General features: G+C 66.7%; 57 protein-coding genes, 1 tRNA gene and 2 pseudogenes (1 of these 60 running past the window's edge). 44 read left to right on the top strand and 16 right to left on the bottom strand.

Annotated features, from left to right (window positions below; all coding sequences use genetic code 11):
• The first annotated feature begins 99 nt into the window (after positions 1-99).
• The 8 genes from GV161_RS30160 (at position 100) to GV161_RS30125 (ending at position 7,388) form a co-directional block, all read left to right on the top strand.
• Positions 100-1,863: an acetolactate synthase 3 large subunit gene (locus tag GV161_RS30160; protein WP_152012952.1), complete on the top strand. Its 1,764-nt coding sequence runs from the start codon at positions 100-102 to the stop codon at positions 1,861-1,863.
• Positions 1,864-2,000: 137 nt separating this feature from the next.
• Positions 2,001-2,708 (top strand): aspartate/glutamate racemase family protein, encoded by a 708-nt coding sequence (locus GV161_RS30155; RefSeq protein ID WP_152012951.1) that lies wholly within the window; start codon positions 2,001-2,003, stop codon positions 2,706-2,708.
• 103 nt (positions 2,709-2,811) lie between these two features.
• Positions 2,812-3,525, top strand: a complete 714-nt coding sequence (locus GV161_RS30150) for a glutathione S-transferase family protein (RefSeq protein ID WP_152012950.1) — start codon at positions 2,812-2,814, stop codon at positions 3,523-3,525.
• Positions 3,522-4,058 carry an acetolactate synthase small subunit gene (gene ilvN / locus GV161_RS30145; protein WP_110489027.1) on the top strand — a complete coding sequence of 179 codons (537 nt, stop codon included), beginning with the start codon at positions 3,522-3,524 and terminating at the stop codon, positions 4,056-4,058. Before GV161_RS30150 ends, ilvN begins: the two co-directional genes overlap by 4 nt.
• Positions 4,059-4,078: 20 nt before the next feature.
• Positions 4,079-5,353 (top strand): NAD(P)/FAD-dependent oxidoreductase, encoded by a 1,275-nt coding sequence (locus tag GV161_RS30140; RefSeq protein WP_152012949.1) that lies wholly within the window; start codon positions 4,079-4,081, stop codon positions 5,351-5,353.
• On the top strand, positions 5,350-5,568 hold the full coding sequence (locus tag GV161_RS30135) for a hypothetical protein (protein ID WP_152012948.1): 219 nt from the start codon (positions 5,350-5,352) through the stop codon (positions 5,566-5,568). The genes GV161_RS30140 and GV161_RS30135 overlap by 4 nt, the downstream gene beginning before the upstream one ends.
• Before the next feature lie 66 nt (positions 5,569-5,634).
• On the top strand, positions 5,635-6,375 hold the full coding sequence (locus GV161_RS30130; protein WP_152012947.1) for an AraC family transcriptional regulator: 741 nt from the start codon (positions 5,635-5,637) through the stop codon (positions 6,373-6,375).
• A 287-nt stretch (positions 6,376-6,662) separates the two neighbouring features.
• The gene (locus GV161_RS30125) at positions 6,663-7,388 is read left to right on the top strand and encodes a haloacid dehalogenase type II (protein WP_152012946.1); all 726 of its coding nucleotides are present in this window, start codon (positions 6,663-6,665) and stop codon (positions 7,386-7,388) included.
• A 13-nt stretch (positions 7,389-7,401) separates the two neighbouring features.
• On the opposite strand, the gene GV161_RS30120 is transcribed toward GV161_RS30125, so the two are convergent.
• Complete coding sequence (locus tag GV161_RS30120; RefSeq protein WP_193219501.1) at positions 7,402-7,956, bottom strand: DUF924 family protein; 555 nt, start codon at positions 7,954-7,956, stop codon at positions 7,402-7,404.
• A 146-nt stretch (positions 7,957-8,102) separates the two neighbouring features.
• On the opposite strand from GV161_RS30120, the gene GV161_RS30115 reads away from it, so the two are divergent.
• The 7 genes from GV161_RS30115 to GV161_RS31005 all read left to right on the top strand — a co-directional run bounded on the left by GV161_RS30115 (position 8,103) and on the right by GV161_RS31005 (position 12,198).
• Entirely contained in the window at positions 8,103-8,753 is a 651-nt protein-coding gene (locus tag GV161_RS30115) for a TetR/AcrR family transcriptional regulator C-terminal domain-containing protein (protein WP_152012944.1), read from the top strand.
• A 34-nt stretch (positions 8,754-8,787) separates the two neighbouring features.
• Positions 8,788-9,807: a ketol-acid reductoisomerase gene (gene ilvC, locus GV161_RS30110; RefSeq protein WP_100963369.1), complete on the top strand. Its 1,020-nt coding sequence runs from the start codon at positions 8,788-8,790 to the stop codon at positions 9,805-9,807.
• A 189-nt stretch (positions 9,808-9,996) separates the two neighbouring features.
• A complete protein-coding gene (locus tag GV161_RS30105; RefSeq protein ID WP_152012943.1) occupies positions 9,997-10,191 on the top strand; it encodes a hypothetical protein in 195 nt (64 codons plus the stop codon).
• Between the two features lie 26 nt (positions 10,192-10,217).
• On the top strand, positions 10,218-10,439 hold the full coding sequence (locus GV161_RS30100; protein ID WP_152012942.1) for a hypothetical protein: 222 nt from the start codon (positions 10,218-10,220) through the stop codon (positions 10,437-10,439).
• Between the two features lie 282 nt (positions 10,440-10,721).
• Positions 10,722-11,549 carry an AraC family transcriptional regulator gene (locus tag GV161_RS30095; protein WP_152012941.1) on the top strand — a complete coding sequence of 276 codons (828 nt, stop codon included), beginning with the start codon at positions 10,722-10,724 and terminating at the stop codon, positions 11,547-11,549.
• Positions 11,550-11,639: 90 nt separating this feature from the next.
• On the top strand, positions 11,640-12,020 hold the full coding sequence (locus GV161_RS30090; RefSeq protein WP_152012940.1) for a DUF1127 domain-containing protein: 381 nt from the start codon (positions 11,640-11,642) through the stop codon (positions 12,018-12,020).
• A gap of 25 nt (positions 12,021-12,045) precedes the next feature.
• Positions 12,046-12,198: a hypothetical protein gene (locus tag GV161_RS31005; protein WP_193219500.1), complete on the top strand. Its 153-nt coding sequence runs from the start codon at positions 12,046-12,048 to the stop codon at positions 12,196-12,198.
• Positions 12,199-12,258: 60 nt separating this feature from the next.
• Here the strand turns inward: GV161_RS31005 and GV161_RS30085 are convergent, their stop codons facing one another.
• Both GV161_RS30085 and GV161_RS30080 read right to left on the bottom strand, forming a co-directional pair.
• Complete coding sequence (locus tag GV161_RS30085) at positions 12,259-12,627, bottom strand: helix-hairpin-helix domain-containing protein (protein WP_152012939.1); 369 nt, start codon at positions 12,625-12,627, stop codon at positions 12,259-12,261.
• Positions 12,628-12,830: 203 nt separating this feature from the next.
• On the bottom strand, positions 12,831-13,367 hold the full coding sequence (locus GV161_RS30080) for a DedA family protein (RefSeq protein ID WP_201303065.1): 537 nt from the start codon (positions 13,365-13,367) through the stop codon (positions 12,831-12,833).
• 190 nt (positions 13,368-13,557) lie between these two features.
• Between GV161_RS30080 and GV161_RS30075 the strand changes: the two genes are divergently transcribed.
• Positions 13,558-14,427 carry an ABC transporter ATP-binding protein gene (locus tag GV161_RS30075; protein ID WP_152012938.1) on the top strand — a complete coding sequence of 290 codons (870 nt, stop codon included), beginning with the start codon at positions 13,558-13,560 and terminating at the stop codon, positions 14,425-14,427.
• Positions 14,424-15,215: an ABC transporter permease gene (locus tag GV161_RS30070; RefSeq protein ID WP_152012937.1), complete on the top strand. Its 792-nt coding sequence runs from the start codon at positions 14,424-14,426 to the stop codon at positions 15,213-15,215. The genes GV161_RS30075 and GV161_RS30070 overlap by 4 nt, the downstream gene beginning before the upstream one ends.
• On the opposite strand, the gene GV161_RS30065 is transcribed toward GV161_RS30070, so the two are convergent.
• On the bottom strand, positions 15,112-16,137 hold the full coding sequence (locus GV161_RS30065) for a LysR family transcriptional regulator (RefSeq protein ID WP_152012936.1): 1,026 nt from the start codon (positions 16,135-16,137) through the stop codon (positions 15,112-15,114). The two genes, GV161_RS30070 and GV161_RS30065, sit on opposite strands and share 104 nt — an antisense overlap.
• Before the next feature lie 93 nt (positions 16,138-16,230).
• On the opposite strand from GV161_RS30065, the gene GV161_RS30060 reads away from it, so the two are divergent.
• Positions 16,231-17,199, top strand: a complete 969-nt coding sequence (locus tag GV161_RS30060) for a carbon-nitrogen hydrolase family protein (RefSeq protein ID WP_152012935.1) — start codon at positions 16,231-16,233, stop codon at positions 17,197-17,199.
• A gap of 62 nt (positions 17,200-17,261) precedes the next feature.
• Complete coding sequence (locus tag GV161_RS30055) at positions 17,262-18,668, top strand: DUF3592 domain-containing protein (RefSeq protein ID WP_152012934.1); 1,407 nt, start codon at positions 17,262-17,264, stop codon at positions 18,666-18,668.
• On the opposite strand, the gene GV161_RS30050 is transcribed toward GV161_RS30055, so the two are convergent.
• A complete protein-coding gene (locus GV161_RS30050) occupies positions 18,665-19,177 on the bottom strand; it encodes a hypothetical protein (protein ID WP_152012933.1) in 513 nt (170 codons plus the stop codon). The genes GV161_RS30055 and GV161_RS30050 overlap by 4 nt on opposite strands.
• A 254-nt stretch (positions 19,178-19,431) precedes the next feature.
• Here GV161_RS30050 and GV161_RS30045 point away from each other — a divergent pair, with 254 nt between their 5' ends.
• Complete coding sequence (locus tag GV161_RS30045) at positions 19,432-20,457, top strand: ABC transporter substrate-binding protein (protein ID WP_152012932.1); 1,026 nt, start codon at positions 19,432-19,434, stop codon at positions 20,455-20,457.
• A gap of 152 nt (positions 20,458-20,609) precedes the next feature.
• Here the strand turns inward: GV161_RS30045 and GV161_RS30040 are convergent, their stop codons facing one another.
• On the bottom strand, positions 20,610-21,347 hold the full coding sequence (locus GV161_RS30040) for a cupin domain-containing protein (protein ID WP_152012931.1): 738 nt from the start codon (positions 21,345-21,347) through the stop codon (positions 20,610-20,612).
• A gap of 346 nt (positions 21,348-21,693) precedes the next feature.
• Here GV161_RS30040 and GV161_RS30035 point away from each other — a divergent pair, with 346 nt between their 5' ends.
• The 7 genes from GV161_RS30035 (at position 21,694) to GV161_RS30005 (ending at position 28,384) form a co-directional block, all read left to right on the top strand.
• A complete protein-coding gene (locus GV161_RS30035; protein ID WP_152012930.1) occupies positions 21,694-22,110 on the top strand; it encodes a hypothetical protein in 417 nt (138 codons plus the stop codon).
• Positions 22,111-22,185: 75 nt separating this feature from the next.
• The gene (locus GV161_RS30030) at positions 22,186-22,593 is read left to right on the top strand and encodes a nuclear transport factor 2 family protein (RefSeq protein WP_152012929.1); all 408 of its coding nucleotides are present in this window, start codon (positions 22,186-22,188) and stop codon (positions 22,591-22,593) included.
• 98 nt (positions 22,594-22,691) lie between these two features.
• Positions 22,692-23,540 (top strand): pyridoxal kinase PdxY, encoded by an 849-nt coding sequence (pdxY, locus tag GV161_RS30025; RefSeq protein WP_152012928.1) that lies wholly within the window; start codon positions 22,692-22,694, stop codon positions 23,538-23,540.
• 5 nt (positions 23,541-23,545) lie between these two features.
• Complete coding sequence (locus GV161_RS30020) at positions 23,546-24,667, top strand: endonuclease (RefSeq protein ID WP_152012927.1); 1,122 nt, start codon at positions 23,546-23,548, stop codon at positions 24,665-24,667.
• A complete protein-coding gene (locus GV161_RS30015) occupies positions 24,664-25,563 on the top strand; it encodes a PhzF family phenazine biosynthesis protein (RefSeq protein ID WP_152012926.1) in 900 nt (299 codons plus the stop codon). The genes GV161_RS30020 and GV161_RS30015 overlap by 4 nt, the downstream gene beginning before the upstream one ends.
• Positions 25,560-26,285 (top strand): NUDIX hydrolase, encoded by a 726-nt coding sequence (locus GV161_RS30010; protein ID WP_244623929.1) that lies wholly within the window; start codon positions 25,560-25,562, stop codon positions 26,283-26,285. The genes GV161_RS30015 and GV161_RS30010 overlap by 4 nt, the downstream gene beginning before the upstream one ends.
• Positions 26,286-26,308: 23 nt before the next feature.
• The gene (locus tag GV161_RS30005) at positions 26,309-28,384 is read left to right on the top strand and encodes a M3 family metallopeptidase (protein ID WP_152012925.1); all 2,076 of its coding nucleotides are present in this window, start codon (positions 26,309-26,311) and stop codon (positions 28,382-28,384) included.
• 148 nt (positions 28,385-28,532) lie between these two features.
• Here the strand turns inward: GV161_RS30005 and GV161_RS30000 are convergent, their stop codons facing one another.
• Together GV161_RS30000 and GV161_RS29995 are read right to left on the bottom strand one after the other, a co-directional pair.
• Positions 28,533-28,862, bottom strand: a complete 330-nt coding sequence (locus GV161_RS30000) for a hypothetical protein (RefSeq protein ID WP_152012924.1) — start codon at positions 28,860-28,862, stop codon at positions 28,533-28,535.
• An 84-nt stretch (positions 28,863-28,946) separates the two neighbouring features.
• Positions 28,947-29,636, bottom strand: a complete 690-nt coding sequence (locus tag GV161_RS29995; RefSeq protein WP_152012923.1) for a YoaK family protein — start codon at positions 29,634-29,636, stop codon at positions 28,947-28,949.
• A gap of 119 nt (positions 29,637-29,755) precedes the next feature.
• Between GV161_RS29995 and GV161_RS29990 the strand changes: the two genes are divergently transcribed.
• The 11 genes and pseudogenes from GV161_RS29990 to GV161_RS29940 all read left to right on the top strand — a co-directional run.
• Complete coding sequence (locus tag GV161_RS29990; protein WP_152012922.1) at positions 29,756-30,241, top strand: hypothetical protein; 486 nt, start codon at positions 29,756-29,758, stop codon at positions 30,239-30,241.
• A 311-nt stretch (positions 30,242-30,552) separates the two neighbouring features.
• The gene (locus GV161_RS29985) at positions 30,553-32,115 is read left to right on the top strand and encodes a 2-isopropylmalate synthase (RefSeq protein ID WP_152012921.1); all 1,563 of its coding nucleotides are present in this window, start codon (positions 30,553-30,555) and stop codon (positions 32,113-32,115) included.
• A gap of 158 nt (positions 32,116-32,273) precedes the next feature.
• Complete coding sequence (locus tag GV161_RS29980; RefSeq protein ID WP_152012920.1) at positions 32,274-34,487, top strand: tetratricopeptide repeat protein; 2,214 nt, start codon at positions 32,274-32,276, stop codon at positions 34,485-34,487.
• Positions 34,488-34,654: 167 nt separating this feature from the next.
• Positions 34,655-35,932 carry a solute carrier family 23 protein gene (locus GV161_RS29975; protein ID WP_152012919.1) on the top strand — a complete coding sequence of 426 codons (1,278 nt, stop codon included), beginning with the start codon at positions 34,655-34,657 and terminating at the stop codon, positions 35,930-35,932.
• Between the two features lie 194 nt (positions 35,933-36,126).
• Positions 36,127-36,202, top strand: a tRNA-Lys gene (locus GV161_RS29970).
• A gap of 375 nt (positions 36,203-36,577) precedes the next feature.
• Positions 36,578-37,621, top strand: coding sequence for an ABC transporter ATP-binding protein (locus GV161_RS29965; RefSeq protein ID WP_152012918.1), 1,044 nt, complete (start codon positions 36,578-36,580; stop codon positions 37,619-37,621).
• Between the two features lie 54 nt (positions 37,622-37,675).
• Positions 37,676-38,965, top strand: a complete 1,290-nt coding sequence (locus GV161_RS29960; RefSeq protein ID WP_152012917.1) for an ABC transporter substrate-binding protein — start codon at positions 37,676-37,678, stop codon at positions 38,963-38,965.
• Between the two features lie 4 nt (positions 38,966-38,969).
• Positions 38,970-39,848, top strand: a complete 879-nt coding sequence (locus GV161_RS29955; protein ID WP_152012916.1) for a sugar ABC transporter permease — start codon at positions 38,970-38,972, stop codon at positions 39,846-39,848.
• Positions 39,849-39,871: 23 nt separating this feature from the next.
• A complete protein-coding gene (locus GV161_RS29950; protein ID WP_201303119.1) occupies positions 39,872-40,711 on the top strand; it encodes a carbohydrate ABC transporter permease in 840 nt (279 codons plus the stop codon).
• A 1-nt stretch (position 40,712) separates the two neighbouring features.
• Complete coding sequence (locus GV161_RS29945) at positions 40,713-41,555, top strand: endonuclease/exonuclease/phosphatase family protein (protein WP_152012915.1); 843 nt, start codon at positions 40,713-40,715, stop codon at positions 41,553-41,555.
• A 105-nt stretch (positions 41,556-41,660) separates the two neighbouring features.
• Positions 41,661-43,043 (top strand): annotated as a pseudogene (locus tag GV161_RS29940) (DNA translocase FtsK); the annotation flags it as partial.
• A 313-nt stretch (positions 43,044-43,356) separates the two neighbouring features.
• Here the strand turns inward: GV161_RS29940 and GV161_RS29930 are convergent.
• Complete coding sequence (locus GV161_RS29930) at positions 43,357-43,986, bottom strand: hypothetical protein (protein ID WP_152012895.1); 630 nt, start codon at positions 43,984-43,986, stop codon at positions 43,357-43,359.
• 120 nt (positions 43,987-44,106) lie between these two features.
• On the opposite strand from GV161_RS29930, the gene GV161_RS29925 reads away from it, so the two are divergent.
• Complete coding sequence (locus GV161_RS29925; protein ID WP_152012894.1) at positions 44,107-44,370, top strand: hypothetical protein; 264 nt, start codon at positions 44,107-44,109, stop codon at positions 44,368-44,370.
• 11 nt (positions 44,371-44,381) lie between these two features.
• Positions 44,382-44,711, top strand: a complete 330-nt coding sequence (locus GV161_RS29920; RefSeq protein WP_193219498.1) for a hypothetical protein — start codon at positions 44,382-44,384, stop codon at positions 44,709-44,711.
• Here GV161_RS29920 and GV161_RS29915 read toward each other — a convergent pair.
• The 4 genes from GV161_RS29915 to GV161_RS29900 all read right to left on the bottom strand — a co-directional run bounded on the left by GV161_RS29915 (position 44,672) and on the right by GV161_RS29900 (position 49,566).
• Entirely contained in the window at positions 44,672-46,063 is a 1,392-nt protein-coding gene (locus tag GV161_RS29915; RefSeq protein WP_152012893.1) for a M20 family metallopeptidase, read from the bottom strand. The genes GV161_RS29920 and GV161_RS29915 overlap by 40 nt on opposite strands.
• A gap of 21 nt (positions 46,064-46,084) precedes the next feature.
• Positions 46,085-46,981, bottom strand: coding sequence for an ABC transporter permease (locus tag GV161_RS29910; protein WP_193219497.1), 897 nt, complete (start codon positions 46,979-46,981; stop codon positions 46,085-46,087).
• A gap of 1 nt (position 46,982) precedes the next feature.
• Positions 46,983-47,900 carry an ABC transporter permease gene (locus GV161_RS29905; protein WP_152012891.1) on the bottom strand — a complete coding sequence of 306 codons (918 nt, stop codon included), beginning with the start codon at positions 47,898-47,900 and terminating at the stop codon, positions 46,983-46,985.
• A 139-nt stretch (positions 47,901-48,039) separates the two neighbouring features.
• Positions 48,040-49,566, bottom strand: a complete 1,527-nt coding sequence (locus tag GV161_RS29900) for an ABC transporter substrate-binding protein (RefSeq protein WP_152012890.1) — start codon at positions 49,564-49,566, stop codon at positions 48,040-48,042.
• Positions 49,567-49,740: 174 nt separating this feature from the next.
• Here GV161_RS29900 and GV161_RS29895 point away from each other — a divergent pair, with 174 nt between their 5' ends.
• Both GV161_RS29895 and GV161_RS29890 read left to right on the top strand, forming a co-directional pair.
• Positions 49,741-50,676, top strand: coding sequence for a LysR family transcriptional regulator (locus GV161_RS29895; RefSeq protein WP_159650544.1), 936 nt, complete (start codon positions 49,741-49,743; stop codon positions 50,674-50,676).
• Positions 50,673-52,118 (top strand): SNF2-related protein, encoded by a 1,446-nt coding sequence (locus tag GV161_RS29890; protein ID WP_244623928.1) that lies wholly within the window; start codon positions 50,673-50,675, stop codon positions 52,116-52,118. Before GV161_RS29895 ends, GV161_RS29890 begins: the two co-directional genes overlap by 4 nt.
• Positions 52,119-52,236: 118 nt before the next feature.
• On the opposite strand, the gene GV161_RS29885 is transcribed toward GV161_RS29890, so the two are convergent.
• On the bottom strand, positions 52,237-52,419 hold the full coding sequence (locus GV161_RS29885; RefSeq protein ID WP_152012888.1) for a hypothetical protein: 183 nt from the start codon (positions 52,417-52,419) through the stop codon (positions 52,237-52,239).
• Between the two features lie 124 nt (positions 52,420-52,543).
• Between GV161_RS29885 and GV161_RS29880 the strand changes: the two genes are divergently transcribed.
• Complete coding sequence (locus GV161_RS29880; RefSeq protein ID WP_152012887.1) at positions 52,544-53,305, top strand: SDR family oxidoreductase; 762 nt, start codon at positions 52,544-52,546, stop codon at positions 53,303-53,305.
• A 130-nt stretch (positions 53,306-53,435) separates the two neighbouring features.
• Positions 53,436-53,834, top strand: coding sequence for a VOC family protein (locus tag GV161_RS29875; protein WP_152012886.1), 399 nt, complete (start codon positions 53,436-53,438; stop codon positions 53,832-53,834).
• Here the strand turns inward: GV161_RS29875 and GV161_RS29870 are convergent.
• Positions 53,831-54,042 (bottom strand): annotated as a pseudogene (locus tag GV161_RS29870) (2-oxo-4-hydroxy-4-carboxy-5-ureidoimidazoline decarboxylase); the annotation flags it as partial. The gene GV161_RS29875 and the pseudogene GV161_RS29870 overlap by 4 nt on opposite strands.
• 16 nt (positions 54,043-54,058) lie before the next feature.
• Positions 54,059-54,344, bottom strand: partial view of an allantoinase PuuE gene (gene puuE, locus GV161_RS29865; RefSeq protein WP_193219495.1) — the final stretch only. The gene runs 1,136 nt beyond the window's last position; 286 of the gene's 1,422 nt are visible here — the last part of the coding sequence; its start codon lies beyond the right edge, outside the window; its stop codon occupies positions 54,059-54,061.

Below are 54,344 nucleotides of genomic sequence, written 5' to 3'. Positions count from 1 at the left end.
GCGTCCCCGACGCCAGCGCACGCCCAGGCCCCTCCGAGGGCCTTTTTTATTGCCTTTTTCCGACCGACACCGACAGACAGACCTCCGTAGGAGACCGTTATGAGCGAGATGATGACCGGCGCCGAGATGGTCGTTCGCGCCCTCCAGGACCAGGGCGTGGAGCATCTCTTCGGCTATCCTGGCGGCGCCGTACTGCCGATCTACGACGCGATCTTCCAGCAGGACAAGGTCAAGCACGTGCTCGTCCGCCACGAGCAGGGCGCGGTCCATGCCGCCGAGGGCTATGCCCGTTCGGCGCCGGGCAAGGTCGGCTGCGTCCTCGTCACCTCGGGACCGGGCGCGACCAACGCCGTTACTGGCCTGACCGACGCGCTGCTGGATTCGATCCCGCTCGTCGTCATCACCGGGCAGGTCCCGACGCATCTGATCGGCTCGGACGCCTTCCAGGAATGCGACACGGTCGGCATCACCCGCTCCTGCACCAAGCACAACTATCTGGTGAAGAGCATCGCCGATCTGCCGCGCGTCCTGCACGAGGCCTTCTTTGTCGCGGCCAATGGCCGGCCGGGCCCGGTCGTGATCGACGTACCCAAGGACATCCAGTTTGCGACCGGCGCCTATAGCCGCCCGCGCGACAACCAGCACAAGACCTACCGGCCGGTGGTCAAGGGCGACCTGAACAAGATCAAGGCCGCGGTCGAGCTGATCGCCAAGGCGAAGAAGCCGATCTTCTACACCGGTGGCGGCGTCATCAATGCCGGCCCGCATGCTTCGGCCCTGTTGCGCGAACTTGCGCGGTTGACCGGCTATCCGGTGACCTCGACCCTGATGGGACTGGGCGCCTTCCCGGCTGCCGACAAGCAGTGGCTCGGCATGCTCGGCATGCACGGCACCTACGAGGCCAACCTCGCCATGCATGACTGCGACGTCATGATCAATATCGGCGCGCGCTTCGACGACCGGATCACGGGGAGGCTCGACGCCTTCTCGCCGCACTCCAAGAAGATCCACATCGATATCGACCCGTCCTCGATCAACAAGAACGTCAAGGTCGACATCGGCATCATCGGCGATTGCGCCCATGTGCTCGAGGACATGGTCCGGATCTGGCGCGAGACCTCGCCGCAGATCGACAAGACCGCGCTCACCGCCTGGTGGACGCAGATCGATGGCTGGCGGGCGCGGAACAGCCTCGGCTACAAGCAGTCCGGCTCGGTGATCAAGCCGCAATACGCGCTCGAGCGGCTCTATGAGCTGACCAAGGACCGCAACACCTACTTCACCACCGAAGTCGGCCAGCACCAGATGTGGGCGGCGCAGTATCTGCGCTTCCAGGAACCGAACCGCTGGATGACCTCCGGCGGCCTGGGGACGATGGGCTATGGCCTGCCGGCGGCGATCGGCGTGCAGATGAAGCACCCCAAGGCTCTGGTCATCGACGTTGCCGGCGAGGCCTCGATCCTGATGAACATGCAGGAGATGTCGACGGCGGTGCAGTACCGCCTGCCGGTCAAGATCTTCATCCTCAACAACGAGTATATGGGCATGGTGCGCCAGTGGCAGGAACTGCTGCATGGCGGGCGCTATTCCGAGAGCTACTCGGCCTCGCTGCCGGACTTCGTCAAATTGGCGGAGGCCTATGGCGGGCACGGCATCCGCTGCTCCGACCCCGCCGATCTCGACGCCGCGATCATGCAGATGATCGAGACGCCCGGGCCGGTGATCTTCGACTGCCTGGTGGCGAAGGAAGAGAACTGCTTCCCGATGATCCCGTCGGGCAAGGCGCATAACGAGATGATCCTGCCCGATTTCGAGGGCGACACCGGCGAGATCATCGACGCCAAGGGCAAGCAACTCGTTTGATCGGGCGTCGTCATGCTCGGGCTTGACCCGAGCATCTCGAGAAGGAGGAGGCGCCGGCCGGCGCCTCTTCGTCAGGAAAGTCTCGGGTCTGCGCTTTGCGGCGCCCGGGAATGACGGCCTCGGCACAGGGGGACCACATGGCGACCATCGGCCTGATCGGCGGAATGAGCTGGGAATCGACGGCGGTCTACTATCGGCTGCTGAACGAGGGCGTGCGGGCGCGCCAGGGCGGGCTGCATTCGGCCGACGTCCTGCTGCATTCCGTCGACTTTTCGCCGATCGCCGAAATGCAGGCGAAGGGCGATTGGGATCGGGCCGGGGCGGCGATGGCGTCGAGCGCGCGCCGGCTCGAGCAGGGCGGGGCGGTCTGCATCGTGCTGGCCACCAACACCATGCACAAGCTCGCCGACCACATCACCCAGGCAACGAACCTGCCCTTCCTGCATCTCGCCGATGTCACCGCCAAGGCGATCCGCAAGACGACTGCGCGCCGTCCGCTATTGCTGGCGACGCGCTTCACCATGGAGCAGCGCTTCTATCGTGACCGGCTCGGCGCCTTCGGCGTCGAGGCGCTGGTGCCGGACGAGGCGGAGCGGACGGACGTGCACCGCATCATCTATGAGGAGCTCTGCCGCGGGCAGGTTCTGCCGGCCTCGAAGGCGCGCTATCGCGAGATCGTCGCGCGGGCGGTGCGGGAAGAAGGCGCCGACGGCGTCATCCTCGGCTGCACCGAGATCGGGCTGCTGGTCTCGCAGGCCGATTTCGACATCCCGGCCTTCGACACCACCGCGCTGCATGTCGAGGCGGCGCTCGACTTCACGCTCGCGATGGAGCAGGCGGCGTGACCCGCCGATTGCTTCAGGTCATGAATAAGATCACGAAAAGGCGCGGGATCGTCGTTCCGTGTCTCGATAGCGTCCGCGCTCCCTTCGCCGGATGGAGCGCGCCATGAAGCTGATCATCGCCAACAAGACCCATTCCTCCTGGTCGCTGCGGCCCTGGCTCGTCCTCAAGCAGTTCGGCATTCCCTTCGAGGAAGTCCTGATCCCGTTCGGGCCGACCATGGACGATCCCGACTGGAAGCGGGCCGTTGCCGAGTACACGCCGGCCCGCAAGGTGCCCTCGCTCGTCGACGGCGCGATCGCGGTTTGGGACTCGCTCGCCATCGTCGAATATCTCGCCGAGGCGCATCCGGAGCTGCCGATCTGGCCGCGCGACAAGGCGGCGCGGGCGCTGGCGCGTTCGATCTGCGCCGAAATGCACTCCAGCTTCACCGCCTTGCGCGGTGCCTGCCCAATGAACCTCGCCTGGGTGCATCCGGTGCGCGATCGCGGCGAGGCGGTCGCGGCCGACATCGCCCGCATCACCGAGATCTGGCGCGATGCCCGACAGCGCTTCGGAGCGGGCGGCGACTTCCTGTTCGGGGAATTCAGCGCGGCCGATGCGATGTTCGCGCCGGTGACAACCCGCTTCACCACCTATTCGATTGCGCTCGATCCGGTCAGTGCCGCCTATGTCGCGGCCGTGCAGGGCACTGCCGGCTTCAAGGCCTGGCGCGAGGCCGCTTTGGCCGAGCCCTGGATCGTATCCGTAGACGAAGTCGACGAGCCGATCCTCACCGATTTCCGCCCAAATCTCAGCCGAAGCCGAGCCCAGACATGAACACGACGCATTATCCCAGCGCCCCGACCGCACAGCCGATCGCCCGCCATACGCTGGCGGTGATCGTCGACAATGAGCCGGGCGTTCTTGCCCGCATCGCCGGGCTGTTCTCCGGCCGCGGCTACAACATCGAGAGCCTCACCGTCTCGGAGACCGAGCACGAGAAGCACCTCTCGCGCATCACCGTCGTCACCTCCGGCACGGCCAACGTGATCGACCAGATCAAGGCGCATCTCGACCGGCTGGTGCCGGTGCATCGCGTCGTCGACCTTACCTTGCAGGGCGAGGCGATCGAGCGCGAGCTCTGCCTGGTCAAGGTCGTCGGCAAGGGCGACTACCGTGTCGAGGCGATGCGGCTCGCCGCGTCCTTCGGCGCACGCACGCTCGATGCGACGCTGACCTCCTTCGTCTTCGAGCTCACCGGCGCGACCGAGGAGATCGAGCGCTTCATCAAGCTGATGACGGTGGTTGGGCTGACCGAGGTCTCGCGCACCGGCATCGCGGCGATGAGCCGCGGCGCGGAGGCGATGTGAGCCGGTAAGCTCACTGCGGCATGAGTCGCAGCCTTACGATCGCGATCATCGGATGCGGAACCGCGGGGCTGGCGGCTGCGCTGCTGCTCGAACGAGCCGGCCATGCCGTCACGCTGGTCGAGCGCTTCGGCGAGCCGCAGTCGCTCGGCTCCGGCCTGATCCTGCAGCCGACCGGGCTCGCGGTCCTCGATGCGCTCGGCCTTGCCGCGCCGCTGATCGCCGCCGGCAGTCGGATCGACCGGCTGTTTGGCCTGAACGCCGTCACGGGCTCGGTGGTGCTCGATGTGCGCTATGCCGCGCTGAAGCGCGAGCGCTTCGGCGTCGGCATCCATCGTGCGGCGCTGTTCGAGACGCTGTTCACGGCCGTGCAGAAGCGGCAGGTCGCGATCGAGACCGGGGTCGAGGTCGCCGACATCGATGCCGCTGCTGACGGCAGGGTTTTGCTGGTTGCGGCAAGCGGCCGCCGCATCGGCCCGTTCGATCTTGTTGTCGATGCCTCCGGCACGCGCTCAGCCCTGCTCGGCCATGCCGCCCGCCCGGTGACTCGCACGCCGCTGAGCTATGGCGCGCTCTGGGCCAATGTCCCGCTCGGAGGGACGGACTTCGACCGCCGCGCGCTCGAACAGCGCTATCGCCGCGCCAGCGTGATGGTCGGCGTGCTGCCTATCGGACGCCATGGCAGCGAGCCGGAGCCGCAGGCGGCGCTGTTCTGGAGCCTGAAAGCGGATGCGCTCGACGCCTGGCGCAGCGCCGGGCTGGCGGCCTGGAAAGCCGAGGTCGAGCGCGTCTGGCCCGCGACCGCGCCGCTGCTCGACCATATCGTCGCGCCGGAGCAGCTGACCTTCGCGAATTATCGCCACCGGACGCTGCCGCGACCCTACGGCCGGCAGATCGCCTTCATCGGCGATGCCGCCCATTCGACTAGCCCTCAGCTCGGACAGGGGGCGAACATGGCCCTGCTCGACGCCTATGCGCTCGCCATGGCGCTGAGCGATGCCGCCGATCTCGACGCCGCGCTGCTTCGCTATGCGCAGCTTCGGCGCTGGCATGTCCGGCTCTACCAGGCGGCGAGCCGGATGTTCACGCCGTTCTACCAGTCCGACAGCGCCGTGCTGCCATTGATCCGCGACCGGGTGGTTCCGCCGCTGGCGCGGCTGCCCGGCATCGACCAGATGCTGGCGCTGCTGGTCTCGGGACTGATCGGCGATCCCTTGCGAAGGCTGGGGTTGAAGGAGCCCGCGATTGCTGCTGAAAGCGATGGTCCGGCCCTCGCCGGGGAGGGGGCGGAGCGGTGACGATCGGACTCAATGAAATCTCGCTCGGGCTCGGCGCCATCGGCTTTGCCTGTTTCGCCTGGCCGATCTATCAGCGCCTGACCGGCAAGGCCGAAGCCGAGCCGCTGGGCTCGGGCAAGAGCCTGCGTTCGCCGCTGTGGTGGGCCGGCTTCGTGCTGACGGTGGCGGCGATCTTTCTGCAGCGGATCGCGGCGCAGCAGGCGGCGGGCGGCTGAGGCTCTTGATCGCCCGCTTCAATCGGCGGCAAATGGGCGGCATGATCTCTTGCGCGTGAGCAGGTGATGTCGATCCAACTCGAACTCCGCAGCTATCGCGGCGGCGACCGCCACCGCCACGACTACAGCCAGATCCTGCTGCCGATGCAGGGCGCGATGCGGCTCGATGTCGAAGGGCATCGCAGCGTCGTGTCGAGCAACTGCGTCGCCATCATTCCGCGCGAGCACGAGCATGATTTCGTGCCGACCGCCGATTGCAGCATGCTCATCCTCGATGTCGAGGCGGGAGCCTTCGCCGGCGAGGCCGAGCCGGCGCTGCTGCGCGATCTCGTTCCGTCGCTGACGCGGGTCGAGCCCTGGCTGTGGCGGATGTTCCGCCAGCTCGGCGCCGAGGTCGAAGCCGGCGCCTGCCGGGCCGAGGATGCCGCCCGGATGGCGATGGCGGGGTTGCAGCTGATTCAGCCGACCGTCACGCCCCGACCGTTGTCGCGCGCGGAGGGCCGCGTGCTCGATGTCGCCCAGGAGGGTGGGGCCGGCAGCATCGTTGAGATGGCGAGGGCCGCCGGCCTCGGCCAGAGCCGGTTCCATGCCCTGTTCCGCGCGACGACAGGCCAGTCGCCGAAGCAATCGCAGTTGACCCGGCTGTTCGACGCTGCCGCCGAGCAGTTGGTCGCAACAGCATTGCCGGTCTCCGAGATCGCCTACGGTCTCGGCTATCAGAACGCCTCGTCCTTCAACCGGCAGTTCAGGCGACGCTTCGGCCTGACTCCGTCCGAGTTCCGTGCCGCGAGCCGGAACGGCGGCTGATTTCTCTTTGCCCTCGCCCGCCATCAAACGCGTGGTCATCCCGGACAAGCCGCCGAAGGCGGCGCCGATCCGGGACCCATTCCGGAGCCTTTCCGATCAAAGTTCCGGAATGGGTCCCGGGTCTTCGCTTCGCTACGCCCGGGACGACCCGCAGATGATTGGGCTCAGGGCGAGCGCTGAGCTGACGAGCGCAGCTTCGGTCAAGTCATTCGGAGTCTCGCCTCATCACGGCCGGGCGGGCGGTCGCTATGGTCCATGCGACTCCGCATCCACGAGGATCACCAAAGATGAAACTCACCGATTTCAAGGTTCTGACCTTCGACTGCTACGGAACGCTGATCGACTGGGAGACCGGGATCTGGAACGCGCTGCAGCCGCTGATCAGCGCTGGCCGGCTCAAGCTCGACCGGGAAGAGGCGCTGGCGCGCTTCGGGAAGATAGAGAGCGAAGTTGAGGAGGCGGGGCCGTCGCTGCGCTATTCGACGCTGCTCGCTGCGGTCCATGCCCGGCTCGCCAGGGATCTCGGCGTCAACATCCACGCCGACTTGAACGAGCGCTTCGGCGGCTCCGTGCCGGATTGGCCGGCTTTCCCTGACTCCGCCGAGGCGCTCGCCTATCTGAAGCAGCACTACAAGCTGGTGATCCTCTCCAATGTCGATCGCACCAGCTTCGCTGCCAGCAACCGCAAGCTCGGCGTCACCTTCGATGCGATCTACACCGCCGAGGATATCGGTTCCTACAAGCCCGCCCCGCGCAACTTCGCCTATCTGCTGGCGCATCTCGAGGCCGATCTCGGCCTCAAGGCCGGCGACGTCCTGCACACCGCGCAGAGCCTGTTCCATGACCACGTCCCGGCCGAGCGGGCGGGGCTGGCGCGCGCCTGGATCGACCGGCGCTTCGGCATGGTCGGGAGCGGGGCGACGCAGATCCCCGCGAACCAGCCGAAGGTCGACTTCCATTTCAAGAGCATGGCCGAACTGGCCGAGACTCATCGGAAGGCCGCAGGGGCCTGACTAAGCCGGCTGATCAACCGCTGAAGCCGCCATCATCGAGGAAGCGCTGCTCCTCGGTCGAGCTCTCTCGGCCGAGGACGGCGTTGCGGTGCGGGAAGCGGCCGAAATCGCGGATGATGTCGCGATGGACGATCGCCCATTTGGTCGAGTCGTCATCGCCCGAGGCTTCGCTCAGCGCGACGCAGCGCTCCTGGTCGGCAAGATCCTCCGAGTGCATGAACGGCATGTAGAGGAAACGCTTCTCCGGATTCTCGAAAGCCTCGTCGAAGCCGCGCGCGATCGCCCGGCCGGCGACCTCGCGCGCCAGCGCATCGGCGGCGAAGGCGTGGGCCGAACCGCGATTGAGATTGCGCGGGAACTGGTCGAGCAGGACCAGCAGCGCATAGACGCCCTCCGGTGTTTCCTCCCAATCCGACAGCTCGCCGCGCGCGGCGGCGTCGACCAGCGGCCGAAAGCGCCGGGCGATCTCGGCGTCGAAGGTTTCGTCCTTGGCGAACCATTTGTCCGGGCCGGCTTGCCGCCAGAAGGCGAGGACCTTGGCGGCTGCGGGCGGGGTAGGCTGTGTCATGGCGGGCTCCGGCAAGGCTCTCTCGCGGAGAAGATATAGGTGCCCTGGCGGCTCAAGTAGCGATGAAATTTCTCCGATGTGCTCTTGCGCCCCGGCAGGCCGTGCGGTAGATGCCAGAACCGTAACGTACGGTACTCTCCGGATCGATGAGCGACACCGCAACCCATAGCCAAGGCGAAGCGCTGAGCGAGCGGCAGCAGGCCGTGCTCGACGCCGTGCTGGCACTGATGGTGGAGCAGGGCGATCAGCTTACGATGACGGCCGTCGCCCGGCGGGCGAGCTGCTCGAAGGAGACGCTGTATAAATGGTTCGGTGATCGCGACGGCCTTTTGACCGCGACGGTCCAGTGGCAGGCGTCCAAGGTCCGGGCTGACAATTACGACCGCCAGGCGCTCGATGCGGCGACGCTGCGCAAGAGCCTGCGGGATTTCGCCGAGAACTGGCTCACCGTGATCACGAGCCAGACCTCGATCGCGCTCAATCGCGCTGCCATCGGCCATGCAGCCTCGGGCAAGAGCAATCTCGGCGGCATCGTGCTGGCGAATGGACGTTTCGCCATCGGCGAGCGATTGAAGCCGGTCCTCGAGGCTGGTCGCGCCGCGGGACTGCTCGATTTCGATGACGCCGAGACGGCGTTCCGTACCTTCTTCGGCCTGGTCGGCCGCGATGTTCAGATCAGGTTGCTGCTGGGCGATGCGCTCGCCGCCGGCAAGGCCGAGATCCAGCACGACGCGGCCCGGGCCACCGATCAGTTCCTCGCACTTCACGGGCGGCCGAAGACCGCACCGAAAGCCTGAAGCCAAGAGATCAACCCAAGGAAGGACGCATCCAATGCGCGTTTATTACGATCGCGACGCCGACATCAACCTGATCAAGGGCAAGAAGGTCTGCATCGTCGGCTACGGCTCGCAGGGCCATGCCCATGCGCTCAACCTGCGCGATTCCGGCGTCAAGGACGTCATCATCGCCCTGAAGGCCGGCTCGGCCACCCGCAAGAAGGCTGAAGAGGCCGGCTTCAAGGTCATGACCCCGTCCGAGGCCGCCAAGGTCTCCGACATCATGATGATGCTGACCCCCGACGAACTGCAGGGCGACATCTACCGCGACGAGCTGCACGCCAACATGAAGGAAGGCGCCGCCCTTCTGTTCGCGCACGGCCTCAACGTCCATTTCAACCTGATCGAGCCGCGCAAGGACCTCGACGTGCTGATGGTCGCGCCGAAGGGCCCGGGCCACACCGTCCGCTCCGAGTATCAGCGCGGCGGCGGCGTGCCGACCCTGATCGCGATCCACCAGGACGCGACCGGCAACGCCCATGACCTCGGCCTGTCCTACGCCTCGGCCAATGGCGGCGGCCGCGCCGGCATCATCGAGACGACCTTCAAGGAAGAGTGCGAGACCGATCTGTTCGGCGAGCAGGTCGTGCTCTGCGGCGGCCTGGTCGAGCTGATCAAGGCCGGCTACGAGACGCTGACCGAGGCCGGCTACGCTCCCGAGATGGCCTATTTCGAGTGCCTCCATGAAGTGAAGCTGATCGTCGACCTCATCTATGAGGGCGGCATCGCCAACATGAACTACTCGATCTCGAACACGGCCGAGTATGGCGAGTACGTCACCGGCCCGCGCATCATCACCGCCGAGACCAAGGCCGAGATGAAGCGCGTGCTCACCGACATCCAGTCGGGCAAGTTCACCCGCGACTGGATGCTGGAAAACAAGGTCAACCAGACCTCGTTCAAGGCGACCCGCGCCCGCTATGCCGCCCATCCGATCGAGGAAGTCGGCGCCAAGCTGCGCGACATGATGCCCTGGATCAAGGCGAAGGCCCTGGTCGACAAGACCAAGAACTGAGGCGAGCACCGGACTTCGCACGCGGATTCAGCGCTGTGCGAAATTGATTCCGGAAGGGCACGCAACTCTTTGAAAATCAAGGAAACGGGCGCTCGACAGGGCGCCCGTTTCGCGTTCGAGGAACCACTCGCGGGAACCGCGTCCCGCTGCGGGCGTTGATGCTCCAGTCAATACATGCAGGAGCGTGCGATGACCGGCCAGGACGAACTGAGAGAGAGGGCGATCGAGCGGCTGCATCAGCGCCATGCCCGCCATGCCCGCCATGGGCTCGCCGATGTCGCCAAGCCGGTGTCGTGGGAGGATCAGTTGCCTATCCTGCTGCTGGGTGGATTTCTCGCCGTCACGCTGCTGGCGAGCGTGCTCATGCACGCCGTCGGAGGCTGATGACGAAGGACCAGACGGAGGCCGTCATGCAAGACGACGTCAAGGTGCGCGAGGCGCGCATTCCGGAGAAGGGCGGCGAGCCGATCCCGCCGATGCGGGCGGATGTCCATTCCGACACCGACCCGGCGGTCGAGACCCCGGTGGAAGCGCGCCAAGGCTTCCTCGACCGGCCCGTGCTGGTTGTCCTGGTCGCCGGACTGGCGCTGGCGATGGTCGGCTGGGTCCTTGCCGAGATGTGGGCCTATTGAGCCGAGTTCGGCCTGACACATCCAAGACGAAAGACATGTCCTGACGAAGCAATTTCAAGCTGAACAGATGGAGGCGATGATGACACCGATCCGATCGATGCCTGCGTCCCAGGGTTTTCAGTTCAAGTTCGCGCATCTGGCGCTGGGCGCCTCGTTCGCCCTGCTGACAATGATCGTCTTTGGCGTGCTGTAGTTCGCCACGGTGCAAGAGCCGGTCGGATCAGGCCAACGCAGCCTGGCCGGGCCGGCTCTCTTTTTTTGAGCGCGCCGTGGAAGGCAGGGATGTCGCAATTCTCGGTCAGCAAGCTCCTCGACAGCGAGATCGTGCTGGTGCGCGATATCGTCTGCTCCGGCGAATGCCGGCATCGCAGCGACGAGGAATGCACGCATGCGACCCATCTCGTCTTTCCTTATCGTGGTATCTTCGTGCGCCATGTCGGGCGCGAGGATACGGTCGCCGAGAGCAACCAGATCCTGTTCTTCAACCCGCATGAGGGTTACCAGGTCAGCCACCCGGTTCCGGGCGGCGATGCTTGCCTCGATCTGCGCCTCAGCGAAGACACTCTGGACGAACTCGTGCCGGCAAAGATGCTGCGCAAGGGGGCAATGTCCTTCCTGACGCAGCGCCGACGGATCGACCCGCGCGCGCAGGTGCTTGTGGCCCTGCTGCGCCATAGTCTGCAGCGCGGCGTTGCCGAGCCGCTGGAAGCGGAGACCTTGGCGTTGACGCTGGTGCGGCGCGCCTTGGGCGAACGCACGTCTCATGCGGCCGGAGCCTCGCTCGGCCGGCGCAAGCTGGTCGACCGGGCCAAGCTGGTGATGGCCTCCGATCTCGCCCGGCGCTGGACGCTGGCCGAGATCGCAAGGGATGTCGGGGTCTCGCCGGTCTACCTCACCCAGGTCTTCGCCCAGGTCGAGGCCGTGCCGCTCTATCGCTATCAGTTGCGCCTGCGGCTGGCGCGGGCGCTCGACCTGCTCGGCGATTATGACGACCTGACCCAGCTCGGACTCGAGCTCGGTTTCTCCAGCCACAGTCACTTCAGCGCCGCCTTCCGGCAGGCCTATGGCCGCACGCCGACGGAGTTCCAGCGCTCGCTCGATCTCCGCTGACAGAAGCTGACACTGATCGCGAAAGATTCTGACAGCGGCTGTCAGCGCGAAGGTGTCCTGTCTCCATCACCACAACGACGGAGACAGGTCATGATCAGCTTCATCATCGGATCGGCCAAGCCCGTGCTCGCAATGGTCGAGGGGCTCGGCCGTATTTTCGGGGCGATCGGCCACTGGCTGCAGTCGCGCCGCGACTATCGCACGCTCTGCGACATGACCGAGCGCGACTTGCGCGATCTCGGTTTGCGCGACAGCGATCTGCGCGACGCGACGGCCGCCCCGTTCTTCGGGGACCCGACGGCGATCATCTCGCTGCGCGCCGAGGAGCGGCGCGGCCTTGCGGGCGGAGAAAGCGTCGACCAGGTCCTGCGCGGACTGAGCGCGGGAGCGCCGGCCCGGCCGGAGCGGATCGCTAAAGAATCCGACAGCGCCGTAAGCAGCCGGGTGGTCTTTCTCAGGGCGGCCGAATGAGCGGCCCCCGAGAAGGAGGAAGGCCATGAGTGGAACTTGCGCAGCCTGCGATTGCGAACTCGACGAGACCCCCATCAAGGTCACGATCGGCGGCAACACCGTCGAGGTCTGCTGCGACGATTGCGCCCGGGCGCTACGGGAGGCCGATGCCTCGCAGGCGCAGGCGAGCGGGCACTGACCTCGCGAAAAACGAAAGAGCCGGCCGCGAAAGCGGCCGGCTCGTCTGTTCTGGTCGGGATCAGAAGGTGATGCTGTCCTTGATGTCGGCCTCGACGTTGGAGGGCAGCACGCTGCGCTTCACCAGATCGTCGAAGTTCTTGAACTTCGCCTTGGCGCGCTCCTCGACGATCTTCTTGGAGCGGGCCTCGCCGATGCCCTTGAGCTGCTCGAGCTCGGCGGCGCTGGCGGTGTTGATGTTGACCTTCTTGGCCTGAGCCTGGGTGGTCGGAGCAACCGGCTTCGCGGCCGGAGCGGTCGGGGCGGCAGGCGTGGTCACGGGCGCAGCCGGCTTGGCCGGGGTCGTCGGCTGGGTCGCGGTCTGTGCGAGGGCCGGGCCGGCGGCGAGAGCGAGCGCGGCGAGGCCGATAGCGAAACGAGACATCGTCATGGCGTGGACTCCTGTAAGCCCTGCCCGGGGGAAGCTGCGCTGCGCGGATGCCGGGCCGTCCGCGCCGCCGCGCCGGTTATGAACCGGAGGATCCGGTCTCGACGCGATGGCCGGACTTTCGGCCGGCGCGGCTGAACGTGATCTGAGGCGAGCGTTCAGCTGCCGTTGTGCTCTTCGCCGGATTTTCGCCGCGATTGCCGGAGCTATTTGGCGGTGAACTGCATCATGTATTCGGAGAAGCGCCCGGCGCCGTAGATCAGGCCGAAGCCCCAGGCGAAGGACGCTGCGAAATTCGCGACCTGGAAGGGCCAGAACGGCATCTTCACGATGCCGGCGACGAGCGCGACCACCGCCCGGATCGGCCCGAAGAAATGGCCGATGGCGATGCCGAGCACGCCCCATTTCTCGAAGAAGTCATGGCCACGCTGGAGCAGGGCCGGATTATTGCGCAAGGGCCAGTAGTCGCCGACGCGCGGGCCGACAACGAGGCCGACCCAGTACGAAATCCAGAAGCCTGAGGCCGCGCCGAGCGCTGCCGCAAGCGAGAGCGGCACGAGGTTGAGGCCGGAGGCGCCGGCGATCGCACCGAAAGCGGTGAAGAACACAGTCGCAGGCACCAGCCAAGACAGGATCGCGACGCATTCGGCGAAGGCGATGAGGAAGACGATCGGCGCGGCCCAGTACTGGTTGACGCGCATGAACGCGACGAGCTCGTGCATCCATTGGTCGAACGGGGGCATGGGCTAGCGATTCCTCCTGCAGCCAAGCCAGCGATAGAGCAGAAGCGTCGATTTTTCGCTACCCGACGACTCGGGTGCGAGACCGGATGCCGCGGGCGGGTTGCCTTCGCCCGATGATTGCCTAGTGTTCGCGACGAACGGAAATAAGCCGCGCGCCGGGACGGCGCCGACGGCAGGGGACGGGATATCCATGGAGTCCAAGGTCAGCCCGCCCGCCAATGCGGGTGCGGCAGAAGAGCAGCCGGCGGTCAGGCTCGCCGGCATCGACATCACCTTCCATCTCCAGGGCGGCAGCCGCTACCAGGCGGTGAAGGGCATCGATCTGTCCGTCGCACCCGGAGAGTTCGTCTCGGTGGTCGGGCCGACCGGCTGCGGCAAGTCGACCCTGCTCAACGCTGCCGCCGGGCTGCTGACGCCGTCCGCCGGCAAGGTCACGATCTTCGGCCAGCCGCTCTCGGGCCTCAACCGCCGCGCCGGCTATCTCTTCCAGCAGGACGCGCTGATGCCGTGGAAGACGGCGCTCGACAACGTCAAGGTCGCACTGGAGCCGATGGGCGTCTCGGATGCGCAGGCCGACAAGCGGGCGCGCGACTGGCTCGGTCGCGTGGGCCTGCGCGCCTTCGTCGAGCGCTATCCGCACATGCTCTCGGGCGGCCAGCGCAAGCGCGTGGCCCTCGCGCAGATGCTGATCCGCGATCCCGAGATCCTGCTGATGGACGAGCCCTTCGGGCCGCTCGATGCGCAGACCCGGCAGATCATGGGCAATCTCCTGCTCGATCTCTGGAGCCGCGACCGCAAGGCGCTGATCTTCGTCACGCACGATCTCGAGGAGGCGATCGCGCTGTCCGACCGGGTCGTGGTGATGACGGCCGGGCCGGCCGCCGGCATCGTCGCCGATTACAAGGTGCCGCTGGCGCGTCCGCGCGACATCGCCGAGATCAGACTGGAAAAGGCCTTCCACGAGATCCATCGCGACATCTGGGCCTCGCTCCGGGTCGAAGTCCAGAAGGCCTATGCCATGGGCGAGGGCAAGGAACTGGTCGAGGGAGCCGCGTCATGAACCGCGTCAAGCTTCTCTCGCTCCAGATCCTGGTGATGATCGTTTTTCTGGCGATCTGGCATGTCGTCACCACCACCAGCCTGTTCGGCGACATCAAGACGACGCAGTTCTTCTTCTCGACCCCGGCCGACGTGCTGGCGCGGACCTGGAAGCAGTTGACCGGCGCCGACATCTACTACCATCTCGGCATCACCCTGACCGAGACCGTGCTCGCCTTCGTGATCGGCTCGGCCGCTGGCATCTTCTTCGGCTTCGCCTTCGCCCGGAACGAACTGCTGGCGGCGGTGTTCGATCCCTACATCAAGGCGGCGAACGCCCTGCCGCGCGTCGTGCTGGCGCCGATCTTCGCGCTCTGGTTCGGCCTCGGCATCTGGTCGAAGGTGGCGCTCGGCTTCACGCTGGTGTTCTTCATCGTCTTCTTCAACGTCTACCAGGGCGTGCGCGAGGTCTCGCCGACGGTGCTGGCCAATGCCCGCATGCTCGGCATGAACGAGCGCCAGCTCTTCCGCCATGTCTATTGGCCGTCGGCGTTGACCTGGATGTTCTCATCCTTGCACACCTCGGTCGGCTTTGCGCTGGTCGGCGCCGTGGTCGGCGAATATCTCGGGTCGTCGGCCGGGCTCGGCTACAAGATCCACGAGGCCGAAAGCGTCTTCGACGTTACCGGCGTGTTCTCGGGCATGCTCATTCTGGCGATCTTCGTGATCCTGATCGATTCGATCGTGACGCTGGTCGAGAACCGGCTTCTGGTCTGGCGGCCGGGTCAGAGCTCGACCACCACGACCTGAGCGGAACGCCTTCAGCCGACAAGCGCTCCTTTCGGCCTTGGGCCGCACGCCGTGGGACTGGATGGCTTTCGATCAACGCCAGGAAAGCGGTGACGACCGGGCGTAGCGTCTCGGCCGGCAGGCTGACCGCGTACAAGGTGCGGCGCAGATTTGGGCTGAGACGGAGCGCGGTGATGCCGCTGCCGTCGTCGAGCGCGAGCTCTGGCATGATCGTCAGGCCGAGCCCTTCGCGCACCATGCTGAGCAGGGTCGTGTTGTCGCGAACGAGACAGGTGATCTCGGGATGGCTGGACGCCGCAGCCAGCAACTCCTGGATCAGGGTCTCGCAGCCGCCGCCCGAGAGCAGCATGCGCTGTCCGTCCAGGGCCTTCAGCGACACCGAAGCACGCGCCGCGAAGGCGTGGTCGAACGGGACGACGACGAGATAGTCGTCGGAGAAGACCGGCCGCGCCGCCAGTTCCGGATGGGTGCGGCTGGTGATGCCGATCTCGACGACGCCGGCCTGTATCCAGGCCGTCACCTCCGGATCTGTGCCCTCGTACAATGTCACCGCGATGCCGGGGTGCTCGGCGCGCAGGCGGCGCAACCAGCCCGGAAGCAGCCGGACGCCCGCGCTCTGCACGACGCCGATCCGCAAGGTGCCACTCAACCTGCCGGCGAGCCCACCGCAGATGCTCAGGCGCGCGACGGCAGCGAGCGCGGCTCGCGCCTCGACCAAGGCGGCTTCGCCGGCAACCGTCAGCGTCAACCCGTCGCGCCCGCGCAGAAGCAGGGGCGTGTTCAAGGCTCTTTCCAGCGCGGCGACTGCCTGACTCACCGCCGATTGAGTGAGGCAGAGGCGGTCCGCCGCCATGGTGAAGCCGCCATGCTCGACGACGCCGGCAAAGCAGCGCAACTGCACGAGAGTGACATTAGCTGGCATGATCCACGGCCATCGTGACGATTAATTGGACTGATTGATTGCCCAGCCTTACCCCGGCCCCCGCAACTCACTCAAGACCGGGATCGGGAGACGATGACCAACGCCGCAGACAGCCTGACCGTGGGCCTCGCCCAGATTGCCCCGATATGGCTTGAGCGCGACGCCACGCTCGCGAAGGTCGTTGCCTGGATCGAGCGCGCTGCGCAGGCCGGCTGTGGCTTCGTCGCCTTCGGGGAGGCGCTGGTGCCGGGCTATCCCTTCTGGATCGAGCATACCGACGGTGCGCGCTTCGAATCGCCGCTCCAGAAGGAGATCCACGCTCACTATCTCGACCAGGCGGTGCAGGTGGAGGCCGGCCATCTCGACGCGGTGTGCGCCGCCGCGGCGCGAGGTGGCATCGCCGTGATGCTCGGCATCATCGAGCGCCCGGCCGATCGCGGCGGGCACAGCGTCTACTGCTCCCGCGTGCATATCGGCACGGATGGAAAGATCGCCTCGGTGCACCGCAAGCTGATGCCGACCTATGAAGAGCGGCTGAGCTGGGCGCCAGGAGACGGGCACGGCCTGCAGGTGCACCGCGTCGGCCCCTTCACCGTCGGTGGGCTGAACTGCTTCGAGAACTGGATGCCGCTGTCGCGGGCCGCTCTGTACGCGCAAGGCGAAAACCTGCATGTGGCGCTCTGGCCGGGGAACCTGCGCAACACGGAAGGCACCACCCGCTTCCTGGCGCGCGAGGGGCGCAGCTATGTGCTGGCGGTGTCGGGACTGATGCGCCGGCAGGATGTGCCGCCAGGCAGCCCCGCTGCGGCCATGCTGGCGAGTTGCCCCGACATGCTGGCCGATGGCGGCTCGGGCATCGCCGGGCCGGATGGCAACTGGCTGATCGAGCCCGTGACCGGACGCGAGGAGCTTCTGGTTGCAACGCTCGACCATCGCGAGATCCGGCGCGAACGGCAGAACTTCGACCAGGCCGGACATTACGCGCGTCCGGACGTGACGCGTCTTGTCGTCAATCGACAGCGCCAGGGCATCGCCTCATTCCTGGACCAGGTAATGCCGTAGCTCGCCGGGGTAGGGAAAGCAGTCGGCGACCTAACGTAAGCTACGCTTGATTCCGCTCGCAGATGAGCGCCATCATCGCCCTTCCATCGTCGGGGGCGATCATGGAACTTGATGTCTGCGATCGCATCACGGCCGACCCGACGCGGGAGGACATCACCCGCGCCATCGACCAGCGCGGCGACGATCCCGACTGGTTCATCAACCTGTCCGATGATGACGGCTATGTCGAAGCGGGGCTGGAAGGGAAAGGCCGGTTCCGGCTGGCCTACCACTCGGGCAAGGCGCGGTTCGACGCGGCCGAGACGGTCGACGCGGCGACGCTGAAGCGGATACTCCTCGCCTATCTCGGCGGCGACAAGAGCTGGCGCGGCAAGCTGGCCTGGCAGCCCAAGGTCTCGCCGGCCAAGGCGGCTGAGGCCAGAGGCGAGCCGCCGACCTGGGCGGTGATAGCCGTCGTCGCCTCGTTGGCGCTGATCTTCGTGATCGCCGAGGTGCTGCCGGAGAGCTGGGTCGAGCGGCTGCCTTTCGCCGGAACGACCATGGGCAATATCGCGCTGATCGCGCTGCCGATGGTGGTGATGGTCGCCGCTATGGTCGTCAATGCCGTGCTCAAGGTCCGGCGCGCCAGCAACTGGTCGCAGGCGCCGGGGCGCATCATCCGCTCCCAGATGGCGGTGCGGCGGCCGCCCGTGGGCAACGAGATCGGCACCGCCGTCAACGTCCCCGCCGTGACCTATTCCTTCTCGGTCGGCGGGGTGACCTATCAGGGCACGCGAGTCAGCCTCGGCGACATCAGCGGCAAATATGCGCAAGAGGCGCTGGCGCGCTATCCGGCGGGCAGGAGCGTGACCGTCCATTACGACCCGGCCGATCCCAGCGACTGTGTCCTGGAGCGTGAGGCGCCGAAGGGCGCGGTCAAGGGTTGCGGCCTCGCGCTGCTCGTTCTCATGCTCCTGGTCTGGGGGCTCTACTGGGTGGCCACCGAGGGAGCCGAAGTCCTCAAGGCGCGCATGCCGGATGCGGATGTCCCGGTGATGCTGTTCGCCGGCCTGTTCGGCGCTGCGGCGCTGCTGTTCTTCATCGGCCACCGGCGCTATCTCGCCCGCGCCAATGCCTGGCCGGTCACTGCGGGGGAGGTCGTCTCCAGCACCGTCGAGCAGCGCCGCTCGACGGAGAACGGCAAGACGCGCACCACCTATCTCCCCGTCGTCGAGTTCGCCTATACCGTCGAGGGCAACCGCCTGCACAGCCGGCAGGTCAAGCTCGGCCTGGAGGTCTCGGGGTCGGAGAGCCTCGCGCAGGGGATCGTCGCTCGCTATCCGGCCGGCGCGCCGGTCGAGGTGCATTACGACCCGCAGGATCCGTCCAACGCGGCTCTGGAGAATCCGACGGAATCGAACTGGATCCTGCTCGGTGTCGCGCTCGCCTGCTTCGCCATTGCGCTCTATGCGAGCCGCATCTTCCGCTAGCCCGATTCGTCCGTGCTCTTCTGGCTCGGCGAGGCTCCGAGCATCCGTATCAGCTCGGCGTAACGCGGCATCAGTTCTTCGCGCCGCTGCATGTCGCGGTCGAACTGCTCCTGTTTGTCCGTCGTGCCGTTCTCGCCCTGTACCGCGGCGCTGCCCTGGAACATCTCGTCGAGCGCATGGGCCATGGTCCGGTCGCTGAGCCAAACGAGTTCCTGCTGCAGCGCCGTGTATTCCGTCATCAGCTTGAAGCGCTTTTCGACCCAGCTCGGCTCGGCCGGGCCGTCGATGCCGGCTCCTGGTGCTTGCGCGCTGGTGCTGCCCTGGGCGAGGGCGGTGCGAGCCTGGTCGGACAGGTCGAGGATGACGGCATCGTCCCGCTCAGGCGTTGCCGAGGTCACCGTGGCAGGCGAAGAGCTTGCCCTATCCGGAGCCGGCACGCCTGCCGAGGGCGCGCTCTGCGGAAGTTCATAGGGGAAAGGCGCAGTCCGGGCCGCTACTGCGTCCACCATGACCGTCTCCTGTTTCGTCCGTTCTGGTCGAAAGCCGTTATCGAGGCATCGTCGGGAGTTACTGCAACGGCCAGTGTGGAAGACCAGCTTTAACAAGCCTTGAATCTTTCCTGTCGCTTCCGCGGCGATCTGCCCCGGCTTCACGCGCTCCGCGTCGGCATGCCTGCGCTTGCCCCGCTTGCGGCAATGCGCCTATCTTCGTCGCGAAATCGCGCCTTTTTCGAAGCGCGTCATCGCTCAACCGGAGGAAACCGATGTTTTTCACTCGTCGTGCGGCGCTGGCCGCGCTCGCTGTCACCACTGCGCTCGGCGTCTCGCCGGCCTTCGCCCAGAATGCCGAGAAGCCGAAGCTGACGCTCGGCGTCGGCGGCAAGCAGTTGCTCTACTATCTCCCGCTGACGGTCGCGGAGAAGAAGGGCTTCTTCAAGGATCAGGGGCTCGACGTCGAGATCAACGATTTCGGCGGCGGCGCCAAGTCGCTGCAGGCACTCGTCGGCGGCTCGGTCGACGTCGTCACCGGTGCCTATGAGCACACCATCCGCATGCAGGCCAAGGGCCAGGACATCCGCGCCGTGATCGAGCTCGGGCGCTTCCCGGCGATCACCATTGCGGTCCGCAAGGACCTTGCCGACAAGGTCAAGTCCGCGGCCGACTTCAAGGGCCTGAAGATCGGCGTCACCGCGCCCGGCTCCTCGACGGCGCTGACCGCGCAATACGCCATGGTCAAGGCGGGGCTGAAGGCAAGCGACGCGGCGATCATCGGCGTCGGCGCCGGCGCCAGCGCGGTCGCAGCGATCAAGCAGAAGCAGGTCGACGTGATCTCGCATCTCGACCCCGTCACCTCGAAGCTGGAATCGGATGGCGATGTGGTTTCGCTGATCGACACCCGCACCGAGGCCGGCACCAAGGCGCTGTTCGGCGGCTCGAACCCGGCGGCGGTGCTCTATCTCAAGAACGATTTCGCCGAGAAGAACCCGGTGACGACGCAGAAGCTCGTCAACGCGCTGATGAAGTCGCTGAAATGGCTGGAGACGGCCAAGCCCGAGGATGTCGCCGATCTCGTCCCGGCGGAATATCATCTCGGCGACAAGCCGCTCTACCTGACCGCGGTGAAGAACTCGCAGGAGAGCTACTCGCGCACCGGCATCCCGACCGCCGACGCGATGAAGAGCATGTACGACTCGCTCAAGCTGCTCGATCCCGAGCTGACGAACTCGAATGTCGACCTGAACAAGACCTTCATCGACTCGTTCGCCAAGAAGGCGGCGGCGGGCTCGTAAAGGAGGCTCCTTTCTCCCCTCGGGGGAGAAGGTGGCAGCGCGAAGCGCTGACGGATGAGGGAAGGGCCGCGCGAGCGGGCCGGTCGTACTGCCCTCATCCGTCTGCTTCGCAGACACCTTCTCCCCCGGAGGGGAGAAGGAAGGGCCGAGCCCTAGGCTCGCTGCCCGCCGACCGAGATGAAGGCCATCAGGCAGGGCTCCGGCAGCGGGTTGCGCCAGCGATGCCGGGTGCCGTTCTGCACGATGCAGTCGCCCTGGCGCAGATGGACGGTTTGTCCGTCGTCCAGCTCGAGCGTCATCTCGCCACGAACCACGACCCCGTAGTCGATGGTGTCGGAGGTGTGCATGCCTGGCGCACTGAGATCGAAATGGTCGCCCATGCGCGGGACCTTCTCCGACATTTCCTCCAGCGCGCTCTTGAAGGTCACGCCGGCTGGCGGCTTCCAGCCCTCAGGGCGCCGCGGCGGATAGGAGATGAGGCGGAACATCGTGCCGCCGGGGCCGGGAAAGGCGACTGTTCCCGCTAGCATCGGGTCGGGCTCCATCCCGGTGAGCTGCGGCACGCCCTCGGTCCTGTAGAGCTCGTAGAAGGTCAGCCCGGGATTTGAGTCGATCTCCACCACCTTGGACGTGACGTCGAACGACTTGAACACCGACTTGCCGGCTGCATCGCGGCCGGTCAGCGCCCGCTTCGGTGGTGGCAACTCGCTTGCATCCTTGGCCTCGGCCGGCGGCGACATCGCGGTCAGGGCGCTGCCGCCAACCAGCGCGGAAAGCGCCTGGAGCAGGCGACGGCGATCGCCGCCTTCAGGCTGTTCAGAAGACGTCTTGTCATCGTCCTGGGGCTTGTTCCTGCTTGTCGCGCGCCAAAGCCAGGAGAACTTGCTCATCGTCATCCTCCGCTGTTTCGATTCTTGCTTTTTCTTTTTAGTGCCGGGCCGCTGCGCTGTTGCGTCAAGCATCCGGCTTGCGGCAGGCAGGGTGATGAAGAATTCAGCTTTCGACAACTAGACCTTAGGCCCAGCCTTTTGCTCGGCAGCCGCGCTGGATTCTGGAGGGGCGTTTCGGAGGCAGAGGATTTGCCTGCTTTCGAACGAGCTTTTTCCGGTATTCGTTCGGCAGCCGGCTCAATTTGCATCAGCCGAAAGTCCAATTGTCTGCAACTGCAGGTGGATGAATATTGCGGCGGCGTCCGCTGGAAGATCCTTCCGGCGGAGGAGGCCAGAAGGTGCTCGCATGACGCCGAATGCCGCCGCCCTGTTCGCCTTCGTCATCCTGATCCTGCCGATGGGCTATCTGCTGCTGGCGGCCCCCGGCTTCCTGTTCGTGAAGCTCGATGTCCTGCCGGTCGCCCGGCTGATGCGGATGATGTTCAGTGCCTATTTCCAGGTGCTTGCCGTCGCTGCCGTCGTCGGGACGGTGGTCTTCGCCCTGACGGAACGCTGGGCCTTCGTGATCGGCGTCGGCGTCCTGGCGACGACACTGCTGGGGCGGCGCTGGTTCCTGGCGCGGATGGATGCCCAGATCGCTGCCTGGCCCGCCGATGTTGGCCGCCGCTTGCGCCGGCTGCATTGCGGCGGGATGGCGTGCAATGCCGCCCAGCTCGCCATCGTCATCGCCAGCGTGCCCTACATCATGGGCACGCCGGCCTGAGCGCAACGGCCAATTGCACGCTGGACTTGCAGTCACCGCGGCGCGAGAGTGTCTGTTGACGCAAGGAGAGGCGCCATGACCGATCGCGCTGCCGTCGAAGCCTTGATCCGTGATGCCTATGCCGCGCGCCATCGCGGCGATCTCGACGCCCTGATGGGCTATATGCACCCCGATTGCAGCTACCGGCTTGCCGGCGGGCCGGAGGCTGCCGAAGTCTTTGTGCAGCCGGAGGGCCACGCAGCCGTTCGCGAGCAGATGGCCGGGCTGATCGCGACCTATGTCTTCAGCGACATCGAAGAACTGGCGCTGACCGTCGATGGTGACAAGGCGACGCTGCACTGGCGCGCCACTGTCGCCTGCAAGCCGACCGGCCGCAGCGCAGCGTTCGAGATCATGGACATCTTCACCATTGCTGACGGCAAGCTGAAGAGCGTGACCCAGTTCACCGACACCGCTGCCGTGGCGCGATTGTCGGGCCTGTAGCGCTAAGCCTGATCGCTCCCATCACCGCTTTCGATTGGCGCGGGCCGCACCAGCCGCTAGGTTCGCCGCGTCGTTTCGTCGAAGGCTGGCCTACCCTCATGAACATCCTCTCGATCCAGTCCCATGTCGCCTATGGCCATGTCGGCAATGCTTCGGCCGTGTTCCCGATGCAGCGCCTCGGCGTCGAGGTCTGGCCGATCCACACCGTGCAGTTCTCGAACCACACCGGCTATGGCGCCTGGAAGGGACAGGTCTTCGACGGTGCCACGATCGATGAGTTGATGACGGGCATCGGCGAGCGCGGCGTGCTCGGCCGATGCGATGGCGTGCTTTCCGGCTATATGGGCTCGGCCGATATCGGCCACGCCATCCTCTCGGCGGTGAGCAAGGTGCGCGAGGCCAATCCGAAGGCGATGTATTGCTGTGATCCGGTGATCGGCGATGTCGGCCGCGGCGTCTTCGTGCGGCCAGGCATCCCCGAATTCATGCGCGAGCAGGCCGTGCCGGCTGCCGACATCGTCACGCCGAACCAGTTCGAGCTGGAATTGCTTACCGATGTCGAGGTCAGGACGCTGGCCGATGCGCATCGCGCCGTCGAGGCTTTGCGCGATGCGGGCCCCAAGGTCGTGCTCGTGACCTCGCTGATCACCAACGAGACACCCGACGATGCGATCGACCTGATGGCGGCGGACGGGCAGGGCACCTATCGCGTTCGCACGCCGAAGATCGACATCAACATCAACGGCGCCGGCGATGCGATCGCGGCGCTGTTCTTCGTGCATTACCTGCGCGACGGCTCAGCCGCGAGCGCACTCGGCAAGGCGGCTTCCTCGATCTACGGGCTGCTGAAGCGGACCAAGGAAGCCGGCTCGCGCGAGATCCTGACCGTGGCGGCGCAGGACGAGTTCGTCACGCCCTCGCAGCTCTTCGCGCCGGAAGCGGTCTGACCGGCATGAGGCTGCGCCTCGGCACCTTCAACGTCGAGAACCTGCTGACACGCCATCGTTTCGAGCCCGGTGGGCGGACCGAGACGGCGGCGGCGATGTCGCTGTTCCATTTCCCGCGCGCTGACGAGCGCGACGCGGTCGAGCGCTCGCTCGCGGTCGCGCTCGAGGACGACAAGCGCCAGATGACGGCGCTCGCCATCGCCGAGGCCAATGCCGATCTCTGGATGCTGCAGGAGGTCGACTCTCTGGCGAGCCTGCAGGCCTTCTTCGCCAATTACGTCCACCGCATCGCCGATCATCGCTACGGCCATTTCACCCTGGTCGATGGCAATGACCGGCGCAATATCGACATCGGCTTTGCCGCACGGCGCGACCTGGTGCAGCCGCGGCAGGTCACGGTGCGCTCCTACAAGGGCATGAGCTTTGCGGATGCGGAGGCGTTCTCACCCGAGATCGCCGCCTTCGGCATCAATCCGCGCGACAAGGTTTTTGCCCGCGATTGCCTGGCGGTCGAGCTCGATTTCGGCGACCGGCGGCTGACCCTGTTCGGCTGCCATTTCAAGTCGATGAACAATGGCCGCGACGATGGCAGGCAGGCGACCTTGCCGATCCGCCGGGCCGAGGCGCTGGCGGTGAGGAAGATCATCAAGGATTGGTTTGGGCCGGGCTGGCGCGCGGCGAACTGGGCGATCCTCGGCGATCTCAACGGCTACCGCATCGGGCTCGGTCCGCTGGCGGCCCCGGTCGACGAGGGCGACAGCGGTATCGAGCCGCTGCTCGAGGATTTCGCCGTCGATCCGATCGAGAGCCTGCCGCCGCATGAGCGCTGGACGCATTTCCGGCGCTACTGGTCGGAGGAGCGCCAAGCCCTGGTCGACAGCCATATGCCGCTCGACCATATCCTGCTCTCGCCGGCGCTGGCGGCGGCCAATCCGAACCCGGCGATGCAGACGATCCGGCGCGGCCTGCCCTATCGCGTGCCGCTCGACCCGCGCGAGGCCGACCGCTCGATGGCCAAGCTCGCCTTGACCTGCGACCGCTATCCGCGCGTCGGCTGGGACCGGCCGAAAGCCTCCGACCATTGCCCGCTGACGATCGAGCTGACCATCCCGAAGGAAACCGCATGAGCCGCCGCTTCGTCACGCTCGACGTGTTCACCACGCGGCCGCATGCCGGCAACCCGCTTGCCGTGGTGCTCGATAGCGAGGGGCTCGATACCGCCGCGATGCAGACCATCGCCCGCGAGTTCAACCTGTCCGAGACGGTCTTCGTCGCGCCGCCGGCGAACCCTGCCCATCGCGCCGCGATCCGCATCTTCACGCCGGGACAGGAGCTGCCCTTCGCCGGCCATCCGACGGTCGGCACCACCGCGCTGCTGGCACTGCGCGATGCGGCGGAGGGGCGGCCGGCGGACCAACTCGTGCTGGAAGAGAAGGTCGGGCTGGTGCCCTGCGTGATCGCGCTCGGCAATGCGCGTTCGGCCCGCGCCACCTTCACCTTGCCGAAGCTGCCGGAGCAGATCGTGCAGCCGATCACGGAGGCGGCCTTGGCCGAGGCGGTCGGGCTTGAACTGACCGATCTCGGCTTCGATACGCATCGGCCGAGCGCCTTCTCGGCAGGTGTCGCCTATACAATGGTGCCGGTTGCCGGCCGTGAGGCAGTAGCAAAGGCGCGTGTCGCTGGAGCGTTCGAGCGCGTGATGGCGCCGGCCCAGAACGGCAATGCCTTCATCTATTGCCGAGAGACGGAGGAGGCCGGGCATCACTATCACGCCCGGATGTTCTGGCCGGAAGCCGGCGTGACCGAGGATCCCGCGACCGGCTCGGCCGTCGCCGCCTTCGCCGGTGCGATCATGGCGTTCGACCGGCCGGGCGATGGCACGCATCGCCTCGTCATCGAGCAGGGCTACGAGATGGGCCGGCCCTCGCAGATCGAGCTGACGCTGACGGTCGCGGGCGGCGCGCTGGCCTCCGCGACCATCGGCGGCGGCGCCGTGGTGATGAGCGAGGGCGTGCTGCTGTGACCGGGAATGGCGTCGTTGACGGCGAGATCGTCGCGCTCGATCGCGTCGAGGCGAAGGTCGAGGCTTTCGACTGGGGATTTGCCCGCGAGCGTGCCGACGAGATCGCGGCGCATTGGGCTGGGATCAGCGCCGGCAAACCGGCGATGTTCAACGGCCGCGTCATGCTGCAGCACCGGGCGGCGATCGAGGGTGGCGTGTTCCATGCCGGCTATTTCGAGGCCGACTATGCCGCCTTCATGAGCTGGCGCGATTTCGGCCAGCCAGGACCGGCGATCCGCAACGGCTTCGCCATGGCAGCGCTCAGGGCGACCGACGGCGCCTTCCTGCTCGGCCGGATGGGCGATCACACCGCCAATCCCGGCAAGGTCTATTTCGCCGCCGGCACGCCGGACCGGGAGGACGCTCGCCCCGACGGCACGCTCGACCTCGCCGGCAGCGTCACCCGCGAGCTCTGCGAAGAGACGGGCCTCGCGCTCGATGAGATTTCCGTCGAAGAACGCTGGACCGCTGTGATCGTGCCGGGGCGGGTGGCCTTCATGCGCCCGGTCGGGATAGGCCTACCGGCCGAAGATGCCCGTGAAATGATGCTGGCTCGGATCGCGCAGCAGGACGAGCCGGAATTGTCCGACATCGTGATCGTCCGCACTCTCGCCGATTGCGCGGCTTATGACATGCCGCCCTTCATGACGTCCTATCTCGCACATATCTTCGGGCGAGATTGACCCCTTACCGATCGAGGTTGCCGATGGCCGATGCGTCCGAAGTCCTTGCCCTGCCTGAAGGCAACCCGTTCGGGCGCGCCTGGGAGACGCCGTTCGGCCTGCCGCCCTTCGCGCAGATTACGCCAGAGCACATCAAGGCGGCCTATCCGGCAGCGCTGGAGCAGCACCGGGCCGAGGTCGAGGCGATCAAGGCGGACAAGGCTGCTCCGAGTTTCGGCAATACGATCGAGGCGCTGGAACGTTCGGCCCGCGGCATGAGCCGGCTTGGCGGCGTGTTCTACAACCTCACTGGGGCCGACACCAACGAGGCTCTGCAGGCGATCGAGCGCGAGATGTCGCCGGTGATGTCGCGGCACTGGTCGGCGATCATGATGGATCACGAGCTCTTCGCGCGCGTCGATGCCGTTTTCGCGCAGCGCGAGGGCCTCGGGCTGCGCGAAGAGCAGCTCCGGCTGCTGGAGCGGACGCATCGCGGCTTCATCCGCTCGGGCGCCAAGCTCGAAGGCGAGGCCAAGGCACGGCTTGCTGCGATCAACGAGCGGTTGGCCGGTCTTGGCACCAGCTTCGGCCAGAACCTACTCAAGGACGAGGCGAGCTATGCGCTGATCATCGAGGACGAGGCCGATCTCGACGGCCTGCCGCCCTTCGTCGTCGCGGCGATGGAGCGCGCGGCCGCCGATCGCGGCCAGGAGGGCAAGCATGCGGTGACGCTGGCGCGCTCGATCATCGAGCCCTTCCTGACCTTCTCGACGCGGCGCGAGTTGCGCGAGCAGGCCTTCACCGCCTGGAGCAAGCGCGGCGAGAATGGCGGGGAGACCGACAACCGCGCCATCGTCGCCGAAATGGTGAATCTCAGGGCCGAGAAGGCCAAGCTCCTGGGCTTTGCGACCTTCGCCCATTTCAAGCTCGACGATTCCATGGCGAAGACGCCGGAGAACGTCCGCAACCTGCTCGAGCTGGTCTGGAAGCCGGCCCGTGCCCGCGCCGGGCAGGAGGTTGCAGACCTCGCCGCACTCGCGCAGAGCGAGGGCGAGAACGCTCCGATCCGTCCCTCGGACTGGCGCTTCTATGCCGAGAAGGTCCGGCAGAAGACCTATGCGCTCGATGAGGCCGTGCTGAAGCCCTATCTCCAGCTCGACAGGATCATCGCCGCCGCCTTCGACACTGCCGGCAAGCTGTTCGGGCTCTCCTTCGCCGAGCGGCCGGATCTTCAGGGCTACCACCCGGATGTCCGCGTCTTCGAGGTCACCGAGGCCGCGAGCGGTCGGCATATCGGCCTCTTCCTCGGCGATTATTTCGCCCGCGCCTCGAAGCGTTCAGGCGCCTGGATGAGCGCCTATCGCGGCCAGCGCAATTTCGACGGCGAGGTCCGGCCGATCATCGTCAACGTCTGCAACTTCGCCAAGCCCGCCGAGGGTAAGCCGGCGCTGCTCTCGATCGACGATGCCCGCACGCTCTTCCACGAATTCGGCCATGCCCTGCATGGCCTGCTTTCGGACGTGCATTACGGCTCGCTCGCCGGCACCTCGGTCTCGCGCGACTTCGTCGAACTGCCCTCGCAGCTCTACGAGCACTGGTTCCTGACGAAGGAGGTGATGCAGCGCTTCTGCCTGCATGCCGAAACGGCTGAGCCGATCCCGGACGCGCTGATCGAGAAGATCAAGCGGGCGCAGACCTTCAACCAGGGCTTCGCCACGGTCGAATACACTTCCTCTGCGCTGGTCGATCTCGCCTTCCATTCGCTGGAGGCGCCGGCTGAGGTCGATCCGCTCGCCTTCGAGGCGAAGGAACTCGCGCGGATCGGCATGCCCAGCGAGATCACCATGCGCCACCGCACGCCGCATTTCAGCCACGTGTTCTCGGGCGATGGCTACTCGGCCGGCTATTACAGCTATCTCTGGTCGGAGGTGATGGACGCCGACGCCTTCAACGCCTTCATCGAGGCGGGCGATGTCTTCGCCCCGGAAGTCGCCGGCAAGCTCAAGCGCTACATCTACTCGGCCGGCGACACACGCGATCCAGCCGAGGCCTATACGCTGTTCCGGGGGCGCCTGCCGACGCCGGATGCGCTGCTGGAGAAGCGGGGGCTGGCGGCGTAGATTCCTTCTCCTCTCGGGGGAGAAGGTGCCGGCAGGCGGATGAGGGCGGTACGACCGGGTGAGACGAAGGCAGGTCGAGCCTGTCCTTCCCTGATCCGTCAGCGCTCCGCGCTGCCACCTTCTCCCCCGAGGGGAGAAGGGAAGGGGCTCACGGATAGCCGAACTTCGTCCGTGTCGCGCGGATCTGGGAGGTCGCGCCGGCCTCGTTGCCGGCGGCGCAGCTCTTGCGGGCGGTGTCGATCTCGGCGCTGACGCGGGAGTGGACGCCCTTGGTGGTGTGGCCGGTCTGCAAATCGTTGTCCATCACCGCCTGGAAGCGGTCGACCTCGCCGGCGCAGCCCGATCCGGTCGGCATGCGGAAGGTGTTGGGCGTGACGCCGGTCGGTGCCTGCTCGGGCGAGGGCGCTGGAGGCGGAGCGGCCGTCTGGCAGGCGGCGAGGGAAAGGCCGAGGGCGGCGGCGAAGAAGGCAACGCGCATAAGCGGAGCTCCGGCTGGTCGGACCGGAACCATGGTTGATTCCATCCGCGAGGCAAAGGTCCCCGATGGAAGGGACCTGATCGCTCAGTCCTGACTGGGCATGAAGAAGGCGGCGATGGTGAAGCCGCCCGCCGCCAAGGCCGCCAGCCAGATCGCCCCCAGCCCGACGTGCCCATGCGCATAGGCGCCCAGGAACGCGCCGACGAGCAGGCTGAGCCAGAGCACGAAATGGCGCAGGAAGGCGCGCTTGGAGCCGCCGAGCAGGGCGCCGGCGAGGCGCTGTCCCATCTTGACCAGCGTGCCGGTCATGTAGGTCAGCCCGATCGTGACCTCGCCGTCGCGCTGGAAGACGGCGTTCTCGGCGCCCATCGCCAAAGCCAGGATGCCGGCGGCGGCTATGGACAGTCCGGCGCCGTAGAGGCCGGCAGAGAGCGCCAGCGCCAGCGTGACAAAAGCCAGCACGGCGGCCTGGCGCCGGCGTTTGCCGACATGGCCGACGAGCGAACCGCAGATCACCCCGAATACGAAGAGGAGGATGATCATGCCGGCCACCAGGACGCCGTCCAAGCGGCCTTCCGCCAGCTCGATTCCGAGGCGGGTGGTGTTGCCGGTCATGAACGAGACGAAGAAGCCGCCGATGTTCAGGAAGCCGAGCGCATCGACGAAGCCGGCGAGCCCTGAGAGGCCCAAGGCGAGCCCGATGGCGGGACGATCATAGCGCAGCACAGGCAAGGCACTCCGTTCAGGAGGTGGGCGTTCGGTGCGCGCGGTCATGGGCCGAATCGCACCAGGCAGCTAATCCATGCGCTGGGCCGGTCATGCCAATGCTAGAGTGGGCCGAGCGCATCTCAAGCCTCTTACTCCCGTCACAATTCGACGGAACCCTGATCGTCATGACCGTGCTGCATACCACCGAGCTCGAAATCTTCGCCGACTACTTCCAGTTCTATCTCCAGGACGAGGCGGTCGACGAGGATTGGGGGGCGTTCTGGACCGACGAGACGGTGGAGCGGATGCTCGCCGTCGGCGAATGCTCGGTCGGTATCGCCACTGCCAGGAACATGAACGTACCCGTCGTGCTCGCCGTCCATGACGCCGCGCCGGAGGCTGATTTCGACGAATGGGAACTGGTCAACGAGTGCTCGTTCCGCACGCGCTCGGGCCAGATGATGCTGATCGGCTGCACGGAAGGCTCGCCGCAGGAGCGGGCGCGCTTTTCGCTGGCGCCGGGGAGATATCGTTTGCGGGTCTCCTATGTCGGCCTCGACAGCCTGAGCGACGACGGACTGGAAGGCGACGATTTCTATCGGCTGCAAGTCTGGCCGGGACCTCACGCCGAGACCAGGACTCTGAAGGAGCGGGCCGGCGCTGCCGGCTGAGCCCGCGCACGAACGTTCAAGACCTCCCGGGCTTGCCTTCCTATCCTCCAATCCGGTAGACAGCCCAAGTCGTCGAGAGGATCGTTCGTGGCCCAATTCGCCACCCATGCCGAGAGCCTGAACCGCGCCATCGCGCGGACGGCCGGCATGTGCGCTCCCTCGCTCCTTGGTCAGCTGCTTCTTCTTACCAGCCCCTGAGGGCCGGCCGGGCACGTGTGCCTGGGCGCTCAGGGGATGACGGGAACCAAGCCTCCGACCCTACGCGCCCGCCGGAACCGAGATGCGGCGCGTCCTGACCAAGGACCAAGACCATGACCGATGCCAGCAACACCGTGTCCGCCAAGGACCGCGTCCTGATCTTCGACACCACGCTGCGTGACGGCGAGCAATGCCCGGGCGCGACCATGACCTTCGAGGAGAAGCTCGAGGTCGCCGACATGCTGGACACGATGGGCGTCGACATCATCGAGGCCGGCTTCCCGATCGCCTCGGACGGTGATTTCGAGGCGGTCTCCGCCATCGCCAGCCGGATCAAGCGCGCGACCGTCGCGGGGCTGGCGCGCGCCATTCCCGCCGACATCGCCCGCGCCGGCGAGGCGGTGCGCCATGCGGCCAAGCCGCGCATCCACACCTTCGTTTCGACCTCGCCGATCCATCTGCAGTTCCAGATGCGCAAGAGCGAGGAGGAGGTGCTGGAGATCATCACCAAAACGGTGACGCAGGCGCGCAACCTGGTCGACGACGTCGAATGGTCGGGCATGGATGCGACCCGCACGCCGATCGACTATCTCTGCCGGGCGGTGGAGACCGCGATCAGGGCCGGCGCGACCACGATCAACCTGCCCGACACCGTCGGCTACGCCACGCCGGACGAGTACCGCACCATGTTCAAGGCGGTGCGCGAGCGCGTGCCCAATGCCGACAAGGCGATCTTCTCGGCGCATTGCCACAATGATCTCGGCCTCGCCGTCGCCAATTCGCTGGCGGCGATCGAGGGCGGGGCGCGCCAGGTCGAGTGCACGATCAACGGCATCGGCGAGCGCGCCGGCAATGCGGCGCTGGAGGAGATCGTGATGGCGCTGCGGGTGCGCGGCGACGTCATGCCCTACGACACCGGCATCGACGCGACCTATCTGATGCGCGCGTCGAAGGCAGTTTCGACCGCCTGCTCCTTCCCGGTGCAGTACAACAAGGCGATCGTGGGCCGGAACGCCTTCGCGCATGAGAGCGGCATCCACCAGGACGGCATGCTGAAGCACCAGCAGACCTACGAGATCATGACCCCGGCTTCGGTCGGCGTGACCAAGACCTCGCTGGTGATGGGCAAGCATTCCGGCCGCGCCGCCTTCCGCTCGAAGCTGAACGAGATGGGTTACGCGCTCGGCGACAACCAGCTGGAGGACGCCTTCACCCGCTTCAAGGCGCTCGCCGACCGCAAGAAGCATGTCTATGACGAGGATATCGAGGCGCTGGTCGACGACAATCTGGCCACCGCCCATGACCGGGTGAAGCTGGTCTCGCTGACGGTGATCGCCGGCACGCGCGGCCCGCAGCGCGCCATGCTGAAGCTCGACATCGACGGCCGGATCGTGGCCGAGGAGGCCGAGGGCAACGGGCCGATCGACGCGGTGTTCAACGCGGTCAAGGCGCTGGTGCCGCATGAGGCGGTGCTGGAGCTCTACGACGTCCACGCCGTCACCGAGGGCACCGACGCCCAGGCCGAGGTCAGCGTGCGTCTGTCGAGCGACGGCGCGGCCGTGACCGGGCGCGGCGCCGATCCGGACACGCTCGTCGCCTCCTGCAAGGCCTATCTGGCGGCGCTCAACAAGCTGGTCGCCCGCGGCAGCCGCATGCACGCGCAAGCGGCGGAGTAGGAGCCTGTCCACAGCCACTGTGTCGCTGTCACCGGCGCGGCACAGTGGCTGCTTTTTCGTTTCTTTTTCACTGCGCAGGCGCAGCGACCTCTGGACCTTTGGCGGCCTTTGCCGATCTCATCATCGTCGGCTGGGGGAGCCATGGTGAGAGTCCGTCGATGAAGTTGCTGCGCCTGATGTCGCTGGGCGCGCTTGCCGTGCTGGGCGCAGGGCCCGCCGCGGCCTATGCGCCTGCCGCGTTGCCCGAGCGGGCCGAACGTGCGCAGGAACGCCTGCGCGTCTGCATGGGTGCGATCGAGGCAGGCGGCGCCGAACGGCGCGCAGCCTGCGATGAGAGCCTGACCGGCGAGTTCAACCGCGCCGTTCGCGCCGATCTGCTCGCCAGCCGCGGTTGGATCTCCGAGGCCGAGAACGCCCTCAATGAGGCGCTGCGCGATTTCGATGCGGCGCTCAAGGCGGTGCCGAATCATCTGGCCGCCCTGCGTGGCCGGGCGCACACCTTGTCCGAGCTCGGCCGGCATGCCGAGGCGGCGGCGCTGATCGAACGGGCGATGGTCCTCGGCGGGCGCGCGACGCTGCTGGCCGACCGGGCCCTGCTGCGCGAGCGCGCCGGCAACATCGCCGGAGCGCGGGCCGATCTCGACGATGCGATCGCCCTCGATCCCTCCAATAGCTGGGCGCGCGGTACGCGGGGGCGGTTCCGGCAGGACGAGGGCGAGCACGAGGCGGCGGTCGCCGATTTCGATGCCGCCCTGGCGCTCGAACCGGAGGTCACCTCCTATCATTACCGGCGCGGGCTCTCGCTTGTCGCATTGGCGCGGCCACGCGAGGCGATCGCTGCCTTCGATGCCGCCCTGCGGCTGGAGCCGACCGTCGTGCAGGTCTGGCTGGAGCGCGGGCGGGCTTTCGAGATGCTCGGTCATGACGGCCCGGCGCTCGCCAGCTATGAGCGGGCACTGCGCCTCGACAGTCGGCACGAGGCGTCGCTGTCCCGGCGCGCCTTCCTGCTGCAGCGCATGGGCCGCGTCGAGGACGCGATTGCGGCCTATGACCGGCTGCTCACGGTCCAGCCCCAGGCTGCCTTTGGCCTCAACAATCGCGCCGGCCTGCTCGCCGGGCTCGGCCGAGGCGAAGAGGCGCTTGGTGACCTCGACCGCGCCATCGCGCTCGTCCCCGATGACCGCAATGCGCTGCGCAACCGCGCGCAGCTCCTGTTGACGCTCGGCCGCAACGACAAGGCGTTGCGCGATCTCGACCGCGCCGGGCCCGGGCACGATGCCGGAGCCTGGCACGGCATGCGCGGCGATGCGCTGCTGGCGCTCGGCCGGCCTCAGCCGGCCTTGGGCGCCTATCGCGCCGCGCTCGCGCTGAAGCCGCAGGATCACGCCACCCTGTTCGGCTTCGGGCTGGCGCAGGAGATCCGCGGCGATCGCAGCGCGGCCGCCGCCGCCTATGGCGCGCTGCTCGCGGTCGATCCGGAGCATGAGGGGGCGCTCGAACGGCGCGAGGAGTTGCTGCCGGCGCTCGGCCGCTCGATCGAGGTCTGGCCGGCGCGCCTCGCCGGGCTGTGGCGGAGTGCCAGCGATAGCTACGTGCGTGAGCGCGCCGCGCTGCAGGGCGTCTATCGCGCGCTGCAGCCGCAGGCGGCTCCGGCCCCCCTGCCTGTCCCGCCCAATCCGCTGGCAGCGCTCGATGCCGCGCTGGCGCTCGACGCCTTCGATGTGCCGCGGCTGATCCGGCGGGCCCAGTTCAGCATCGGCCAGCCGCAGCGCGAGGCGCAGGCGCGGGCCGATCTCGCCGTCGCCCTGCTGCTCGAGCCGGAGAACCCGGCGGCACTGGTGCAGCGCGCCCGGCTGAATTTCCGCGACGGCGCCTTCATTGCGGCGCAGGCCGATGCGGATGCGGCGCTGCGCAGCGAGCCGCGCTCGATCGAGGCGCTGTTCCAGCGGGCGAGGGCGTTGACGGCGCGCGGCCAGCTCGGCGCCGCGCTCAAGGCCTATGACGATGTCGTCGCGGTCGCGCCCGCCAATGCCGCGGCCCTGCTCAACCGGGCGCTGCTGCTGCAGCGTGCGCGCGAATATGAGCGGGCGCTGGCCGATCTCGACGCCGCGGTCGCGGCCGATCGGGCCGATCCCGATGGCTGGGTGGCGCGCGCCGCGCTGCGCACGGCCCTCGGGCAGACCGATGCGGCGATCGCCGATTTCGACCGGGCGCTGTCGCTCGACGCCAGGCTCGGCCAGGCTTGGTACGGCCGCGCCCTGGCGCATCAGCGCCGTGGCGATGCGGCGGAGGCGGCGGCCGACTTCGCCAGGGCGAAGGCGCTCGACGCGCAGGCCGAGGAGCGCTACCGCGCCTTCGGCGTGGCGCCCTGAGGCGCTTCGGCAGCCGGTCCTGGGGATGAAGACCGGCTTTCAACAGGGTTCTGCGTCCTAGCGCGCTGTTAGCGGTGGACGGTGCCTGCCGCTCGCTTGGCGCGCGCCCGATTCTTGCCACTATTGCGTCCCGGTGCGCGCAGGCGCGATGGCTGGGAGCGGGCGAGATGGCTGGCTATTTTCCGAACTGGACGCTGAAGACCTCCGGCGATGTGATGCCGGACGAACGCCTGCCGACCGGGCAGACCGTGATTGCCGGCCTGCAGCATGTCGTCGCCATGTTCGGCTCGACGGTGCTGGCGCCGATCCTGATGGGCTTCGACCCCAATGTCGCAATCCTCTTCTCCGGCATCGCGACGCTGCTGTTCTTCGTCATCACCGGCGGGCGGCTGCCGAGCTATCTCGGCTCCTCCTTCGCCTTCATCGGCGTGGTCATCGCCGCGACCGGCTATGCCGGCACCGGCCCGAACGCCAATCTGCCGGTCGCGCTCGGTGGCATCATCGCCTGCGGCGCGGTCTATGCCGGGATCGGCCTGATCGTCCAGGGCGTCGGCACGCGCTGGATCGAAACCTTGCTGCCGCCGGTGGTGACCGGCGCGGTCGTCGCGGCGATCGGCCTCAACCTGACCGCGGTCGCGATCAACATGATCTCGGCCAGCCCCTACACCAAATGGATCGCGCTGTTCACGGTGGTCGCGGTTGCGCTGGTCGCCGTCTACGGCCGCGGGCTGGCGCAGCGCCTGCCGGTGCTGATCGGCGGGCTCGCCGCCTATATCCTCTATGCCGCAACGGCGACGAGCTTCGGGGCGCCGCCGGTCGATTTCGGCAAGGTCGCGGCCGCCGCGTGGTTCGGCCTGCCGAATTTCGTCGCGCCGGTGTTCGACGCGAAGGCGATCGCGCTGATCGTGCCGGTCGCGATCATCCTGGTCGCGGAGAATCTCGGGCACATCAAGGGCATCTCGGTGATGACCGGGCGCAATCTCGACGGGCTGATCGGGCGCGGCTTCTTCGCCGATGGCGTCGGAACGATGATCGCCGGTTCCGGCGGCGGTACCGGCGTCACCACCTATGCCGAGAACATGGGCGTGATGGCGGTGACGCGGGTCTATTCGACGCTGGTCTTCGTCGCGGCCGGCGTCGTCGCGCTGCTGCTCGGCTTCTCCCCGAAATTCGGCGCGGTGATCGGCACGATTCCCGTGGCTGTGCTTGGCGGTCTCGCCGTCGTCGTCTTCGGCCTGATCGCTGCGACCGCCGGCCGGATCTGGGTCGAGAACAAGGTGAACTTCGCCGAGCCGAAGAATCTCCTGACGGTGGCGACCGCGCTGATTCTCGGCGCCGGCGATCTCAAGCTGCCGATCTTCGGCTACGAGCTCGGCGGAATCGGCACGGCGACCTTCGCCGCGATCGCGCTCTACCATTTGCTCAATCGCCGCTCGGCGGCCTGAAAACCTCCGGAAAGCGGCCTGCCGCGGCCGCTGCGGCAGGTTTTCTTCGAGTTCGCTACAAGGCGAGCCGACGTTCTCCAAAGCGAGTTTGCATATTTCTGTCGCAAACGGGTGGACAGGGGCGGGGGTGTTTGCTACATCGCCGCCCGTCGGGACGCGGTCCACGCCTCGCCGACAACGTCTTCGTGGCGTACGGGTGATTAGCTCAGTTGGTAGAGCAGCTGACTCTTAATCAGCGGGTCGTAGGTTCGAGCCCTACATCACCCACCACGAACTTCAGTGATTTAGCACCGATGTGGCGACCGTTCTGACAGACGGTCACCGGTTCTATTCTGCTCCCCGCTTTCGCTCTGCTGGTCGACCGCAAGCTGGACGACGTCTGGGCCGATTTCGGCAAGGACGCCCGGCCTGTGCGCAAGGCGTAGCGCGCCGGCGGGCTCATACCCGCGATGATCGGAGCCGGCATGGATCGGTGCGCCGAGAATTCGACGGCTTTGCCGCAGATCGCACAGGAGCTTGCGCAATGCGGCGGGGCCACTCTTGTCTCTGCCCGAATTTTAGCATCAATCTCACCGCTTGATCGTAGCCGGCGAGGCCGGTTTTCTGCGCCGGCTCACGATGGCGCTGGGGATGGCCGGGTCGCGCATGGTTTCGGTAGATCTCAAGGCCGTTTCGAAGCACTGGGGCGGCGCAGCCGCGGTCGACGACATCAGCTTCACGGTCAAGGGCGGCGACCTCGTCGCGCTGCTCGGCCCGTCCGGCTGCGGCAAGTCGACCACGCTCAGGCTGATCGCGGGGCTGGAGGACAGTAGCAGCGGCACCATAGCAATCGGCGGGCGCGACGTGACCGGCGCTGCGCCTTCGCAGCGCGGCATTGCCATGGTGTTCCAGAACTATGCGCTGTTCCCACATCTCTCTGTCGCCGAGAACATCCTGTTCGGGCTGAAGGTGCGGAAGGTCTCGCGCGCAGAGCGCGACGAGCGGCTCAAGCGTGCCGCCTCGATCCTCGGGCTCACCGGCCTGCTCGAGCGCAAGCCTTCGCAGCTCTCCGGTGGCCAGCAGCAGCGTGTCGCGCTCGGCCGTGCCATTGTCGCCGAGGCGCCGGTCTGTCTGATGGACGAGCCGCTCTCCAATCTCGACGCCCAGCTGCGCGTCGAGATGCGGCGCGAAATCCGCGAACTGCAGCAGCGTCTCGGCATGACCATGGTCTATGTCACCCATGACCAAGTCGAGGCGATGACGATGGCCGACCAGGTCGTGCTGATGCGCGCCGGCCGGATCGAGCAGGATGCGCCGCCAGACCAGCTCTACGAGAACCCGGCGACGATCTTCGTCGCGCGCTTCGTCGGCACGCCGCCGATGAACGTCATCCCGCTCGCATCCGTCCTGGCGGGTGGTGGCGGCGCTGACCTCTCGCCGCCGTCCCATGCCGAGCCGGGCTCGCTCGCCGTCGGTATCCGCCCTGAGATGACCGAACTCACTGAGACCGGCATCGCGGCCGACGTCGTGGCTGTCGAGTACCTCGGCGCCGACACGCTGGTCGAGACCCGGATCGAGGGGCAGCCCTTCATCGTGCGCCGGCCCGGGAAAGTCCGTGCTGTGGCAGGCGAACGGGTCCACATCAGGCTGTCGCAATCGGCGGTGCACTGGTTCGACCTGAAGACCGAGCAGAGGCTCGTCCTGGACTGACGACGCCTGAACAACCAGGCGCTCAAGCGCCGCAATCAAGGGGAGAGCACGACTATGGACAGGCGCGAATTTCTGGGCGGTACCGCGGCGGTGGCTGGTTCGCTCGCCATGGCGAAACCCGCTCTCGCCCAATCCGCCGAGTTGTCCTTCTTCTATCCGGTCGCCGTGGGCGGGCCGATCACCAAGCTGATCGACGCCTATGCCGCCGGCTTCGAGAAGGAAAACCCGACCATCAAGGTCAAGCCGATCTATGCCGGCACCTATCAGGAGACGATCGTCAAGGCGCTGACCGCCCATAAGAGCGGCACGCCGCCGGTGCTCTCGGTGCTGCTCTCGACCGACATGTTCACCCTGATCGACGAGGAAGCGATCGTTCCTTTCGATCCCTTCATCAAGACCGAGGACGACAAGAAGTGGCTGTCGAGCTTCTTCCCCGGCTTCATGGCGAACAGCCAGACCGGAGGCAAAACCTGGGGCATCCCGTTCCAGCGCTCCACGGTGGTGCTCTACTGGAACAAGGAGCTGTTCAAGGAAGCCGGCCTCGATCCCGAGAAGCCACCGACGACCTGGGCGCAGCAGCTTGAATTCGCGCAGAAGCTGACCAAGCGCGACGCTGCCGGCAATACCAGCCAGTGGGGCATCCAGATCCCGTCTTCGGGCTTCCCCTACTGGCTCTTCCAGGGGCTGACCACGCAGGCCGGCGCCATCCTCGCCAATGCGGCCGGCGACAAGACCGACTACGCCAATCCCGGCGTCGTCGAGGCGCTGCAGTACTGGGTCGATCTCGCGCAGAAGCACAAGGTCCACCCGCCCGGTATCGTCGAATGGGGCACCACGCCGCGCGACTTCTTCGAGAAGAAGGTCGCGATGATGTGGACCACCACCGGCAACCTGACCAATGTCCGCGCCAACGCCAAATTCCCCTTCGGTGTCGCGGTGCTGCCGGCCGGCAAGAAGCCGGGCAGCCCGACCGGCGGCGGCAATTTCTACCTCTCCAAGAAGGCGAGCCCGGCCGAGCAGGAAGCAGCGTTCAAGTTCGTGCGCTGGATCACCACGCCCGAGCGCGCGGCGCAGTGGAGCGCCGATACCGGCTATGTCGCGGTGACGCCGGCGGCCTACGAGACCGAGGCGATGAAGAAATACGTCGCCGACTTCCCGCAGGCCCTCGTCGCGCGCGACCAGCTGCCGACCGCCGTCGCCGAGCTCTCGACCCATGAGAACCAGCGCGTCACCAAGGCGCTGAACGACGGCCTGCAGGCGGCGCTGACCGGCACGAAGCAGCCGGGCCCGGCGATGGCCGACGCCCAGGCGGAAGCCGAGCGCATCCTGAAGTCCTATCGCTGAGCCGATGAACAACCGCGCGACCGCGACGATCCATGGCTGGCTGCTGCTGCTGCCGGCGATGGCGTGCCTGGCCCTGTTCACGCACTGGCCCGCGGTCGCGAGCCTCATCGACAGCTTCATGTCGACCCCCCGGGCGCGCCGCCCGGCGCGCTTCGTCGGGCTCGACAATTACGAGCAGATGCTGGCCGACCCGATCTTCTGGAAGGCGATGGCGAACAATCTCTGGTTCGCCATGGGCACGATCCCGACCTCGATCGCGCTGGCCTTGCTGATGGCGGTCTGGGTCAACGACAAGATCGCCGGCCGCACTCTGGTCCGGATGGCCTATTTCACCCCGACCATCCTGCCGATGATCGCGGTCGCCAATATCTGGCTGTTCTTCTTCACCCCGCAATACGGCCTGCTCGAGCAGATCGTCGATGCCTTCGGCGGGCGCTCGACCAACTGGCTGGGGTCGCAGGACACGGCGCTCTATGCCGTCACCATCGTCGCGATCTGGAAGGAAGCCGGCTTCTTCATGATCTTCTATCTCGCGGCGCTGCAGGCGATCCCGCCCAGCCTGGGCGAGGCGGCAGCGATCGAAGGCGCCTCGCGCTGGACCTTCTTCCGGCGCATCCAGTTTCCGCTGCTGATGCCGACGACACTGTTCGTGCTGATCAATGCGGTGATCAACGCCTTCCGCATGGTCGACCATATCTTCGTGATGACGCGCGGCGGCCCGGACAACGCGACGACGCTGCTCTTGTTCTACATCTACCAGGTCGGCTTCGGCTTCTGGGACACCGCCTATGCCGCGGCCTTGACCTGCGTCCTGCTGGCGCTGCTCGCGCTGGTGGCCTTCGTCCAGTACGGCTGGCTCGAGCGCAGGACGCATTATCAATGAGCGCTGCGCCTCGACAGCAGCCGATGGCCGCGACCCGTCCCGATCCTTACGCGCCGAAGGGCCTGGCGCTGACGCTCGAATCCCTGGGTGCGATCCTGCTCGCGCTGATCTGGGTGCTGCCCTTGGCCTATGCGGTCTGGGCCGCGATCCATCCGGCCGAATACACCACCCGCTTCGTGCTGACCGCGCCGCTGACGCTGGAGAATTTCAGCCGCGCCTGGGCGGCGGCGCCCTTCGCGCGCTATTTCCTCAACACCTTCATCCTGGTCACCATGATCCTCGCCTTCCAGCTCGTGCTGGGGACGCTCGCCGCCTATGCGCTGGCGCGGCAGGATTTCTGGGGAAGGGACATCGCCTTCGCGCTGATCCTGGCGCAGTTGATGATCATGCCCGACGCGCTGATCGTCGAGAACTACCGCACGCTCGCCAGGGTCAACCTGATCGACACGATCCCGGCGATCGCCTTGCCCTATATCGCCTCGGCCTTCGGCATCTTCCTGCTGCGGCAGACCTTCAAGACCGTGCCGAAGGAGCTCGACGACGCGGCCCGCGTCGAAGGGGCAAGTCCGTTGCAGGTGCTGATGAAGGTCTATGTGCCGCTCGCCAAACCGACCTATATCGCCTACGGGCTGGTCTCGGTGAGCTATCACTGGAACAACTTCCTCTGGCCGCTGCTGGTGACCAATTCGGTCGAGTCGCGGCCGCTGACAGTCGGTCTCCAGGTCTTCTCGTCGAGCGACCAGGGTATCGACTGGGCGGTGATCTGCGCCGCGACGCTGATGACCTCGGCGCCACTGCTGGTCGGCTTCCTGCTGTTCCAGCGTCAGTTCGTGCAGAGTTTCATGCGCGCGGGAATCAAGTGAGATGAAGCTGATCACCTGGAACATCCAGTGGGCTCGCGGCATGGACGATCGCGTCGATCCGGCGCGCGTCGTCGCCCATGCCCGGCAGATGGCGGATTTCGACGTGCTCTGCCTGCAGGAGGTCGCCGACAATTTCCCCGAGCTCGACTTCAATGACGAGACCGACCAATTCGCCCGCTTCGCCGAATTGCTGCCCGGCTTCACCGCGATCGAGGGCATCGGCGTCGATGTCGATGACGGCAAGGGGGGCCGCCAGCGCTTCGGTAACCTCCTTCTTACGCGCTATCCGGTGGCACAGGCGCTGCGCCATCTCCTGCCCTGGGAGGCGGCGGAGACCCGCAACATGCCGCGCGTTCTGATCGAGGCGATGGCGCTGACCCCGCTCGGCCCGATCAGGCTGATGACGACGCATCTCGAATACTCGGCTTCGGAGCTGCGCGCCGCGCAGGTCGAGGGCATCCGCGAGGCTCACCGCATGGCACTGGCCCGCCACGTCAGGCCGCGCTCGGCCGGGCCGCACACCTACCGGATGACGCCGAGCTCGCCGAGCGCGGTGCTGACCGGCGACTTCAACATGCGGCCTGACGATCCCGTGCTGGCGCGCTTGCTGGCTCCATTCGAGGGCGGCGAGCCGCCCTTGGTCGATCTCTGGGGCGCGGTGAAGGGCGAGGTTCCGCATCCGCCGACCGCCAACCTGTTCGACCAGACCTATGGCCAGGCGGGCTGCCTCGACTATGTGCTGGCGACGCCCGATCTCGCGGCGCGAGCCCGTACGATCACCTGCGATGTCGAGACCAAGGTCTCCGACCACCAGCCGATCCTCGTCGAGTTCGACCTTGGCTGATCACCGCACACCACCCAGGGCAATCGCGTGAAGGATTTCTCGCGGTTGCCACTGGGCTCCAGCCCTCCCCCCGCTTGCGGTGGGGAGGGCTGGAGCCCAGTGGGCCCCGGCCCTGTTGTGACGCTGTACGAGCTTGAGCCCGCGCCGGGCACGAAGTCGTCGCGGGTGATCTCTCTCGCCGACGACATCGCGCGCTCGATGAGCGCGGTCTCGGCGCGTGTCGCGGTGGTGCAGGGCAAGAACGCGATCGGCATCGAGCTGCCCAACGCCAAGCGCGAGACGGTGTTCCTGCGCGAGCTCCTCGCCTCCCAGGATTTCGAGGGCACCAAGCACAAGCTGGCGCTCTGCCTCGGCAAGACCATCGGCGGCGAGCCGGTGATCGCGGACTTGGCACGTATGCCCCACCTTCTAGTGGCGGGCACCACCGGCTCGGGCAAGTCGGTCGCGATCAACACCATGATCCTGTCGATCCTCTACCGGCTGAAGCCGGAGGAGTGCCGCCTGATCATGGTCGACCCCAAGATGCTCGAGCTTTCCGTGTATGACGGCATCCCGCATCTGCTCACCCCCGTCGTCACCGACCCGAAGAAGGCGGTGGTCGCGCTGAAATGGGCGGTGCGCGAGATGGAGGAGCGCTACAAGAAGATGTCGAAGCTCGGTGTGCGCAACATCGACGGGTTTAATTTGCGAGTGGCGGAGGCGGCCGCGGCAGGAGAGGTCATCACCCGCACGGTCCAGACCGGCTTCGACAAGCATTCCGGCGAGGCGATCTACGAGGAGGAGGCGATGGACCTGTCGCCTCTGCCCTATATCGTGGTGATCGTCGACGAGATGGCCGACCTGATGATGGTCGCCGGCAAGGAGATCGAAGGCACGATCCAGCGCCTGGCCCAGATGGCTAGAGCCGCCGGCATCCATGTGGTCCTCGCGACGCAGCGGCCTTCGGTCGACGTGATCACCGGCACGATCAAGGCGAACTTCCCGACCCGGATCTCCTTCCAGGTGACCTCGAAGATCGACAGCCGCACCATCCTCGGCGAGATGGGCGCCGAGCAGCTGCTCGGCCAGGGCGACATGCTCTACATGGCCGGCGGCGGGCGGATCACCCGCGTGCACGGCCCGTTCGTCTCGGATGCCGAGGTCGAGAAGGTCGTGGCGCATCTGAAGACGCAAGGGCGGCCGGACTATCTCGACGCGGTCACCGCGGAAGAGGAGGCCGCCGGAGCCGAGGACGAGGACGGCGCGGTCTTCGACAAGAGCGCGATGGGCGCCGAGAGCGACGACCCCTATGAGCAGGCGGTCGCGGTCGTGCTGCGGGACAAGAAGGCCTCGACCTCCTACATCCAGCGCCGGCTGCAGATCGGCTACAACCGCGCCGCCTCGATCATGGAGCGGATGGAGAACGAGGGCATCGTCGGCCCCGCCAACCACGCCGGAAAACGCGAAATCCTCGTCGAGACCGGAAGGGCAAGGGAAGACGAGGAGTGACGGCTACAACCGCGCCGCCTCGATCATGGAGCGGATGGAGAACGAGGGCATCGTCGGCCCCGCCAACCACGCCGGAAAACGCGAAATCCTCGTCGAGACCGGAAGGGCAAGGGAAGACGAGGAGTGACGGGCCGCCGTTTCGGCGAAGAACCCTTCCCACTATCGATCGGTTCCGCAAAACTCGGGTCGTCCCGGGCGACCGAAGGGAGACCCGGGACCCATTCCGGAACCTCAATCGGAAAGGCTCCGGAATGGATCCCGGATCTCCGCTTCGCTCCGTCCGGGATGACATAGAGTTGGGGTGGACGGCAGCTCAGTCCGACCAAGAGAGCATGATCTCGTAGGCGGTCGGCATGACCATGCGCATATCCGGATTGGCGGAGGAGAATTCCTTGTCGCCGGAGAGCCGGTCGAGCGCCTTGGCGTCGGCGCCCTTGGGATAGCCGAAGCGGATCGTCAGCTTGCAGCCGCCGAAGGCCTTGGCGAGCTTGCCGCCCTGCCAGTCGGCGGCGGTGCCGGAATAGTCCCAGTCGAAGCCGAGGATGCTGAACGGCTTGCCATTGGCGGCCTCGACCGCAGCGAGCGCGCTACCGATGGCGAGGCGCTCGCCCGCCGGCCCCGCCACCGCCCATGCCGAGCCCTGGCGGACATAGATCGTGCCTGGCTGCCGGCGCTGCTTGCCGTCACGCCAGATCAGTTCGAGCCGTCGCTTCCTGTCCTTGGGAAAGAGGATGGCGCCGTTAGCCTTCTCGCCTTCGCCGATCTCGATGCGGGCGCGCTGGACGCTCCCGGCGCCGAAGGCCTTGATCAAGGCCGCCTCGTCGGCGTCGCGGGCGAAGGGGCCGGAGCAGGCGAGCAGGTCGGCCGTCTGCGCCTGAGCAGGGCTCGCCGCAGCGATCAGGGCAAGAGCCGCGAACCCGATCCTAGAAGCGCTGATCTGCATCGACGAATCCGATCTGCTGACGTGAGCACGGGGGGCCGCCTCAGTCCTTGCGGCGGTCTGAGGCCGGACCGAACCTTTGCGGAGCGCAGGCGTTTCCTCGAAGATTAAGAGGATGACGCGATGACAACCACTCACCAGGCCGGCGGACCGCCAGGCGGCGTGCCGACCAGCCCGACGCCACCGCCGGAGCTACCGCCCATGAACCCGGGCGAGGTGTCGCCGGCGCCGCCGATCGAGAATCCGCCCGACAACGCGCCGAACGGCATCCCGAACGATCCGCCGCCGGAGCTGCCGCCGAATGCCCCACCCGAAGGCCCGCCGGCGACGCCGATCGACCTGCCGCCGGCGCGCGATCCGCGCGAGCCGCAGGAGCGCAGTCAGTAGGAGCGCGCATCATGGATGACGATCTCGCTGGCATGACGCCGGAGCAATTGATCGCGGAAATCAAGCGCCTGCGGGCCGGCATCCGCGAACATCGCGATTCATCAGGGCACGAGCTGTGCTGGCACCATCCCCAGCTCTGGGGGCTGCTGCCGGAACAGATCAAGCCTGAGATCGCGGTACCGCCTTGGCCAAAATTCCTGCGCGGCTGCCTGCAGTATCGCGAGAGCCTGGAACGGCAGCGTCCGGACGCTGCCGTCCTTGATCGGGAGTATGGCGAAGGCGGTCCGCAGGCCACCGCGCCTCAGAGCGCCGGGCGGTCGCTCTCGCCGAGGTCCCAGTAGAGCCCAGCCATCAGGCCGAGCGCCTCGCGCGGGATCGCGACGGGGACGTGCTCATTCGGGGCGTGCTGCGAGCAGCCCGGGTAGGAGTGCGGCACCCAGATCGTGCGCATGCCGACGATATCCGCGAAGATGTCGTTGGGCAGACCGCCGCCGAGATTGGGCAGAAGCGCCGGCTTCTTGCCGGTGCTCTTCTGCAGCGAGGCCAGCGCCCATTCGACCCACGGATCGTCGGGATCGAGCCGCGTCGCGTTGAAGACGGCATCGCGCGCCTTGGTGATCTCGACCATGCCGAAGCCATGGCGGTCGAAGTGGCGGCGCAGTGCCGGCATGACGTCGTCCGGATCGATGCCGACGACGAAGCGCAGGGCGCAGCGTGCCCAGGCGCTGGGCGGCACCGCGTTGACCGGGGTCTCCGGCACGCCCGACTTCATTGCCAGCACGTCGAAGGAGCACCAGCCGAAGACCTGCTCGGCCGGCGACAGGCCGGGCTCGCCCCATTCGCGATCGATGGTCGGGCCATCGGGTCCGCCGTCGATCTCGCAATCGGCCAGCGCCTTGCGCACCGCCGCCGGCAGTTCCTTCGGCACCCATTCATGGATGCGGATCTGCCCGGTGGGCGAAGTGATCGAGGCGATGGCGTGAGCGAGCTGGATCGCCGGGTCGGAGAGGATGCCGCCCCAGTTGCCGGAATGGTGGCCACCCTCGCGGGCATCGATGGTGAGGTCGAAAGTGACGCCGCCGCGCGCGCCCAGAAAGATGGTCGGGCGCTCGGCATTGAGGCGCGGCCCGTCGGAGGCGATCAGCACATCCGACTTGAACAGCTCCTTCTGCTCGGTGCAGAGCTCGCGCAGGCCGGGCGAGCCGCATTCCTCGCCCATCTCGATCAGGTATTTGACGTTGAAGCCGAGCGTGCCGCCGCGCGTCTCGAGCACGGATTTCAGCGCGCTGATGTTGATCAGGTGCTGACCCTTGTTGTCGACGACGCCGCGGCCATACCAGCGGTCACCGCGCTCGGTGAGGGTCCAGGGCGAGAGCCCTTCCGTCCACTGCGCGTCGAGGCCGCGGATGACGTCGCCGTGGCCGTAGCCGAAGATCGTCGGCAGGCCCTCGGCCTCGATACGCTCGGCGAAGAGGAAGGGACCCTTGGCTTTCGGGTGGTTCAGCGTCCGGCAGGAGAAGCCGAGGCTCTCGAGCAGCGGCTGCATCTCCTTTTCCAGATACTCTGTGAGCACCGGCGCGCGCTCGGGATTCTGGCTCTCCGTCGGCATGGCGATGAGCCGCGACAGGTCGCTCTTGAAGCTGCCGGTATCGAAATAGTCGAGCGCATGGGCGATGGCCTTGGCGCGAGTCATGGGCGTCACTCCGTCAAATAGTCAGTTGCGCTTTTCGGGCGAGATCACGTCGCGCAGGCCGTCGCCGGCGAGGTTGATCGCGAAGATCAGCAGAGCGAGCGCCGTGCCGGGCAAAGCGATCAGCCAGAAGGAGAAGAACATGTAGGCCTTGGCCTCCGAGACCATCAGGCCCCAGGACGGCAGCGGCGGCTGCACGCCGAGGCCGAGGAAGGAGAGCGCGGCTTCGAGCAGGATGGCGCTCGCCGCCTCCAGCGTTGCGACCACGATCAGATGCGGGGCGATGTTGGGCAGGACCTCGCGCAGGATGATCCGGGCGGTGCTCGCGCCGGAGGCCTGCGCCGCCGTGATGTAGTCGAGCGAGCGGACCTGCTGCGTCGCGCTGCGCATCACCACGGCGAAGCGGTCCCATTTCAAGAGGCCGAGCACCAGGATCACGATCCAGAGCGAGGAGCCGATGATGGCGACGACGGCGAGCGCCACCAGGATCACCGGCATGGCCAGACGGGTGGTGACCATGAAGGTCACGGCCATGTCGATGCGGCCGCCGAAATAGCCGGCGAGCAGGCCCATGGTCGTGCCGATCAGGCCGGCGATGGCGACGACGCTGATGCCGATGATCAGCGAGATACGGGCGCCGTAGAGCAGGCGCGAGAGATAGTCGCGCCCGAGCGGGTCGGTGCCGAGCGGATGGATCCAGTTGCCCTTGTCGTACCAGAACGGCGGGACGTTCCGGGCCGTCAGGTTCTGCAAATATGGATCATGCGGCGCCAGCAGCGGGGCGAGCAGAGCCAGCACCACGAACAGCAGCAGCAGGCCGAAGCCGAACAGGAAGGACTTCTGGGCCAGCGCCCGACGCAGCAGGCGGCGCCCGCCGGTGACGTCGCTGGCCGCGAGGGGGAGGGAGGTCGCGTCGCTCATGTCAGGACACCCTGATGCGCGGATCGAGCCAGGCATTGGCGATGTCGGCCAGCAGCGTCAGCAGGACGTAGACGACCGAGAGCAGCAGGACGATGACCTGCATGACCGGGAAATCCTTGTAGGTGATGCTCTGATAGGCGAGGTAGCCGAGGCCATCGAGCGCGAAGATCGTCTCGATCACCACCGAGCCGCCGAGCAGGAAGCCGAGCTGCACTGCCGTCAGCGCCACCACCGGAACGGCGGCATTGCGAAGTGCGTGGGTGATGACGACGGCATGGGAGGAGAGCCCCTTGGCGCGGGCGGTGCGGATGTAGTCGGCCGAGAGCACTTCGATCATGCCGGCGCGGATCAGCCGCATGAAGGCCGGCGCCGTGTAGTAGCCCAGCGCGATCGTCGGCATGACGTAATGCAGCCAGGTCCCCGAGCCGGAGACCGGCAGCCAGCGCAGCGTGATCGAGAACAGCATCACCAGGATCAGCGCGAAGAAGAAGTTCGGCATCGCCTGGCCGAAGACGGCGATGGCAAGGGCCAGCCGGTCGATCCAGCTATTGGCGTAGATCGCCGCGAGCACGCCGAGCGGGATCGAGATCGCAAGCGCGAAGGCGAGCGAGGAGACACCGAGGATCAGCGTCACCGGCAGCTTGGCGAAGACGAGCGTGGCGACGTCGGTCTTGAAGTAGATCGAGGTGCCGAAATCGCCGGAGAGCGTCTTCAGCAGCCAGTCGAGATACTGGACGACGAGCGGCCGATCGAGCCCGTAGGTCTTGCGGATGACGTCGAGATCGGCCTGCTGCGCGCCCTCGCCAGCGATCGCGACTGCGATATCGCCGGAGAGGCGCAGCAGGAAGAAGGCGATGGCCGAGACCGCGAGCGCGACGAGCAGCGCCAAGCCTAGCCGTTTGACGATGAAGCCGAGCATGGCTTGCTTCCAATTGCGAGGTTATGCCGACGCGAGCCAAAAAGAAGGCCCGCGCGTCATGGTCGGCCTTGAGCCGACCATCTCTTTCAGGAGATTCTCGGGTCTGCGCTTCGCTTCGCCCGAGAATGACGCCTGCGCGTCACTTCCAGCCCATCTCCCAGAAGCGGACGAGCTCGTCCGGATAGGCCTTGAAGTTCAGGTCCTTGTTGGCGACGTAATAGACCGGCAGCGAATAGAGCGGCACGGCATAGGCCTTGTCGGCGATGATCTTCAGGCCGGCCTTGTAGGCCTCCTTGCGCACCGCCGGATCGACCGAATTGTTGCCCTTCTCCAGGAGGTCGCGGACCTGCGGATCGCGGGTGATGTCCTCGCTGCGGAAGGCGAAGTAGTTCGGCGTCGCGGCCGAGACATCGTTGACCGAGAACGAGCCCCAGGTCTGGTGCGTCAGCATCGCCTTGTTGGTGGCGATCTGCTCGCGCATCGCGGCGTATTGCAGGAAGCGCAGATTGGTCTTGATGCCGACGGCCTGGAGATAGCCGATCAGCGCCTCGGTCTGGTTGCGCTCGCGATAGGCGACGATGTCCATGGTCAGGCTGGGATGGCCGGCTTCCGCCAGCAACGCCTTGGCCTTGGCGGGATCATAAGGGTAGCGCGCCGCGCCCTCGTCGGTGCAGCCGAACTGCGAGGGGAAGCAGATCGTGTTGATGACGCGCGAGCCGGTGCCGACGATGTTCTTGACCATCGCCTCGCGGTCGATGGCGTGGATGATCGCCTTGCGGACGCGCTCGTCCTTGAGAGCGGGGGCCGGCGTGCCGTCCTGGATGTTCATCTGCATGAAGACGATGCGCATCGTCTCGCCCGAGACGACCTGCAGCGTCGGGACGGTCTGGAGCTGGTCGGCCTGGTCCTTCGGCACGTGCATGATCAGGTCGGCGCCGCCCGAGAGCATCTCGGCCATCTGGGTCTGGCGATCCGGGATGAAGCGGATCTCGAACTTGCCGACCTTGGGCTGCGGCTTCGGCGAATCCTTGAAATAGTCCTTGTTGAGCTCGAGCGTGATCGACTTGCCCGGCACGTAGTTCGTGACCTTGTAGGGGCCGGAGCCGACCGGCTTCTCGTTCTGGCCCTTGGGGCCGACCTTCTCGTAATACTCGTTCGGATGGATCACGACCGGGCCGGCGAGATATTCGATCGCGGCCGGGTAGATCTCCTTGGTGGTCAGCCGGACCTTGTACTTGTCCAGCTTCTCGGCCTTGGCGATCCAGTTGACGTTGCCCTGGGTGACGACCTTGTTCTCGGGCTTGGAGATGAAGTTCAGCGTGTAGACGACGTCGTCGGCGTCGAACTCCTCGCCATTGTGGAACTTCACGCCTTCGCGCAGTTCGAAGTCGATGGTCTTGTCGTCGACCTGCTTCCAGCTCTTGGCGAGCTGGCCCTTGTACTCGTTGGTGGCGGGGTCGCGGTAGATCAGCGTATCCCAGACATTGGCGCCGATGATCACGCCGATGCGGACATTGTTGAAGAACGGATCGACGCTTTCCGGCGCCTGGTCATAGGCGAAGCGGACGGTGTTGGCGGCCTTCTGGGCCAAGACGGGCGTCGCAAAGGCGGTCGCAGCCAAAACGGTCGCGGCCAGGGCCGTGGAGGCCTTGTCGAAGAAGCGCATGTTTTCCCCTCGCAGCATTGTTGCTTGTCTGTTTCGGCGGGCAGCCTCGGGCCGCCGTCATGCCGGCGACACAAACTCTGCACAGCTTCGTGCTTGCCGCCATAAGAATGAATCGAAAGGATCGTTGCCGAGACGGCAAGGGGCCGCTACTGCACGCCCATGCAGACTCCGGCCTTGCGGTATTTCCTGGCGGTGGTGCGAACCGGCTCGATCAGCGCCGCGGCGCAGCGGCTGCGTGTCGCCGGCTCTGCCGTCAGCCGCCAGATCGCCAATCTGGAAAAGGAGCTGGACGCCGCGCTGTTCGAGCGGCGCTCGCACGGCATGATCCTGACCCAGGCCGGGCAGACGCTCGCGGCCTATGCGCAGCGGCTCGAGCTGGAGAGCGAGCAGGTCGTCAGCGAAATCCGTGAATTGCGCGGCGCCAGCAAGGGCCTGATCAGGCTCGGCGTCACCGAGGGCTTCGCCGTCAGCTTCATCCCCGAGGTGATCTATGCCTTCCGCCAGCATCACCCCGACGTCGCCTTCGACGTCAAGGTGATGTCGCCGCAGGTGGTGACCGAGCATGTCCGCACCGGCACGATCGATCTCGGATTGACCTTCGTGCTGCAGCAGGAACGCGGCGTCACCATCAACTGGCAATGCGCGGCGCGCACCTATGCCTTCGTCGCGCCGCACCACCCGCTGGCGGGCAAGGACGCGGTCAGGGTCGAGGACATCTTCGCCCATCCGGTCGCGGTGCTCGACAGCGAGGCGACGGTGCGCAAGATCGTCGACATCTATTTCTCGGCGCGCGGGCTGACCGTCGACGCCGTGCTGACCTCGACCAATGTCGCGAGCCTGCGCCATTTCTGCAAACTCGGCGGCGCCGTGATGTTCGCAAGCTCGATCACCTTCGGCGCGTCGATCCGCGACGGCTCGGTGGTGGCGCTGCCGCTCCGGGATGGCGACCTGCCGCCGCGCAGCCTGCAGATCCAGACCATGTCGGGCCGGGCGCTGCCCAAGGTGGTGACCAATTTCATGAGTGTGCTGATCGAGGAACTGCAGCACGCCGATGTGCTGGCGGCGATGGCGACTGATCGGGCTCCGGCTCCCGAGGCCCGGCAGACATGAGCATTCCCATGAAGAGCGATGCGCCCGGGATCATGGTGCCGCATCCGCACCAGCTCGTGGCTGTTGATGCGATCCTGGCGGCGCGTGCGGCGGGCAAGCCGGGCTTCCTGCTCGGAGACCTGACCGGCCTTGGCAAGACGCTCTCGGCCTGGCTCGCCATCTCGGCGATGCCGGAGCAGGAGGTGCTGGTGATCTGCCCGAAGGGGGCGATCCCGCAATGGCGGCGTACCATCGCCCATGCCGGCCTGCCGGCGAAGAAGCTCACCCTGATGAATTTCGAGCGGACCAAGTCGCTGCTCGCGCCGCCGGCGGCCAGCAACAAGCGCTCGACCCGGGCCAAGAACAACGAGCTCGCCAAGCACGGCACGCCGAAGCGGGTCTGGCCGCTGGTCGTGATCGACGAGGCCCACCGCATCCGCAATCCGAACTCGCAGCAGGGGCTGGTCTGCCGGCAGATGGCCGCGGCAGCTCAGTTCACGATCTACATGAGCGCGACGGCGGGACAGGCGCCGCACGAACTCTCCTATCTCGCGCGCCTGCTCAGCGATGCGACAGGAGCGCCCGGCGGCGATCTCGACGGTTTCCGCGCGCTGATGAAGCGGCTGAAGATCGGCAAGGCCAAGGGGCGCTGGAAGAACTGGAGCTGGGAGCCGAACGAGAGCGACCGCAAGGTGATGGCGGACCTGCTCTATCGCGGCGCCAACGCCATCGGCCTGCGCCGTCGGCCGGAGGAGATCGCAGGCTGGCCGGAGGTGCAGCGCGAGCTTGCTCCCGTCGCGCTCGATACGAGCGAACGCAAGCTCTACGACGCGACCTGGCGCGTGTTCCGGCGCGAGCTCGGACTCGCCGGGGGATCGACGCGGAAGCCCGCCGGCTGGGCCGCTGATCTGCGCTTCCGCCAGAAGGCCAGCCTCTTGCGCACCGCCGGCACCGCCGAGTTTTGCCAGGACCTGCTGGAGAATGACGAGCAGGTGGCGATCTCCGTCGCTTTCCTCGAAACCGGTGCGATGCTGGCCGAGAAGCTGTCGGGCAAGGGCTGGCGCGTCGGCTCGATCACCGGCGAGTATTCCGGCGAAGCCAATGAGGCGACGCGCATTGCGTTCCAGACCGGCAAGCTCGACGCGGTCGTCTTCACCGTGACCGAGTCGATCTCGCTGCATCGGGCCGAGATGCCGGGTGGCGAGCGCGAGCGGGCGCTCGTCGTCCATGATCTCCGCCACAGCGCGATCCAGCTGCAGCAGATCGAGGGCCGCTGCCATCGCGACGGCCAGCACGCGACGATCTTCTACGCCTATGCCGAGGACACGGTGGAGGAGAAGGTCGCCGCGACCGTGCTCGCCCGCATGGCTGCCATGGAAGGCCTCGCCGGCGACGAGACGGCAATGCTCGACGCCATCGCCGGCGAGGTCGAGCGGGCGGCGCTGGCGCGCGAGGCGGCGTAGACGCGGCGCTGTCCGTCATGGTCGGGCTTGTCCCGACCATCCACGTCTTCACTTCAATGACCGAATGCTGAGTTCAAGACGTGGATGCTCGCCACAAGGGCGAGCATGACGGTGTTGCTCAATTCATCTGCGAGCGCGGCGGCTCGTCCGGCTTGCGTTCGCCGACGCGCTTGGCTTCGTCGACGACGCGCTCGGTTGCACCGACCGCCTTGTACCAGAGGCCGCGGGTATAGGCGCCTTGGTGGACGATGGCGTCGTAGCCGATCGCGATCACCGCGATCACCAGCAGAATGCGAAACATGGGAAAGCCCCCGTCCGAATTGGTCCTCGGGAGAGAACGCCCGGGCAGAGGCAGGGTTCCGCGCGGCGAGGTTGACCGCTGCCGCGCGGCATTGTCCCCTCCCGCCGGCAGGGAGGCGCAGCCGATGTTCGACGATCTCAAAGGCAAGCGTGTTCTGGTGACGGGCGCGTCCTCGGGGCTCGGCGCGCATTTTGCCCGATTGCTCGCCGGGAAGGGCGCACTGGTCGCCGCCGCGGCGCGCCGGACCGAGCGACTTCAGGAACTGGCGCGTGAGTGCGAGGGGCTGCCAGGCAAGGTCGTGCCGCTGGCCCTCGATGTCAGTTCGGTCGCGGCAATCGAGGCTGGCGTCGTGGAGGCCGCCAAGCTGCTCGGTGGCCTCGATGTCCTCGTCAACAATGCCGGCGTCGCCGAGACCGAGCGGGCGCTTTCAGTGAGCGAGGCGCAGTGGGACGCTCAGCTCGACGTCAATCTGAAAGGCTGCTTCTTCGCAGCGCAGGCGGCGGCGAAGGTCATGGCCGAGCAAGCGGGCGGCGGGGCGATCGTCAACATCGCCTCGATCCTTGGCGAGCGGGTGTCTGCGAGCGTCGCACCCTATGCGATCTCCAAGGCCGGGCTGATCCAGATGACCAAGGCGCTGGCGCTGGAATGGGCGCGATACCAGATCAGGGTCAATGCGCTGGCGCCGGGCTATATCGTCACCGACATCAATCGCGAGTTCTTTGCGGGCGATGCCGGCGAAGCGTTGAAGAAGCGTATCCCGATGCGCCGTCCGGGCGAGCTCGACGATCTCGACGGGCCGCTCTTACTGCTCTGCTCCGACGCTGGGCGCTACATGACCGGCGCAGTGGTCGCGGTCGATGGCGGGCATCTGGTCAGCGGGTTGTGACGCCCTCGACTTTTTCGTCATTCCGGAGCTGCGCCGCTGACGCGGCTTGTCTGGAATGACGCATAGAGGTGGCGTCAGGAGCGGAGCCGATCCGTCTTCCCGACGGTGCGTGCCAAGCCAGGAGGACGCCATGCACAAGCCTAACGGGCACAACGCTGTCTCGCCTTATCTCCTCGTCGCCGATGCCGAGAAGGCGCTCGCCTTCGCCAAGGCGGTGTTCGGGGCCGATCCCAGCTTCGTCGCCCGGCGCGAGGATGGCGGGATCATGCATGCCGAGTTCAGGATCGACGATTCGATCGTGATGCTCGGGCAGGCGCCGGGCGGGCCGGAATGCCATGTCCATGTCTATGTCGCCGACCCCGATGCGCTGATCGAGAAGGCGCTGGCAGTCGGCGGCACGCTGATCCAGGCGGCGGAGGAGAAGGGCGACGGCGACCGCCGCGGCGGGGTCAAGGACCCGGCCGGGACGACGTGGTGGCTGGCGCGCATGGTCGATCCCGATGCGCGCAAGCGGACGAACAAGCCCTAGCCGGTGGGCAGCATTTCCTTGAGCCTGATGAGTGCGATCTTTTCGACCTCGGCGAGGGCGGTGGCGAACTCCCGCTCCGGTGTGCTGGTCAGGCGCTGCTCGAACGCGGCGAGGATGTCGGCCTTGCTCAGCCCCTTGACCGCCAGGATGAAGGGGATGCCGAAGCGGGCCTTGTAGGCCTCGTTCAGCGCGGTGAAGCGGGCGCGTTNGCGGACGAACAAGCCCTAGCCGGTGGGCAGCATTTCCTTGAGCCTGATGAGTGCGATCTTTTCGACCTCGGCGAGGGCGGTGGCGAACTCCCGCTCCGGTGTGCTGGTCAGGCGCTGCTCGAACGCGGCGAGGATGTCGGCCTTGCTCAGCCCCTTGACCGCCAGGATGAAGGGGATGCCGAAGCGGGCCTTGTAGGCCTCGTTCAGCGCGGTGAAGCGGGCGCGTTCGTCCGAGGTCAGCCGGTCGAGCCCGGCCGAGCCCTGCTCGCTGGCCGATTCCGGCGTCAGATCGCCGGCCGCG

The organism is Bosea sp. 29B, from assembly GCF_902506165.1.
Taxonomy (GTDB): Bacteria; Pseudomonadota; Alphaproteobacteria; order Rhizobiales; family Beijerinckiaceae; genus Allobosea.
This window is presented reverse-complemented; position numbering and strand designations above follow the sequence as displayed.

Coding starts and splice junctions, on each gene's coding strand:
- GV161_RS30160 (WP_152012952.1), top strand. CDS start 100: ATGAGCGAGATGATGACCGGCGCCGAGATGGTCGTTCGCGCCCTCCAG.
- GV161_RS30155 (WP_152012951.1), top strand. CDS start 2,001: ATGGCGACCATCGGCCTGATCGGCGGAATGAGCTGGGAATCGACGGCG.
- GV161_RS30150 (WP_152012950.1), top strand. CDS start 2,812: ATGAAGCTGATCATCGCCAACAAGACCCATTCCTCCTGGTCGCTGCGG.
- ilvN (WP_110489027.1), top strand. CDS start 3,522: ATGAACACGACGCATTATCCCAGCGCCCCGACCGCACAGCCGATCGCC.
- GV161_RS30140 (WP_152012949.1), top strand. CDS start 4,079: ATGAGTCGCAGCCTTACGATCGCGATCATCGGATGCGGAACCGCGGGG.
- GV161_RS30130 (WP_152012947.1), top strand. CDS start 5,635: ATGTCGATCCAACTCGAACTCCGCAGCTATCGCGGCGGCGACCGCCAC.
- GV161_RS30125 (WP_152012946.1), top strand. CDS start 6,663: ATGAAACTCACCGATTTCAAGGTTCTGACCTTCGACTGCTACGGAACG.
- GV161_RS30120 (WP_193219501.1), bottom strand. CDS start 7,956: ATGACACAGCCTACCCCGCCCGCAGCCGCCAAGGTCCTCGCCTTCTGG.
- GV161_RS30115 (WP_152012944.1), top strand. CDS start 8,103: ATGAGCGACACCGCAACCCATAGCCAAGGCGAAGCGCTGAGCGAGCGG.
- ilvC (WP_100963369.1), top strand. CDS start 8,788: ATGCGCGTTTATTACGATCGCGACGCCGACATCAACCTGATCAAGGGC.
- GV161_RS30105 (WP_152012943.1), top strand. CDS start 9,997: ATGACCGGCCAGGACGAACTGAGAGAGAGGGCGATCGAGCGGCTGCAT.
- GV161_RS30100 (WP_152012942.1), top strand. CDS start 10,218: ATGCAAGACGACGTCAAGGTGCGCGAGGCGCGCATTCCGGAGAAGGGC.
- GV161_RS30095 (WP_152012941.1), top strand. CDS start 10,722: ATGTCGCAATTCTCGGTCAGCAAGCTCCTCGACAGCGAGATCGTGCTG.
- GV161_RS30090 (WP_152012940.1), top strand. CDS start 11,640: ATGATCAGCTTCATCATCGGATCGGCCAAGCCCGTGCTCGCAATGGTC.
- GV161_RS31005 (WP_193219500.1), top strand. CDS start 12,046: ATGAGTGGAACTTGCGCAGCCTGCGATTGCGAACTCGACGAGACCCCC.
- GV161_RS30085 (WP_152012939.1), bottom strand. CDS start 12,627: ATGACGATGTCTCGTTTCGCTATCGGCCTCGCCGCGCTCGCTCTCGCC.
- GV161_RS30080 (WP_201303065.1), bottom strand. CDS start 13,367: ATGCCCCCGTTCGACCAATGGATGCACGAGCTCGTCGCGTTCATGCGC.
- GV161_RS30075 (WP_152012938.1), top strand. CDS start 13,558: ATGGAGTCCAAGGTCAGCCCGCCCGCCAATGCGGGTGCGGCAGAAGAG.
- GV161_RS30070 (WP_152012937.1), top strand. CDS start 14,424: ATGAACCGCGTCAAGCTTCTCTCGCTCCAGATCCTGGTGATGATCGTT.
- GV161_RS30065 (WP_152012936.1), bottom strand. CDS start 16,137: ATGCCAGCTAATGTCACTCTCGTGCAGTTGCGCTGCTTTGCCGGCGTC.
- GV161_RS30060 (WP_152012935.1), top strand. CDS start 16,231: ATGACCAACGCCGCAGACAGCCTGACCGTGGGCCTCGCCCAGATTGCC.
- GV161_RS30055 (WP_152012934.1), top strand. CDS start 17,262: ATGAGCGCCATCATCGCCCTTCCATCGTCGGGGGCGATCATGGAACTT.
- GV161_RS30050 (WP_152012933.1), bottom strand. CDS start 19,177: ATGGTGGACGCAGTAGCGGCCCGGACTGCGCCTTTCCCCTATGAACTT.
- GV161_RS30045 (WP_152012932.1), top strand. CDS start 19,432: ATGTTTTTCACTCGTCGTGCGGCGCTGGCCGCGCTCGCTGTCACCACT.
- GV161_RS30040 (WP_152012931.1), bottom strand. CDS start 21,347: ATGAGCAAGTTCTCCTGGCTTTGGCGCGCGACAAGCAGGAACAAGCCC.
- GV161_RS30035 (WP_152012930.1), top strand. CDS start 21,694: ATGACGCCGAATGCCGCCGCCCTGTTCGCCTTCGTCATCCTGATCCTG.
- GV161_RS30030 (WP_152012929.1), top strand. CDS start 22,186: ATGACCGATCGCGCTGCCGTCGAAGCCTTGATCCGTGATGCCTATGCC.
- pdxY (WP_152012928.1), top strand. CDS start 22,692: ATGAACATCCTCTCGATCCAGTCCCATGTCGCCTATGGCCATGTCGGC.
- GV161_RS30020 (WP_152012927.1), top strand. CDS start 23,546: ATGAGGCTGCGCCTCGGCACCTTCAACGTCGAGAACCTGCTGACACGC.
- GV161_RS30015 (WP_152012926.1), top strand. CDS start 24,664: ATGAGCCGCCGCTTCGTCACGCTCGACGTGTTCACCACGCGGCCGCAT.
- GV161_RS30005 (WP_152012925.1), top strand. CDS start 26,309: ATGGCCGATGCGTCCGAAGTCCTTGCCCTGCCTGAAGGCAACCCGTTC.
- GV161_RS30000 (WP_152012924.1), bottom strand. CDS start 28,862: ATGCGCGTTGCCTTCTTCGCCGCCGCCCTCGGCCTTTCCCTCGCCGCC.
- GV161_RS29995 (WP_152012923.1), bottom strand. CDS start 29,636: ATGACCGCGCGCACCGAACGCCCACCTCCTGAACGGAGTGCCTTGCCT.
- GV161_RS29990 (WP_152012922.1), top strand. CDS start 29,756: ATGACCGTGCTGCATACCACCGAGCTCGAAATCTTCGCCGACTACTTC.
- GV161_RS29985 (WP_152012921.1), top strand. CDS start 30,553: ATGACCGATGCCAGCAACACCGTGTCCGCCAAGGACCGCGTCCTGATC.
- GV161_RS29980 (WP_152012920.1), top strand. CDS start 32,274: ATGAAGTTGCTGCGCCTGATGTCGCTGGGCGCGCTTGCCGTGCTGGGC.
- GV161_RS29975 (WP_152012919.1), top strand. CDS start 34,655: ATGGCTGGCTATTTTCCGAACTGGACGCTGAAGACCTCCGGCGATGTG.
- GV161_RS29965 (WP_152012918.1), top strand. CDS start 36,578: ATGGTTTCGGTAGATCTCAAGGCCGTTTCGAAGCACTGGGGCGGCGCA.
- GV161_RS29960 (WP_152012917.1), top strand. CDS start 37,676: ATGGACAGGCGCGAATTTCTGGGCGGTACCGCGGCGGTGGCTGGTTCG.
- GV161_RS29955 (WP_152012916.1), top strand. CDS start 38,970: ATGAACAACCGCGCGACCGCGACGATCCATGGCTGGCTGCTGCTGCTG.
- GV161_RS29950 (WP_201303119.1), top strand. CDS start 39,872: ATGGCCGCGACCCGTCCCGATCCTTACGCGCCGAAGGGCCTGGCGCTG.
- GV161_RS29945 (WP_152012915.1), top strand. CDS start 40,713: ATGAAGCTGATCACCTGGAACATCCAGTGGGCTCGCGGCATGGACGAT.
- GV161_RS29930 (WP_152012895.1), bottom strand. CDS start 43,986: ATGCAGATCAGCGCTTCTAGGATCGGGTTCGCGGCTCTTGCCCTGATC.
- GV161_RS29925 (WP_152012894.1), top strand. CDS start 44,107: ATGACAACCACTCACCAGGCCGGCGGACCGCCAGGCGGCGTGCCGACC.
- GV161_RS29920 (WP_193219498.1), top strand. CDS start 44,382: ATGGATGACGATCTCGCTGGCATGACGCCGGAGCAATTGATCGCGGAA.
- GV161_RS29915 (WP_152012893.1), bottom strand. CDS start 46,063: ATGACTCGCGCCAAGGCCATCGCCCATGCGCTCGACTATTTCGATACC.
- GV161_RS29910 (WP_193219497.1), bottom strand. CDS start 46,981: ATGAGCGACGCGACCTCCCTCCCCCTCGCGGCCAGCGACGTCACCGGC.
- GV161_RS29905 (WP_152012891.1), bottom strand. CDS start 47,900: ATGCTCGGCTTCATCGTCAAACGGCTAGGCTTGGCGCTGCTCGTCGCG.
- GV161_RS29900 (WP_152012890.1), bottom strand. CDS start 49,566: ATGCGCTTCTTCGACAAGGCCTCCACGGCCCTGGCCGCGACCGTTTTG.
- GV161_RS29890 (WP_244623928.1), top strand. CDS start 50,673: ATGAGCATTCCCATGAAGAGCGATGCGCCCGGGATCATGGTGCCGCAT.
- GV161_RS29885 (WP_152012888.1), bottom strand. CDS start 52,419: ATGTTTCGCATTCTGCTGGTGATCGCGGTGATCGCGATCGGCTACGAC.
- GV161_RS29880 (WP_152012887.1), top strand. CDS start 52,544: ATGTTCGACGATCTCAAAGGCAAGCGTGTTCTGGTGACGGGCGCGTCC.
- GV161_RS29875 (WP_152012886.1), top strand. CDS start 53,436: ATGCACAAGCCTAACGGGCACAACGCTGTCTCGCCTTATCTCCTCGTC.